This is a genomic window from Rhodococcus sp. Eu-32, from assembly GCF_003336925.1.
Classification (GTDB): domain Bacteria; phylum Actinomycetota; class Actinomycetes; order Mycobacteriales; family Mycobacteriaceae; genus Rhodococcoides; species Rhodococcoides kyotonensis_B.
The window spans coordinates 1-57,671 of record NZ_QGNK01000008.1 but is presented as its reverse complement, the minus strand read 5'-3'; the positions used below and the strand labels follow the sequence as shown (position 1 = coordinate 57,671).

The 57,671-nt window shown below is 66.0% G+C and carries 57 protein-coding genes and 1 other RNA gene (1 of these 58 running past the window's edge); 33 read left to right on the top strand and 25 right to left on the bottom strand.

Going from position 1 to position 57,671, the window contains the following annotated elements; genetic code table 11:
* Positions 1–150 carry the beginning of a hypothetical protein gene (locus DK926_RS11755; protein WP_174551330.1) on the bottom strand. Its footprint begins 330 nt before the window's first position, so only the first 150 of its 480 coding nucleotides appear in the window; the start codon lies at positions 148–150; the stop codon falls past the left edge of the window.
* Positions 151–301: 151 nt separating this feature from the next.
* Here DK926_RS11755 and DK926_RS11750 point away from each other — a divergent pair, with 151 nt between their 5' ends.
* The 5 genes from DK926_RS11750 to DK926_RS11730 all read left to right on the top strand — a co-directional run bounded on the left by DK926_RS11750 (position 302) and on the right by DK926_RS11730 (position 6,639).
* Positions 302–913 (top strand): heme-copper oxidase subunit III, encoded by a 612-nt coding sequence (locus tag DK926_RS11750; RefSeq protein ID WP_068420627.1) that lies wholly within the window; start codon positions 302–304, stop codon positions 911–913.
* A 95-nt stretch (positions 914–1,008) separates the two neighbouring features.
* The gene (locus tag DK926_RS11745) at positions 1,009–1,887 is read left to right on the top strand and encodes a cytochrome c (protein WP_084423497.1); all 879 of its coding nucleotides are present in this window, start codon (positions 1,009–1,011) and stop codon (positions 1,885–1,887) included.
* Entirely contained in the window at positions 1,884–3,086 is a 1,203-nt protein-coding gene (locus DK926_RS11740) for a ubiquinol-cytochrome c reductase iron-sulfur subunit (protein WP_261768631.1), read from the top strand. Before DK926_RS11745 ends, DK926_RS11740 begins: the two co-directional genes overlap by 4 nt.
* Complete coding sequence (locus tag DK926_RS11735) at positions 3,083–4,843, top strand: cytochrome bc complex cytochrome b subunit (protein WP_068420621.1); 1,761 nt, start codon at positions 3,083–3,085, stop codon at positions 4,841–4,843. The genes DK926_RS11740 and DK926_RS11735 overlap by 4 nt, the downstream gene beginning before the upstream one ends.
* A gap of 173 nt (positions 4,844–5,016) precedes the next feature.
* Complete coding sequence (locus DK926_RS11730) at positions 5,017–6,639, top strand: RecQ family ATP-dependent DNA helicase (RefSeq protein ID WP_114330663.1); 1,623 nt, start codon at positions 5,017–5,019, stop codon at positions 6,637–6,639.
* Positions 6,640–6,706: 67 nt separating this feature from the next.
* Here DK926_RS11730 and DK926_RS11725 read toward each other — a convergent pair whose 3' ends face one another.
* Both DK926_RS11725 and DK926_RS11720 read right to left on the bottom strand, forming a co-directional pair.
* Complete coding sequence (locus DK926_RS11725; protein WP_068420619.1) at positions 6,707–7,123, bottom strand: cytochrome c oxidase subunit 4; 417 nt, start codon at positions 7,121–7,123, stop codon at positions 6,707–6,709.
* A gap of 18 nt (positions 7,124–7,141) precedes the next feature.
* Complete coding sequence (locus DK926_RS11720; protein ID WP_068420617.1) at positions 7,142–8,218, bottom strand: cytochrome c oxidase subunit II; 1,077 nt, start codon at positions 8,216–8,218, stop codon at positions 7,142–7,144.
* Between the two features lie 220 nt (positions 8,219–8,438).
* On the opposite strand from DK926_RS11720, the gene asnB reads away from it, so the two are divergent.
* Positions 8,439–10,364, top strand: coding sequence for an asparagine synthase (glutamine-hydrolyzing) (asnB, locus tag DK926_RS11715; protein WP_114330552.1), 1,926 nt, complete (start codon positions 8,439–8,441; stop codon positions 10,362–10,364).
* Positions 10,365–10,453: 89 nt separating this feature from the next.
* On the opposite strand, the gene DK926_RS11710 is transcribed toward asnB, so the two are convergent.
* Both DK926_RS11710 and DK926_RS11705 read right to left on the bottom strand, forming a co-directional pair.
* A complete protein-coding gene (locus DK926_RS11710) occupies positions 10,454–11,428 on the bottom strand; it encodes a carbohydrate kinase family protein (protein WP_114330551.1) in 975 nt (324 codons plus the stop codon).
* Between the two features lie 147 nt (positions 11,429–11,575).
* Positions 11,576–11,926 (bottom strand): iron-sulfur cluster assembly accessory protein, encoded by a 351-nt coding sequence (locus DK926_RS11705; RefSeq protein ID WP_068420611.1) that lies wholly within the window; start codon positions 11,924–11,926, stop codon positions 11,576–11,578.
* A gap of 159 nt (positions 11,927–12,085) precedes the next feature.
* Here DK926_RS11705 and DK926_RS11695 point away from each other — a divergent pair, with 159 nt between their 5' ends.
* From DK926_RS11695 to DK926_RS11680, 4 genes are read left to right on the top strand one after another with little or no spacing between them, the layout of a single operon-like run.
* Entirely contained in the window at positions 12,086–12,745 is a 660-nt protein-coding gene (locus tag DK926_RS11695) for a DUF3043 domain-containing protein (protein ID WP_114330550.1), read from the top strand.
* A gap of 3 nt (positions 12,746–12,748) precedes the next feature.
* Positions 12,749–13,303 carry a bifunctional adenosylcobinamide kinase/adenosylcobinamide-phosphate guanylyltransferase gene (gene cobU, locus DK926_RS11690; protein ID WP_114330549.1) on the top strand — a complete coding sequence of 185 codons (555 nt, stop codon included), beginning with the start codon at positions 12,749–12,751 and terminating at the stop codon, positions 13,301–13,303.
* Positions 13,304–13,361: 58 nt separating this feature from the next.
* Positions 13,362–14,396, top strand: coding sequence for a nicotinate-nucleotide--dimethylbenzimidazole phosphoribosyltransferase (gene cobT, locus DK926_RS11685; RefSeq protein WP_243636772.1), 1,035 nt, complete (start codon positions 13,362–13,364; stop codon positions 14,394–14,396).
* 2 nt (positions 14,397–14,398) lie between these two features.
* Positions 14,399–15,160: an adenosylcobinamide-GDP ribazoletransferase gene (locus tag DK926_RS11680; protein WP_114330548.1), complete on the top strand. Its 762-nt coding sequence runs from the start codon at positions 14,399–14,401 to the stop codon at positions 15,158–15,160.
* A 1-nt stretch (position 15,161) separates the two neighbouring features.
* Here the strand turns inward: DK926_RS11680 and DK926_RS11675 are convergent, their stop codons facing one another.
* Both DK926_RS11675 and gcvT read right to left on the bottom strand, forming a co-directional pair.
* Positions 15,162–16,265: a branched-chain amino acid aminotransferase gene (locus DK926_RS11675; RefSeq protein WP_068420598.1), complete on the bottom strand. Its 1,104-nt coding sequence runs from the start codon at positions 16,263–16,265 to the stop codon at positions 15,162–15,164.
* Between the two features lie 34 nt (positions 16,266–16,299).
* The gene (gcvT, locus tag DK926_RS11670; protein ID WP_114330547.1) at positions 16,300–17,400 is read right to left on the bottom strand and encodes a glycine cleavage system aminomethyltransferase GcvT; all 1,101 of its coding nucleotides are present in this window, start codon (positions 17,398–17,400) and stop codon (positions 16,300–16,302) included.
* A gap of 83 nt (positions 17,401–17,483) precedes the next feature.
* On the opposite strand from gcvT, the gene DK926_RS11665 reads away from it, so the two are divergent.
* Positions 17,484–19,001 (top strand): leucyl aminopeptidase, encoded by a 1,518-nt coding sequence (locus DK926_RS11665; RefSeq protein ID WP_114330546.1) that lies wholly within the window; start codon positions 17,484–17,486, stop codon positions 18,999–19,001.
* 43 nt (positions 19,002–19,044) lie between these two features.
* On the opposite strand, the gene DK926_RS11660 is transcribed toward DK926_RS11665, so the two are convergent.
* Positions 19,045–19,377: an oxidoreductase gene (locus DK926_RS11660; RefSeq protein ID WP_114330545.1), complete on the bottom strand. Its 333-nt coding sequence runs from the start codon at positions 19,375–19,377 to the stop codon at positions 19,045–19,047.
* Between the two features lie 247 nt (positions 19,378–19,624).
* Between DK926_RS11660 and sucB the strand changes: the two genes are divergently transcribed.
* The 5 genes from sucB to DK926_RS11635 all read left to right on the top strand — a co-directional run bounded on the left by sucB (position 19,625) and on the right by DK926_RS11635 (position 25,049).
* Positions 19,625–21,400 (top strand): 2-oxoglutarate dehydrogenase, E2 component, dihydrolipoamide succinyltransferase, encoded by a 1,776-nt coding sequence (gene sucB, locus DK926_RS11655; protein WP_114330544.1) that lies wholly within the window; start codon positions 19,625–19,627, stop codon positions 21,398–21,400.
* A gap of 143 nt (positions 21,401–21,543) precedes the next feature.
* On the top strand, positions 21,544–22,434 hold the full coding sequence (locus DK926_RS11650) for a TIGR01777 family oxidoreductase (protein WP_114330543.1): 891 nt from the start codon (positions 21,544–21,546) through the stop codon (positions 22,432–22,434).
* Positions 22,435–22,455: 21 nt separating this feature from the next.
* A complete protein-coding gene (lipB, locus tag DK926_RS11645; protein WP_114330542.1) occupies positions 22,456–23,214 on the top strand; it encodes a lipoyl(octanoyl) transferase LipB in 759 nt (252 codons plus the stop codon).
* A 10-nt stretch (positions 23,215–23,224) separates the two neighbouring features.
* Positions 23,225–24,238, top strand: a complete 1,014-nt coding sequence (gene lipA, locus DK926_RS11640) for a lipoyl synthase (protein WP_207890799.1) — start codon at positions 23,225–23,227, stop codon at positions 24,236–24,238.
* A 55-nt stretch (positions 24,239–24,293) separates the two neighbouring features.
* Entirely contained in the window at positions 24,294–25,049 is a 756-nt protein-coding gene (locus tag DK926_RS11635) for a DUF4191 domain-containing protein (RefSeq protein WP_068420582.1), read from the top strand.
* A gap of 27 nt (positions 25,050–25,076) precedes the next feature.
* On the opposite strand, the gene DK926_RS11630 is transcribed toward DK926_RS11635, so the two are convergent.
* Complete coding sequence (locus DK926_RS11630) at positions 25,077–25,547, bottom strand: RDD family protein (protein WP_114330540.1); 471 nt, start codon at positions 25,545–25,547, stop codon at positions 25,077–25,079.
* A gap of 222 nt (positions 25,548–25,769) precedes the next feature.
* Here DK926_RS11630 and glnA (DK926_RS11625) point away from each other — a divergent pair, with 222 nt between their 5' ends.
* From glnA (DK926_RS11625) to DK926_RS11605, 5 genes are all read left to right on the top strand, one after another.
* Positions 25,770–27,206 (top strand): type I glutamate--ammonia ligase, encoded by a 1,437-nt coding sequence (gene glnA / locus DK926_RS11625; RefSeq protein ID WP_068420578.1) that lies wholly within the window; start codon positions 25,770–25,772, stop codon positions 27,204–27,206.
* Positions 27,207–27,403: 197 nt separating this feature from the next.
* Entirely contained in the window at positions 27,404–28,054 is a 651-nt protein-coding gene (locus DK926_RS11620) for an ABC transporter permease (RefSeq protein ID WP_114330539.1), read from the top strand.
* The gene (locus DK926_RS11615) at positions 28,047–29,246 is read left to right on the top strand and encodes an ATP-binding cassette domain-containing protein (protein ID WP_114330538.1); all 1,200 of its coding nucleotides are present in this window, start codon (positions 28,047–28,049) and stop codon (positions 29,244–29,246) included. Before DK926_RS11620 ends, DK926_RS11615 begins: the two co-directional genes overlap by 8 nt.
* Positions 29,247–29,284: 38 nt before the next feature.
* Positions 29,285–30,061, top strand: a complete 777-nt coding sequence (locus DK926_RS11610; protein WP_207890804.1) for an ABC transporter permease — start codon at positions 29,285–29,287, stop codon at positions 30,059–30,061.
* Positions 30,058–31,035, top strand: a complete 978-nt coding sequence (locus DK926_RS11605; protein ID WP_114330536.1) for a glycine betaine ABC transporter substrate-binding protein — start codon at positions 30,058–30,060, stop codon at positions 31,033–31,035. Before DK926_RS11610 ends, DK926_RS11605 begins: the two co-directional genes overlap by 4 nt.
* A 16-nt stretch (positions 31,036–31,051) precedes the next feature.
* On the opposite strand, the gene DK926_RS11600 is transcribed toward DK926_RS11605, so the two are convergent.
* From DK926_RS11600 to DK926_RS11590, 3 genes are all read right to left on the bottom strand, one after another.
* A complete protein-coding gene (locus DK926_RS11600) occupies positions 31,052–34,096 on the bottom strand; it encodes a bifunctional [glutamine synthetase] adenylyltransferase/[glutamine synthetase]-adenylyl-L-tyrosine phosphorylase (RefSeq protein ID WP_114330535.1) in 3,045 nt (1,014 codons plus the stop codon).
* A 101-nt stretch (positions 34,097–34,197) separates the two neighbouring features.
* Positions 34,198–35,538 carry a type I glutamate--ammonia ligase gene (gene glnA, locus DK926_RS11595; protein WP_068420566.1) on the bottom strand — a complete coding sequence of 447 codons (1,341 nt, stop codon included), beginning with the start codon at positions 35,536–35,538 and terminating at the stop codon, positions 34,198–34,200.
* Positions 35,539–35,638: 100 nt separating this feature from the next.
* Positions 35,639–37,201: an alpha/beta hydrolase gene (locus DK926_RS11590; RefSeq protein ID WP_114330661.1), complete on the bottom strand. Its 1,563-nt coding sequence runs from the start codon at positions 37,199–37,201 to the stop codon at positions 35,639–35,641.
* Between the two features lie 61 nt (positions 37,202–37,262).
* Here DK926_RS11590 and DK926_RS11585 point away from each other — a divergent pair, with 61 nt between their 5' ends.
* The 4 genes from DK926_RS11585 to pip all read left to right on the top strand — a co-directional run bounded on the left by DK926_RS11585 (position 37,263) and on the right by pip (position 41,425).
* Positions 37,263–38,987 (top strand): NAD+ synthase, encoded by a 1,725-nt coding sequence (locus DK926_RS11585; protein WP_165839560.1) that lies wholly within the window; start codon positions 37,263–37,265, stop codon positions 38,985–38,987.
* A gap of 117 nt (positions 38,988–39,104) precedes the next feature.
* Complete coding sequence (gene panB / locus DK926_RS11580) at positions 39,105–39,950, top strand: 3-methyl-2-oxobutanoate hydroxymethyltransferase (protein ID WP_114330533.1); 846 nt, start codon at positions 39,105–39,107, stop codon at positions 39,948–39,950.
* Positions 39,951–39,991: 41 nt separating this feature from the next.
* On the top strand, positions 39,992–40,444 hold the full coding sequence (locus DK926_RS11575) for a hypothetical protein (RefSeq protein WP_114330532.1): 453 nt from the start codon (positions 39,992–39,994) through the stop codon (positions 40,442–40,444).
* A gap of 3 nt (positions 40,445–40,447) precedes the next feature.
* A complete protein-coding gene (gene pip, locus DK926_RS11570; RefSeq protein WP_114330531.1) occupies positions 40,448–41,425 on the top strand; it encodes a prolyl aminopeptidase in 978 nt (325 codons plus the stop codon).
* Here pip and DK926_RS11565 read toward each other — a convergent pair.
* From DK926_RS11565 to rnpB, 3 genes are all read right to left on the bottom strand, one after another.
* Positions 41,417–42,826: an RNB domain-containing ribonuclease gene (locus DK926_RS11565; protein WP_114330530.1), complete on the bottom strand. Its 1,410-nt coding sequence runs from the start codon at positions 42,824–42,826 to the stop codon at positions 41,417–41,419. The genes pip and DK926_RS11565 overlap by 9 nt on opposite strands.
* A gap of 5 nt (positions 42,827–42,831) precedes the next feature.
* Positions 42,832–43,017, bottom strand: coding sequence for a hypothetical protein (locus DK926_RS11560; RefSeq protein ID WP_068420555.1), 186 nt, complete (start codon positions 43,015–43,017; stop codon positions 42,832–42,834).
* Positions 43,018–43,041: 24 nt separating this feature from the next.
* Positions 43,042–43,479: RNase P RNA component class A (gene rnpB, locus DK926_RS11555), an RNA gene on the bottom strand.
* 76 nt (positions 43,480–43,555) lie between these two features.
* Between rnpB and DK926_RS11550 the strand changes: the two genes are divergently transcribed.
* Positions 43,556–44,077, top strand: coding sequence for a DUF1697 domain-containing protein (locus DK926_RS11550; RefSeq protein ID WP_114330529.1), 522 nt, complete (start codon positions 43,556–43,558; stop codon positions 44,075–44,077).
* Positions 44,074–45,312, top strand: coding sequence for an SLC13 family permease (locus tag DK926_RS11545; RefSeq protein ID WP_114330528.1), 1,239 nt, complete (start codon positions 44,074–44,076; stop codon positions 45,310–45,312). Before DK926_RS11550 ends, DK926_RS11545 begins: the two co-directional genes overlap by 4 nt.
* On the opposite strand, the gene DK926_RS11540 is transcribed toward DK926_RS11545, so the two are convergent.
* Genes DK926_RS11540 through cobC form a run of 4 tightly spaced genes read right to left on the bottom strand, consistent with a single transcriptional unit; the run spans position 45,295 to position 49,372 of the window.
* On the bottom strand, positions 45,295–46,398 hold the full coding sequence (locus DK926_RS11540) for a bifunctional RNase H/acid phosphatase (protein ID WP_243636759.1): 1,104 nt from the start codon (positions 46,396–46,398) through the stop codon (positions 45,295–45,297). The two genes, DK926_RS11545 and DK926_RS11540, sit on opposite strands and share 18 nt — an antisense overlap.
* Positions 46,395–47,132, bottom strand: coding sequence for a C4-type zinc ribbon domain-containing protein (locus DK926_RS11535; protein ID WP_068420546.1), 738 nt, complete (start codon positions 47,130–47,132; stop codon positions 46,395–46,397). Before DK926_RS11535 ends, DK926_RS11540 begins: the two co-directional genes overlap by 4 nt.
* Positions 47,133–47,189: 57 nt before the next feature.
* Complete coding sequence (locus DK926_RS11530; RefSeq protein WP_243636758.1) at positions 47,190–48,335, bottom strand: Nif3-like dinuclear metal center hexameric protein; 1,146 nt, start codon at positions 48,333–48,335, stop codon at positions 47,190–47,192.
* 14 nt (positions 48,336–48,349) lie between these two features.
* A complete protein-coding gene (gene cobC / locus DK926_RS11525) occupies positions 48,350–49,372 on the bottom strand; it encodes an Rv2231c family pyridoxal phosphate-dependent protein CobC (protein ID WP_114330526.1) in 1,023 nt (340 codons plus the stop codon).
* Between the two features lie 61 nt (positions 49,373–49,433).
* On the opposite strand from cobC, the gene DK926_RS11520 reads away from it, so the two are divergent.
* Genes DK926_RS11520 through DK926_RS11510 form a run of 3 tightly spaced genes read left to right on the top strand, consistent with a single transcriptional unit; the run spans position 49,434 to position 51,601 of the window.
* Positions 49,434–50,135: an HAD-IA family hydrolase gene (locus DK926_RS11520; protein WP_114330525.1), complete on the top strand. Its 702-nt coding sequence runs from the start codon at positions 49,434–49,436 to the stop codon at positions 50,133–50,135.
* Positions 50,116–50,613, top strand: coding sequence for a low molecular weight phosphotyrosine protein phosphatase (locus tag DK926_RS11515; RefSeq protein ID WP_279387078.1), 498 nt, complete (start codon positions 50,116–50,118; stop codon positions 50,611–50,613). Before DK926_RS11520 ends, DK926_RS11515 begins: the two co-directional genes overlap by 20 nt.
* A gap of 31 nt (positions 50,614–50,644) precedes the next feature.
* Positions 50,645–51,601 (top strand): SURF1 family protein, encoded by a 957-nt coding sequence (locus DK926_RS11510; protein WP_114330524.1) that lies wholly within the window; start codon positions 50,645–50,647, stop codon positions 51,599–51,601.
* Here the strand turns inward: DK926_RS11510 and DK926_RS11505 are convergent.
* Positions 51,542–52,519, bottom strand: a complete 978-nt coding sequence (locus DK926_RS11505) for a cobalamin biosynthesis protein (protein WP_114330658.1) — start codon at positions 52,517–52,519, stop codon at positions 51,542–51,544. The two genes, DK926_RS11510 and DK926_RS11505, sit on opposite strands and share 60 nt — an antisense overlap.
* Before the next feature lie 81 nt (positions 52,520–52,600).
* Positions 52,601–52,726, bottom strand: coding sequence for a hypothetical protein (locus tag DK926_RS27210; RefSeq protein WP_261768632.1), 126 nt, complete (start codon positions 52,724–52,726; stop codon positions 52,601–52,603).
* Positions 52,727–52,873: 147 nt separating this feature from the next.
* Here DK926_RS27210 and DK926_RS11495 point away from each other — a divergent pair, with 147 nt between their 5' ends.
* Positions 52,874–53,422, top strand: a complete 549-nt coding sequence (locus DK926_RS11495) for a permease (protein WP_114330522.1) — start codon at positions 52,874–52,876, stop codon at positions 53,420–53,422.
* A 1-nt stretch (position 53,423) separates the two neighbouring features.
* On the opposite strand, the gene DK926_RS11490 is transcribed toward DK926_RS11495, so the two are convergent.
* The 3 genes from DK926_RS11490 to DK926_RS11480 form a co-directional block, all read right to left on the bottom strand.
* A complete protein-coding gene (locus DK926_RS11490) occupies positions 53,424–54,353 on the bottom strand; it encodes a YdcF family protein (RefSeq protein ID WP_125833398.1) in 930 nt (309 codons plus the stop codon).
* Between the two features lie 144 nt (positions 54,354–54,497).
* Positions 54,498–54,746 (bottom strand): hypothetical protein, encoded by a 249-nt coding sequence (locus DK926_RS11485; RefSeq protein WP_114330520.1) that lies wholly within the window; start codon positions 54,744–54,746, stop codon positions 54,498–54,500.
* 33 nt (positions 54,747–54,779) lie between these two features.
* Complete coding sequence (locus tag DK926_RS11480) at positions 54,780–55,868, bottom strand: substrate-binding domain-containing protein (RefSeq protein ID WP_114330519.1); 1,089 nt, start codon at positions 55,866–55,868, stop codon at positions 54,780–54,782.
* Between the two features lie 68 nt (positions 55,869–55,936).
* Here DK926_RS11480 and DK926_RS11475 point away from each other — a divergent pair, with 68 nt between their 5' ends.
* Entirely contained in the window at positions 55,937–56,392 is a 456-nt protein-coding gene (locus DK926_RS11475) for a MarR family transcriptional regulator (protein WP_114330518.1), read from the top strand.
* Here the strand turns inward: DK926_RS11475 and DK926_RS11470 are convergent.
* Positions 56,386–57,279: a LysR family transcriptional regulator gene (locus tag DK926_RS11470; RefSeq protein ID WP_114330517.1), complete on the bottom strand. Its 894-nt coding sequence runs from the start codon at positions 57,277–57,279 to the stop codon at positions 56,386–56,388. The two genes, DK926_RS11475 and DK926_RS11470, sit on opposite strands and share 7 nt — an antisense overlap.
* 112 nt (positions 57,280–57,391) lie before the next feature.
* Here DK926_RS11470 and DK926_RS11465 point away from each other — a divergent pair.
* Positions 57,392–57,671, top strand: a 280-nt coding sequence (locus DK926_RS11465) for an aldehyde dehydrogenase family protein (protein ID WP_114330516.1), incomplete at its 3' end; no start/stop codon positions are given.

Sequence of the window (57,671 nt, the reverse complement as noted above, 5' to 3'; positions counted from 1 at the left end):
GGTTCCTCGGTCGAGTGCGGCCGAACAGGATTCGGCGTCGTCGAACGAGGACGCCACTACCACCAGATCGTCGCGAGTGGGGTCCAGAGGCACCGTCTTCGAGCGCGAGAACAACCGCCGGAACCAACCACCACCATCGTTCGTTGACATGAGGCAAGCCTTGCACGACACCGGCCCACCGAGTCGTCCACAGGGCCTGAACTGCGCCTTTCGCGAGAGCGTCGACGGCGCCCCTCGATTCGACGCGCCAAGACCGGACCCGGGTATGCGTTCGGTACTACGGGCAGTCATACTTCTTTCTGTGACGAGCGCTGTAGGGACTCAAGGATCGGCAATCACCCAACGCGTGCACTCGCTGAACCGTCCCAATATGGTCAGCGTCGGCACCATCGTGTGGCTGTCGAGCGAACTCATGTTCTTCGCTGGACTTTTTGCGATGTACTTCGTCGCGAGAGCACAGGCGAATGGAAACTGGCCACCGGAGCCGACCGAACTCAACCTCGCGTTGGCCGTACCGGTCACCGCGGTGCTGATCGCGTCGTCGTTCACCTGCCAGCTCGGCGTCTTCGCCGCCGAGCGCGGTGACGTCTTCGGGTTGCGCCGCTGGTACATCATCACCCTGGCCATGGGCGCATTCTTCGTGCTCGGCCAGGGCTACGAGTACTACCACCTGGTGCACGAGGGCACGACGCTGTCGTCGAGCGTGTACGGATCGGTCTTCTACATCACGACCGGTTTCCACGGACTCCACGTCATCGGCGGTCTGATCGCCTTCGTCTTCCTGATCACGCGAACGCTGGTCAGCAAGTTCACGCCCGCGCAGGCTACGGCGGCGATCGTGGTGTCGTACTACTGGCACTTTGTCGACATCGTGTGGATCGCACTGTTCGCGACCATCTACTTCATTCGCTAACGCGCATGAGCTGTAATTCAGTTTTCACTTCGCCAGCGGACGTTCGGTACCAGCCCCCGACGTTCAGTCCGTCCCGACACGACAAGGGATAGAAGATGAGTTCATCTCCCCCAGCAGCACCCGGTGACAGCACCAGCGGATCCGCATCTGCCGGATCTCCGTCGGCCGTGAAGAGCCGGCGTCAGCGCAAGGTACGCCGCCGCGTCACCGGCGCCCTAGTCCTCATGATGGGACTCATCAGCGCGGGGTTCCTCGCTTCTGCCCTGACTCCCACCCCGCAGGTCGCGACGGCCGACGAGGACTCGGCCGCGCTGATCCGCGAAGGCAAGCAGTTGTACGACACGTCGTGTGTCACGTGCCACGGCGTCAACCTGCAGGGTGTGCAGGACCGCGGACCCAGCCTCATCGGTGTCGGTGAAGCAGCCGTCTACTTCCAGGTCTCGTCGGGTCGTATGCCTGCGGTGCGCAACGAAGCCCAGATCATGCGTAAGCCACCGAAGTTCGACGACAAGCAGGTCGACGCACTCGGCGCCTACATCCAGGCCAACGGCGGCGGCCCGACCGTCGTCCGTGACAGCAACGGCGAGATCGCACAGTCCTCGCTCGCCGACGGCGACATCGCCCGCGGTAGCGAGCTGTTCCGTCTCAACTGCGCGTCGTGCCACAACTTCACCGGTGAGGGCGGCGCACTGTCCTCCGGCAAGTTCGCTCCGGCTCTCGGGCCCGCGAGCGAGCAGCAGATCTACACCGCGATGCTCACCGGACCTCAGAACATGCCGAAGTTCTCCGATCGTCAGCTGACGCAGGAGGAGAAGGTCGACATCATCTCGTACGTCAAGTCCGCCCAGGAGACCAACCCTCAGGGTGGTTGGGGCCTCGGTGGATTCGGCCCCGGCACCGAAATGATCGCCATCTGGGCCATCGGAATCGCTGCCGTCGTCGGCGCAACATTGTGGATCGGAGCAAGGTCATGAGCGACGGCGAGTCCCGGCGCACCGACAGCGGACACGGCGACGCCACCAAGGGCGGACCGGTGGACGTGAACAAGAAGTACACCGACGAGGAACTCGCCGGTATGACCCGCGACCAGCTCGTCGAACTCGGCACCAACCTCGACCACGTCGACGTTGCGTACCGCCGTGACCGCTGGGCCGTCAAGGGCACCCGCGCCGAGAAGCGTGCCGAGCGAGGCGTGGCCGCGTGGTTCGCACTCGCGGGCATCTCGGCCGTCGCGTTCATCGCGATCTACCTCTTCTGGCCGTGGCAGTACGCAGGCCGTGGCGAGGAGAACTACGGCTTGTACACGCTGTACACCCCCCTCATCGGTCTGACGATGGGTCTGGCGATTCTGGGTGTCGGCGTCGGTGCCGTCCAGTTCACGAAGAAGTTCATCCCCGAAGAGGTCTCCATCCAGGATCGTCACGACGGCGGTTCTTCCGAGGTCGACCGCAAGACGGTCGTCGCGGAGCTGGGCGACTCGTTCGAGACGTCGACGCTGGGTCGCCGCAAGGTCATCAAGCGCTCGCTCGTCTTCGGCGGCGGCGCACTCGGAGTCATGGCTCTTCTGCCGCTGGGTGGACTCGTGAAGAACCCGTGGGCGGAAGGTGACAAGTCTCCGCTCTGGGTTTCCGGATGGACCCCGCGCTACCCTGGTGAGACGATCTACCTTCGGCGCGACACCGGTCGTCCCCACGACGTCGTTCTGGTGCGTCCCGAGGATATGGATGCCGGAGCCATGGAAACCGTGTTCCCCTTCCGCGAAGCCGATCGCGGTGACGATCACGCACTGCTCGCAGGACTGCGTGGAATTCGCAACTCCGTCATGCTCATCCGTCTCCGCACGGAGGACGCCGACAAGGCCATCAAGCGCAAGGGCCAGGAGAGCTTCAACTACGGCGATTACTTCGCCTACTCGAAGATCTGCACCCACCTCGGTTGCCCGACGTCGCTGTTCGAACAGCAGACGAACCGAATCCTGTGCCCGTGCCACCAGTCGCAGTTCAACGCCCTCGAATACGGCAAGCCGCTCTTCGGCCCCGCCGCTCGCGCGCTGCCGCAGCTGCCCATCACGGTCAACGAGGAAGGCTTCCTCGTTGCCAACGGTGACTTCATCGAAGCCCTCGGACCCGCCTTCTGGGAGCGTCCGAACCGCGAAGCGGAGAGTGAATCATGAGTCCTTCACTGCAAACCCTCGCAGCCAAGCAGGCAGACGACGTCGACAGTCGCTACCACTTGGCGCCGGGCCTGCGTCGGCAGATCAACAAGGTCTTCCCGACGCACTGGTCGTTCCTGCTCGGTGAGATCGCCCTGTACAGCTTCGTCATCCTGCTGATCTCGGGTGTGTTCCTGACGCTGTTCTTCGACCCGTCGCTCAGCGAAGTCGAATACAACGGCATCTACGAGCCGCTCCGCGGTGTGACCATGTCCCGCGCGTACGAGACGGCATTGAACATCTCGTTCGAGGTCCGCGGCGGTCTGTTCATGCGACAGATTCACCACTGGGCCGCCCTGATGTTCGCCTGCTCGATCATCGTGCACATGCTGCGCATCTTCTTCACCGGTGCGTTCCGTCGCCCGCGTGAAGCGAACTGGGTCATCGGCTGCCTGCTGCTGATCCTGGCGATGTTCGAAGGCTTCTTCGGATACTCGCTTCCCGACGACCTGCTGTCCGGCACGGGCCTGCGCGCCGCGTTCTCGGGCATCACGATGAGCGTCCCGGTCATCGGTACCTGGCTGCACTGGCTGATCTTCGACGGCGACTTCCCCGGCACGATCATCATCCCGCGCCTGTACGTCGCGCACGTTCTGTTGCTTCCCGCGATCATTCTCGCGCTGATCGCCGCTCACCTCGCGTTGGTCTGGTACCAGAAGCACACGCAGTTCCCCGGACCCGGCCGTACCGAGAAGAACGTCGTCGGCGTGCGCATTCTCCCGGTCTTCGCCGTCAAGTCCGGTGCGTTCTTCGCCGTGACGTTCGGTGTGCTCGCTCTCATGGGTGGCCTGCTGCAGATCAACCCGGTCTGGAACCTCGGCCCGTACAACCCGGCCCAGGTCTCGGCTGGTTCGCAGCCCGACTTCTACATGATGTGGACCGACGGTCTGGCACGTCTGTGGCCCGCGTGGGACATCTACATCGCGAACCGCTACACGATCCCCGCGGTGTTCGCCGTCGCGGTCATCATGGGCTTGGTGTTCACGGTCATGATCGCCTACCCGTGGATCGAGAAGCGTCTCACCGGAGACAACGCTCACCACAACCTGCTGCAGCGTCCGCGCGACGTTCCGGTCCGCACCGCCATCGGCGCAATGGTTCTGGCGTTCTACATCGTTGCGACGCTGTCCTGCATCAACGACATCATCGCGTACAAGCTCGATATCTCCTTGAACGCGATGACGTGGATCGGCCGTATCGGAATCCTGATTCTGCCTCCGATCGCGTACTACGTGGCCTACCGCTTCTGCATCGGTCTTCAGCGGAGCGACCGTCAGGTGCTCGATCACGGAATCGAGACGGGCATCATCAAGCGTCTGCCTCACGGCCAGTACGTCGAGGTGCACCAGCCGCTCGGCCCGGTCGACGATCACGGACACCCGATCCCGCTCGAGTACCAGGGCGCTGCAATTCCGAAGAAGATGAACAAGCTCGGTTCTGCCGGCAAGCCCGGTTCGGGTTCGATGTTCCGTCCGGATCCGGTTGCCGAGAGCAAGGCACTCGAAGAGGCCATCCACCATGGCGAGCTCGAGCAGCTCGCGATGCTCCGCGAATACCAGGCAGGTATTCACGGAAACGGCTCGAACGGCCACGGTTCGAACGGCAACGGCCACGCCACCAATGGCAACGGCCACGGTTCGAACGGCCACGCCGCGCAAGACGGCGGCACGGCAGGCGAGCAGTCGACGGCTCGTCGCGAAAGCGACATCGAGCGCTAGAGCGTTTGCACGACGAAGGGCGGCACCGTTTTCGGTGCCGCCCTTCGTCGTTCCGCTACCCCTCCCCTCCCCCGGCCCCACGAGGCCGAGAGTTCGTCTCCAGCCGTACATTTCGAGCGGTGCCCGCGACGGACCAGGTTTCCGACGGCCGAAGCGCGGGGCATACGGCGAACGTGACCAACGAACGACAACGCATCCTGTCGGTGGCGCGACGCACCCTGGGCCTCGACGAGCTGCGTCCCCTCCAGATCGACGCCGTGTCCGCGCTTCTCGACGGACGCGACGTTCTCGCCGTGATGGCAACCGGATACGGAAAGTCGGCCATCTTTCAGACTGCGGCGGCAATGCTCGACGGGTTGACCGTCGTCGTATCGCCGTTGATTGCACTTCAGCAGGATCAAGTGCAGTCACTCGAAGAACTGGACTCGCCGTCGGCTCCTGTTGCCGTTGCGCTGAACTCGCAGCTCTCCGACGCCGAACGCGAGGATGTGCGCGACCGTCTCGTCGCCGGCGACATCGATCTCCTCTATCTCTCTCCCGAACAGCTGGTGCGCGACGACGTCCTGGCCGCCCTAGCCGATGTCGGTATCGCACTCGTGGCAGTCGACGAGGCGCACTGTGTGTCGTCGTGGGGCCACGAGTTCCGCCCCGACTATCTTCGTGTCGGCGAAGCAGTGACCGCACTCGGCCGCCCGACCGTGATCGCGCTGACGGCAACCGCCTCTCCCCCGGTGCGTGACGACATCGTCGAGAAGCTGTCGCTCCGCGATCCGGTCCGCCTGTCGGGTGGGTTCGACCGGCCCGAGATTCGGTTCGAAGTACGCACGCACGCCGACGAGCAGGCAACCGTCGACGCAGCCGTGGAGGACGCGTCGACGCTCGACGGCCAGGGCCTCGTGTACATCGACACGCGCGCCGCGTCGGAAAGCGTGGCCCAGACGCTGACGGCTGCAGGTAGGCCCGCCGCGGCGTATCACGGAGGCCTGAAGCAGGACGACCGTGACCGTGTCGCGAAGGACTTCGCAACCGGGGGCATCGACATCGTGGTCGCCACGTCCGCGTTCGGGATGGGAATCGACAAGCCGGACATACGATTCGTCGTCCACGCGGCGGCACCGGGGTCCGTCGACGCGTACTACCAGGAAGCCGGACGGTGCGGACGCGACGGCCGTGCCGCGCTCGCACGACTCCACTACTACCCGGGCGGTCTGTCGATGCACCGATTCTTCGCGACGCGCACCGTCGACGAATCGCTGATCCGACGCGTCGTGAAGGCTCTCGGCTCGGCGGGGCGCGCCCTTCCGTTGTCCGGGATCAAGGACCGACTGAAGAACAAGTCACGCAAGCTGACCATGGTGATCAACCTGTTGGTCGAGTCAGGCGCGCTCGAACGCACCGAGTCCGGGTTGGTGCCGGTCGGTGACATGAGCGCGAAAGAGGCCATCGCCGAAGCGAGATCGTTGACCGAGGCCGAACAGAAGTACGCACGTTCCCGCGTCGACATGATGCGTGGCTACGCCGAATCCACTCGGTGTCGTCGACGGCACATCCTGGAGTACTTCGGCGAGGAGCTCGGCTCCCCGTGCGGCAACTGCGACATGTGTTCCACCGGGGCCGAATCGGAGGACATTCCCGACGGGAGGTTCACGTTGGGCGACGTCGTCGAGCATCCCGACTGGGGCAAGGGAACGGTCAGCGCCGTCGAATCCGACCGCATCACAGTGCTGTTCGACGACGAAGGTTACAAGACGTTGGCGCTGAGCGTGATCGGCGACGACCTCGACAAAGCCGGATAGCGCCCTCTACGCCGCGAGCGCCGATCCCAATCGGGATCGGCGCTCGCGGCGTGAATGCGGTTGTGTGTCAGTGCTTCTCGGGTCCGACGTGGTACTCGAAAACCAAGCCCGCGGCAGCCGACAGAATCAGCACGACACCGAAGGCGATGAGCCACCAGAGGAAGAAGGCGAAACCGATCGCGGTGACCGAGGCGGCGCCGGCGAGCAGGATCGGCCAGAAACTGCCCGGGCTGAAGAAGCCCAGATCGCCTGCGCCGTCGCTGATCTCGGCGTCGTCGAAGTCCTCGGGACGAGTATCCAGACGACGAGCGACGAACCGGAAGTAGGTTCCGATGATCAGCGTCAGGCCGACCGACAGGGCGATGGCTGTGACACCGGCCCACTCGACGCCGGTCCGCGAGAATCCGGTGAAGAGGGCGTACACGATCCCGACCAGAAGAAAGAAGACAGTCAGGATCTCGAAGATCTTGGCTTCGATTTTCATATCAGCAGTCTCTCTTGGTCAGTTGCCGTCGGCGACGGATTCGGATCTGACGGTGCGGTCCGTGTAGAACGGCGTGGTGCTGGTTGCGATCGGATCCTGACCGATTGCTTCCAGAGCCTGTGCGTTGGTCAACGCCTGGCCACCTTCGGACAGCGGCTTGCGCAGTTCGATGTACTCCTGGAAGTCGTCCGGAGACACCGCGCGAACCTCGAAGTTCATCATCGCGTGGAAGGTGCCGCACATTTCGGTGCAACGACCGACGAACGCACCCTCACGCTCGATCTCGGAGATCTGGAAGACGTTGTCCGAGTGGTTTTCCTTCGGGTTCGGGAGAACGTCGCGCTTGAAGAGGAACTCGGGAACCCAGAAACCGTGGATGACGTCCGACGACGCGAGTACGAACTCGATGCGCTTACCCGTCGGGAGAACCAGAACCGGAATCTCGTCGCTGGTTCCGACCGTCTCGATCTTGTTGTAGCGCAGGTAGGACAGGTCCTGCGGGCTCGCGCCGTGGATCGCGCCGGGAACGAACTCGCCGTCTTCGCTGCCCTCGGCACCCTCACCCGGCGTGGCGCCGGCCTCGGCTGCGGCCTGCTCTTCGAGGTCGGTGCCGTCGTACTTGGCTTCGCCGTCCTTGAGATCGACGGTCTGGTAGCCGAACTTCCAGTTCCACTGGTAGGCCGTGACGTCGACGGTCACGTCGGGGTCCGGGGTCTTCTCGTCGACGTAGTTCTGCACGACGACGGTGAAGTAGAACAGAACCGCGATGATCACGAACGGAACGGCCGTGTACGCAAGTTCGAGAGGCACGTTGTATGCCGTCTGACGCGGGAACTCGGGTGAATCCTTCTTCTTGCGGTGGAAGATGACCACCCAGAAGATCAGAGCCCACACGATGATGCCCATGATCAGGGCTGCCACCACGGACCACGTCCACAATTCGCGAATCGACTTACCCTGGGGCGTGACCCCCATGGGGAATCCGAAGCGCAGGACATCGTTGTCGATGGAACAGCCCGACAACAGCAACGCGGCAACGCCGAGAAATGCTGTCAGCCCAGCTCGCCGAAGGATCCGACTCTGCGCCACGTTCACGCCTTCCTGATCGTTCACCACTGAAGAATGAGGGCGTCCACATGCAGATGCCCATGTACTACGCAGCGTAGACCAAAGGACCCGTGAGGCCACTGTCGGGTCGTTACCTTGCGCGCGCCGTGTCTGCGGCATACTCGGTCATCGGCGCCGGCGGGCTCGTGAGAGCCAGGTCGGTGTAGGCGAAGAATCCATCGATCTACGAAACGAGGTAGTAGGCGCTGTGTGTGGACTACTCGGTGTACTCACGTCGGCCGGCACGGACGGTGCGGGAGTGGACCTTGTCTCCTCCGCTACGCACTGTATGCGTCACCGCGGACCGGACGAACCGGGGACGTGGCACGACGACGACGTCATCTACGGCTTCAACCGCCTGTCGATCATCGACATCGAGCACTCGCACCAGCCGTTGCGCTGGGGACCGGCCGACAATCCGACGCGCTACGCGCTGACGTTCAACGGTGAGATCTACAACTACCTCGAGCTCCGGGAGGAGCTGACGCGCGAGCACGGCGCCGAATTCTTCACCGAGGGTGACGGCGAGCCGATCGTCGCCGCGTTCCACTTCTGGGGCGCCGACGCCGTTCGCAGGCTTCGCGGCATGTTCGCGTTCGCGATCTGGGACACCGAGACCCGCGAGCTGTTCCTGGCACGCGATCCGTTCGGTATCAAGCCGTTGTTCCTCGCGACGGGCCCCGGTGGCACCGCATTCGGCAGCGAGAAGAAAAGCCTGCTCGAACTGACCGCTCTCGTGGGTATCGGCACCGACGTCGATCCGCGCGCGACGGAGCACTACACCGTCCTGCAGTACGTCCCGGAGCCCGAGACGCTGCATCGCGAGATCCGCCGTCTCGAATCGGGCTGCTACGCGACCCTCTCCCCCGGTTCCGAACCGAAGGTCACGCGCTATTTCACGCCCAAGTTCCCGGTGAAGCCGTTCGCGGCAGGTTCCGACGCCGCACGCTACAAGGAGATCGCGAGCGCGCTCGAGGACTCCGTCGCCAAGCACATGCGCGCCGACGTCACGGTCGGTTCGTTCCTGTCCGGCGGCATCGACTCGACGGCCATCGCCGCGCTCGCGATGCGTCACAACCCGAACCTGATCACGTTCACCACCGGGTTCGAGCGCGAAGGATATTCGGAGGTCGACGTCGCCGCCGAGTCGGCCGCCGCGATCGGCGCGCGCCACGTCGTCAAGGTCGTCGGTCCGGAGGAATTCGCGGCGTCGATTCCCGAGATCGTCTGGTATCTCGACGATCCCGTCGCCGACCCGGCGTTGGTGCCGTTGTACTTCGTCGCGAAGGAAGCTCGAAAGCACGTCAAGGTCGTGCTGTCCGGCGAAGGTGCAGACGAGCTCTTCGGCGGCTACACCATCTACCGGGAACCGTTGTCGCTGAAGCCGTTCGACTACTTGCCGAAGGGGCTGCGTCGAGCAGCGGGCGCGTTGAGCGAGCGGATCCCCGACGGAACCCGCGGTAAGAGCCTGCTCCATCGCGGTTCGATGACGCTCGAGGAGCGCTACTACGGAAATGCCAGGAGCTTCGGCGACGCGCAGCTCCGGGCAGTGTTGCGGGACTTCCGTCCGGAATGGACGCACACCGACGTGACGGCACCGATCTACGCGCAGTCGCAAGGGTGGGATCCCGTCGCGCGCATGCAGCACTTGGACCTGTTCACGTGGCTGCGCGGCGACATCCTCGTCAAGGCCGACAAGATCACGATGGCAAATTCGCTCGAGCTCCGCGTGCCGTTCCTCGACAACGAGGTCTTCCGCGTCGCCGAGCAGCTGCCTCTCGATCAGAAGATCACCAAGGACACGACGAAGTACGCGCTCAGGCAAGCGCTCGAGGGCATCGTGCCGGGGCATGTGCTGCACCGCGCCAAGCTCGGCTTCCCGGTGCCACTGCGGCACTGGCTACGCGGCACCGAACTGTTCGATTGGGCCCACCAGCAGATCGCCGAGTCCCAGACCGATCACATCCTGAACAAGGCGGCCATCACGTCGATGCTGAACGAGCATCGCGAAGGCAGGTCCGATCACAGCCGTCGACTGTGGACGGTGTTGATCTTCATGGTGTGGCACGGAATCTTCGTCGAGAAGCGCATCGTGCCGCAGATCGCGGAGCCGACGTACCCCGTCAGTCTCTGACCCCGAGAACATCCTCCGAATCCTCGGAACATCGATGGGCCGCGGCACCTCCTGGGAGGATGCCGCGGCCCATCGATGTTGCGGAGCGATCAGGCGGGCAGCAGCGCGCCGACCTCGTCGGCGGCGACGGAGCCGTACGCCGCACCCAGACGCTTCAATGCATCGTCACGCGTGAACTTCCACTCCTGCGTTCCTGTGGTCTCGAGCACCAGGACGGCGACCAGCGAGCCCAGCTGAGCGGCCCGCTCGACGGACGCGCCCGCGCGGTGCGCAACGAGGAAGCCTGCGCGGAAACCGTCGCCGACGCCCGTCGGGTCGACCTTGCTGGTTTCGGGCACGACGTCGACGTGGGTACGGACGCCGTCGGCGGTGACGATCTCGACGCCCGACTTTCCGAGCGTGGTGACGCGAATGCCGACCATCGACGCGATGTCGTCCTCCGACAAACCGGTCTTCTGGCGCAGCAGGCCCCACTCGTACTCGTTGGTGAACAGGTACGCGGCGCCGTCGACGAGCTGTCGCGCTTGATCGCCGTTCAGACGGGCCAGCTGCTGCGACGGGTCGGCGGCGAAGGGGATGCCCGCCTCACGGCACTGCGCGGTGTGCGCGAGCATGGCGTCGGGATCGTTGGCTCCGACGAGGACGAGCTCGACGCTCTTCCCCGACGCCACGTCGCCGATCGAGATGTTCCGTGCCTCGCTCATCGCGCCCGGGTAGAACGACGCGATCTGGGCCATGTCGTCGTCGGTGGTGCACACGAAGCGGGCCGTGTGCGCAGTCGTGGAGACTCGAACGCCCGAGCAGTCGACACCGTTGGCTTCCAACCAGGATCGGTACTCACCGAAGTCGGGTCCGACGGCCCCGACCAGGAGCGGGGATCCTCCGAGTACACCGAGCGCGTAGGCGATGTTGCCGCCGACACCGCCCTTACGGATGACGAGGTCGTCGACGAGGAAGCTCAACGAGATGTTCGAGAGCTGGTCTGCGACGAGCTGCTCGGCGAACTTACCCGGGAACCGCATCAGGTGATCGGTCGCAATGGATCCCGATACCGCGAGTGTCACGTACTTGGGCCTTTCGGTCGTTGTCGGTGCGGAATCCACCGTACTCGGCGGTCACCCGCACGGAGTGCAGAACTGGGCCCCGAACAGCACTAAGACCGGTACCCACCCTCGCGGGCGAGTACCGGTCGTAGTTCGGGGTCGTTCAGATCAGTTGAACGAATCGCCGCAGGCGCAGGAGCCTGTTGCGTTCGGATTGTCGATCGTGAAGCCCTGCTTCTCGATCGTGTCCACGAAGTCGATGGACGCACCTTCGACGTACGGAGCGCTCATCCGGTCGACAGCCAGCGTGACTCCGTTGAAGTCCACCGCGAGGTCGCCGTCGAGGCTGCGATCGTCGAAGAAGAGCTGATAGCGCAAGCCGGCACAGCCACCGGGCTGAACGGCGATACGCAGCGCGAGGTCGTCGCGGCCTTCTTGATCCAGAAGCGCCTTGGCCTTCGACGACGCTGCCTCTGTCATCGTGACCTTGTGCGCAATGGTCTCGTTCGAGACGGTCATGGGCTCTCCCTGTCAGTCGTACAAACCCGTGAACGTCTCAACCGTACTCCGCGCGCTCCTATTCCTCACAGTCCACGTCGTCTCGAATTTCACCTCGAAACCAGACCAGTCTGCGTGGCCGGTGTTCGTGCGGCCGTCGACAGCCGATAACCTGGGGGTGTGAAGTTGCTACGCCGCGGAAACTCCGACAATCCGGACGATCGCGATTCCCAGTCCGCCGAGTCCTCTGCACCCACCGAGGACTCGTCGTCGAACGTCTCCTCGGGCAAAGGCCGTCCGACGCCCAAGCGCCGCGAGGCCGAAGCGAGGCGTCGCGGTCCCGTGGCTCCTCCTCCGATGACGAGCAAGGAAGCCCGCGAGCGCCGTAAGGCCAACCGCGGCACGAAGGAAGATCGCAAGAAGGCGTCGGCCGAGCGCCGCGCCGCGTCTGCCGACCGCCGTGAGCGGATGCTCGCGGGCGAGGACAAGTACCTTCTCCCCCGCGACAAGGGCCCGGTCCGTGCCTACGTTCGCGACCTCGTCGACGCACGCCGCAACCTCGTCGGGCTGTTCATGCCGATGGCGCTGCTGCTCATCTTCGCGCTGTTTCTGAACCCTGCCGTTCAGGCGTACGTGACGCTGGCGATGTTCGTAATGATGCTTTTCATGGTCATCGAGGGCGTCTTCATCGGCCGACTCGTCAACAACCGCGTCCGCGCACGGTTCCCCGACACTCCCGACGGCGGATTCAAGCTCGGCTGGTACGCCTTCGTACGCGCGTCGCAGATCCGCAAGATGCGTGCACCGAAGCCTCGCGTCGAACGCGGCGCGGCTGTCTGATCCGTGACGCCGGGCCAGCGCATCCTCGTTCTCGGCGGAACACGTTCCGGAAAGTCGGCGTACGCCGAGAGCCTCGTCGATTCGGCGTCGCCCGTGCGCTATGTCGCGACGGGTCGTCGTGACCCGTCCGATGCGGACTGGCAAGCGCGCATCGATTCTCATGTGGCACGGCGACCGGCCGAGTGGACCACGGTCGAGGCGTCGTCGGACCTCCCCGCGGTGATCGGTGGATCCGACGACAGCACCATCGTCGACGACCTCGGCACCTGGCTCACCCACACCATCGACGACCTGAACGCGTGGGACAGCCCGCGCGGTACCGTCGCATCCCGTGTCGACGCCGTCGTGCACGCGGTCGCCGCACACTCGGGTCACCTCGTACTGGTCAGCCCCGAAGTAGGGATGAGTGTCGTCCCGGAGACTCGCTCGGGCAGACTGTTCCAGGACGAGATCGGCGCGATGAACTCGTCACTCGCGGCGGTGTGCGACACCGTCGTTCTGGTCGTCGCGGGATTGCCGCTGACGCTCAAGAGTGATCCGCCCAGCCCGCACACATGAAAGGTCTTCGGTGACCGAGACTTCAGAGCCCACCGATATTCCGACGCCGCTTCGGCCGGTGGCTCCACCGTCTGCCGACGCTCGCAGGGACGCGTCGGAACGTCAGAAGACTCTGACCAAGCCCGCGGGCAGTCTCGGGCGGATCGAGGATCTCGGTGAGTGGATCGCCGCCTGTCAAGATGCCTCTCCCCCACGCCCGCTGACGCGTCCCCGCGTCGTCGTGTTCGCCGGCGACCACGGGGTGGCCGCACACGGCGTCTCGGCATACCCGGCCGAGGTGACCGGGCAGATGGTCGCCAACTTCCTCGCCGGCGGCGCTGCCGTCAACGCACTGTCGGCCGTGGCAGGAGCGTCGGTACGCGTGGTCGACATCTCGGTCGACTCGGAGACGGATCCGTCGGTGAGCGCGCACAAGGTGCGACGCTCGTCCGGCTCGATCGACCGCGAGGATGCACTCACCTCCGACGACGTGCTCGCCGCGATCGACGCGGGCCGTGCCATCGCCGACGAGGAAGTCGACAGCGGCGCTGATCTGCTCGTCGCGGGCGACATGGGCATCGGAAACACCACTCCCGCAACGGCTTTGATCGCGACGCTCACCGACACCGAACCCGTCGCCGCGGTCGGACGCGGCACCGGCGTCGACGACGCGGGGTGGATGCGCAAGACCGCCGCCATTCGCGACGCGATGCGCCGCGCACGGCCGGTCGTCAAGGATCCGGTGGCATTGCTTCGCGTCGCCGGCGGCGCCGACATCGCCGCGATGGCAGGGTTCGTCGCTCAGGCGGCACACCGTCGCACGCCCGTGATTCTGGACGGTCTCGTCGTCACCGCGGCCGCGCTCGTCGCCGAGGAGTCGGCGCGCGGCGCGCGCGAATGGTGGGTTGCCGGGCATCGCTCGACCGAGCCCGCGCACTCGATTGCCTTGCGGCACTTGCGCATCGAGCCTCTGCTCGAACTGGACATGCGGCTCGGCGAGGGATCGGGCGCACTGGTTGCGCTACCTTTGATCCATGCCGCGATCGCGACGCTGTCGCAGATGTCGACGTTCGCCGACGCCGGAGTCAGCACCGAAGCCGCATCCGAGGACTGACCGTGCGCGGCGCACTCGTCGGACCTGCACTCGCGCTGTCGTGGTTGACGGTCCTGCCCGTACGCGGTCCACACCGCGTCGACCGTGCCGCCGCCGCGAGAGCAATTGCATCGGCCCCGCTCGTCGGTCTGCTGCTGGGCCTCCTCGTGGGCGGAACGTTGTGGCTGTCGATCGCGGCCTCGCTGAGCGCAATCCTCGCCGGATTTCTCGCCGTCGGCGCCCTCGCACTCGCGACGCGCGGAATGCATGTCGACGGTCTCGCCGACACCGCGGACGGTCTCGGCTGTTACGGACCACCCGAACGTGCGCGAGAAGTCATGAAATCGGGGGGCGCGGGCCCGTTCGGCGTGGCTGCGATCGTCGTCGTGTTCGCGCTGCAGGCAACGGGATTCGGCGCATTGGCCGATCGGCATGCATGGTGGTCCGTCGTGCTCGCGGCGGTGGTGGGACGGGTCTGCGTCGTGCTCGCGTGCCGCCGCGGGTTCGACGCCGCGCCCGAATCCGGATTCGGCGCGTTGGTCGCCGGAACCCAGCCGTCGTACACCGTCGCGATCTGGGGCGTCGTCGCGCTGGGTCTGTCGATCTTCGCGGTCGACGACCGGTGGTGGCAGGGACCGCTCGTCGTGGCGGCCGCCCTCGCTTTCACCGAAGCCGCCGTGCGCCACTGTTCCCGACGGTTCGGCGGGATCAACGGCGACGTGCTGGGCGCCGTGGTGGAGGTGACGACGGCCCTCGCCGTCGTCGGCCTCCTGATCGGTGGCTGAGTCAGCCGAGCTTCGTCATCCACCCGTGCGTGTCGGCGAACGTGCCGCGCTGGATGCCGGTCAGCGTGTCGCGCAGAGCGAGCGTGACCTGGCCGGGTTCGCCGTCGGCGATGGTGAACTCGCCCTCGGCGGACTTCACACTGCCGACCGGCGTGATGACGGCGGCCGTGCCACAGGCGAAGACCTCGGTGATCTCGCCGGATTCGGCGCCCTTCTGCCACTCCTCCGTCGAGATACGGCGTTCCTCCACCGGGATGCCGGAATCGGTGGCCAGTGCGAGCAACGAGTCCCGCGTGATGCCAGGCAACAACGAACCCGACAGCGACGGCGTGACGAGCCGGGCGTCCGAGCCGGAACCGAAGACGAAGAACAGGTTCATCCCGCCCATTTCTTCGACGTATCGGCGCTCGATGGCGTCGAGCCAGACGACCTGGTCGCATCCCTGCTCACTGGCCTGCGCCTGCGCGAGCAGCGACGCTGCGTAGTTGCCCGCGAACTTCGCCGCACCCGTTCCGCCCGGGGCCGCACGCACGTATTCGGTCGACAACCAGACGCTCACCGGCCTGACACCACGCGGGAAGTACGCACCCGCGGGCGACGCGATCAGCATGTAGCGGTAGGAATCCGCCGGGCGGACACCGAGACCCGCTTCCGTCGAGAACATGTAGGGCCGCAGGTACAGCGCGTCCTCGCCGCCGGCTGCGGGGACCCAGTCGTGGTCGACGGCCAGAAGTTGCTCGATCGATCCGATGAACAACTCGTCCGGCAGTTCCGGCATCGCGAGCCGACGCGCCGACGATCGGAAGCGCTCGGCGTTGGCGGTGACGCGGAACGACGCGAACTCACCGTTCGGCTGGCGATAGACCTTCAGACCCTCGAAGATCGCCTGGCCGTAGTGCAGCACCATCGCTGCCGGGTCGATCTCGATGGGACCGTACGGGCTGATCGTCGCGTCGTGCCAGCCCTTGTCGACGGTGTAGTCGATGACCGCCATGTGGTCGGTGAAGAACTTCCCGAATCCCGGCGCAGCCAGTACCGCCTCCCTGGCCTCCGAGGGAGCCGGAGAAGGGTGCTGCACGCGCGTGAATTCAGGTAGGCCAGTCATGAGGACAAATCTTATCGAACGACCGTCATCGTCCTCACTTGGTATTCGGCGACACGAACGGTGGAGCCACCGTCTCGCACGCGAGCATCCGGCCCCGGACGTCCACGTGTACTTCGTCTCCGTCGGACACGTTCGCTGCCGTGTCGATCAACGCGAGCGCGATCCCGACACCGAGCGACGGCGAGAAGGTCCCCGACGTGGTCGTTCCGACGGCGGAACCGTCGCGCATCACCGTCAGACCGGGACGGAGAACGCCTCGTCCGACCGCCTTGATGCCACGCAGGGTCCGGGTCGGCCCGGCCGCCTTCTCGGCGGTCAACGCATCCTTGCCCCAGAACGCGTCCTTCTTCCAGCCGACCGCCCAGCCGCACCGGGCCTGCAGCGGTGAGATCTCGAGCGACAACTCGTGCCCGTGCAACGGGTATCCCATCTCGGTCCGCAGCGTGTCGCGCGCACCGAGGCCTGCGACGAGCCCGCCTGCCGCCCGGACGGCGTCGACCAACGCGCGGAACAATGCGTCTGCGTCGGACCACGACGGCACGAGCTCGTACCCGTGTTCGCCGGTGTACCCGGTGCGGCAGACGCGCACCGGGACGCCGTTCCACGTCGCGTCCGCGAAGGCCATGTACTCCATGTCGACCGGCAGCCCCAGTGCGCCGACGACGTCACGTGACGCCGGTCCCTGCACCGCGAACACTCCGAAGTCGCGATGCCGATCGGCGACCGTGACACCTTCGGGCGCCGCATCGGCGAGAGCGGCGACGACGGCAGCGGTGTTGGCCGCGTTGGGAATCAGGAAGACTTCGTCGGGCCCGACGAAGTACGCGATGAGGTCGTCGACGACACCACCGGATTCGGTGCAGCACAACGTGTATTGGGCTTTCCCCGGCCCGATGCGCTCGAGATCGGCCGTCAGCGCGGAGTTCACGAACTCGGCGGCACCCTGTCCGGACACGAGCGCCTTTCCGAGATGGCTGACGTCGAAGAGCCCGACGTTCTCGCGCACGGCATTGTGTTCGGCGACGACACCGGCATACGACACGGGCATCTCCCACCCACCGAACGGAGCGAAGGTCGCACCGAGCTCGGTGTGGACGGCGTGAACGGGTCCGCGTGCAAGTGTGTCTTCGCTCATGGCGGCCAACGCTATCCGACGTCACTCCATCACTACGATCGGTGGGACCGACACATTCTCTTTCCACTCGTAGGAGCTGCCCAGTGCCATCCTCCACAACACGCACTCTCGGACCCGACCTGGTCCTGACCGGCCGCCTCGGCAAGAACATCGACGTACTCGTCGTCGCACTGAGCACCAGCGAGGACGGGCTGGAGCTCGTCATCACCGACGACATTTCCGACGACGCGATCGCCTCCGAGCTGCTCGACGCGTTCGAGACCGTCGGCGCCACCGGCAAAGCCGACGAACTCACGCGTATCCCCGCGCCCTCGGGTCTCGCCGTGAACAGCGTGCTGGCCGTCGGTCTCGGTACGTCCGCGGACATCGACGACGAACGCATCCGACGCGCCGCGGGAACTGCCGCTCGCTCGCTCGCAGGCACCGACACCGTCGCCACGACCCTGTCGTCGCTCGACCTGGCCGCCGCTGCCGAAGGCTTCTTCCTCGGCGCCTACACCTTCACCGAGTTCAAGTCTCAGCTGTCGGCACCGAGTCCCGACGCGGCCCCGCTCGGCCGCGTCGAGCTGCTGGTGACCGACCCCCGCGCCCGTGAGACGAAGGCAGAACTCGCCCGGTCCGTGGCCCTCGCCGAATCTGTTGCCATCGCACGCGATTTCGTCAACACTCCCCCGAGCCACCTGTATCCGGAGGCGTTCGCTGCCCGAGCGAAGGAACTCGGCACCGCCGCCGGACTGAAGGTCGAGATCCTCGACGACAAGGCGCTCGAAAAGGGCGGCTACGGCGGCATTCACGGCGTCGGCAAGGGCTCGTCGCGTCTACCGCGGCTCGTGCGCCTGACCCATGCGGGCGGCAAGCGAAAGTCGAAGAAGGTGGCGCTCGTCGGCAAGGGCATCACGTTCGACACCGGCGGTATCTCGATCAAGCCTGCGTCGGGCATGGAGAACATGACATCCGACATGGCCGGTGCCGCGGCCGTCATCGCGACGGTGATCCTGGCTGCGAAGGTCGACCTGGAACTGGACGTCGTCGCGACGGTCCCGATGGCGGAGAACATGCCGTCGGGCACCGCGCAGCGTCCCGGTGACGTGCTGACACAGTACGGCGGCATCACCGTCGAGGTCATCAACACCGACGCCGAGGGACGCCTCGTGCTCGCCGACGCCATGGTGCGCGCGTGCGAGGACGATCCGGACTACCTCATCGACACCGCGACACTGACCGGCGCGCAGGTCGTCGCTCTCGGCAATCGCACCCCCGGCGTCATGGGTACCGACGAGTTCCGCGATCGCGTCGCCGCGATATCGCAGGCCGTCGGCGAGGACGGCTGGGCCATGCCGATGCCGAAGGAGATCCGCCGCGAGCTGGATTCCAAGGTGGCCGACCTCGCGAACGTCACCAACAACCGCGCCGGCGGCATGCTCGCTGCCGCGCTGTTCCTGAAGGAGTTCGTCGCCGAAGGTGTCGAGTGGGCGCACATCGACGTCGCCGGACCTGCCTACAACACCGGGGGCCCGTTCGGCTACATCGGCAAGGGCGGCACCGGTGTCCCGGTGCGCACGATGTTCGCGGTGCTCGAGGACATCGTCGAGAAGGGGTGAATCCCTCGTGAGCAGAAATGTAGAGCCCGCTCTACATTTCTGCTCACGACCCCTGCGCCCGCCTTCGGAGAATCTTCTGCCGCGCATCGTGGTCACGCATGCGCTGCGGGTACCCGGTCTTGCGGACGTCGTAGACCGGGATCTTCAGGTCCGGACCCAACTTTCGGATGTGCCGCTCCTCGACGGCACGACGCGTCCACTCCCCGTCGTTCGCCACGAGAACGACCGTGACAGGAGTCACTGTCGTCTTCGGTTCGACGTACGCCTCGATACCGGTTCGCGCAGTCGTCCACTCGGCCAGATAGCTCGCGGTCGAGCCGTCTCCGGCGCCTCTACCTCTGCCACCACGTCGTGTGAAACGGTCGAACAACCCCATCGGTGACTCCTTCCATGTGCGCCGAAACCGTCGTCGCGTTCCGCACCAACTTGTGTTACTCACCAGTTTGCCAGCGCAACTGCCGCCCTCGGGGAACATGAAATGTTCGAGGATGGAAGGATGGATTTCCGAGGCCGCGAATTATCGCAAGTGACAACCGCGACCTTCGCAACGCCAGCAGAATGGTCTGCGACCACAAGTCGTCGGATCGAAATACCCGCATACAACTGTCGAGGAGTCAACAGACATGGCCTTCTCCGTCCAGATGCCAGCTCTTGGTGAGAGCGTCACCGAGGGAACTGTCACGAGGTGGCTCAAGCAGGAGGGCGACACCGTCGAGGTCGACGAGCCGTTGCTCGAAGTATCGACGGACAAGGTCGATACCGAAATCCCGTCCCCCGTTGCTGGCGTTCTGACGAAGATCGTGGCTCAGGAAGACGACACCGTCGAGATCGGTGGCGAGCTCGCCCAGATCGGTGACGCAGGCGAGGAATCCGCACCCGCCGAGGAAGCACCGGCAGAGGAAGACGAGGCTGCACAGCCCGCGGCCGAGGAGCCGACGCCCGCCGCCGAGCCCGAGCCCCAGGCCGAGGAAGAGGCTCCCGCAGCCGCGTCCTCGTCGTCGCAGTCGAGCGGATCCGGCACCCCGGTCAAGATGCCCGAGCTCGGCGAGTCCGTCACCGAGGGAACCGTCACCCGCTGGCTCAAGGCAGTCGGTGACGAGGTTGCCGTCGACGAGCCCCTGCTCGAGGTCTCGACCGACAAGGTCGACACCGAGATCCCGTCTCCCGTCGCCGGAACACTGCTCGAGATCAGCGCACAGGAAGACGACACCGTCGCCATCGGCGAGCAGCTGGCCGTGATCGGATCGGGCGCTCCCGCCGTGAAGGCGCCGGAGCCCGAGAAGACGCCGGAGCCCGAGAAGCCCGCTCCCGCACCCGAGCCGGCCAAGGAAGCACCCAAGGCAGAAGCTCCCAAGGCGGAGGCCCCCAAGCAGGAAGCACCCAAGCAGGAAGCGCCCAAGGCCGCTCCGAAGCAGGAAGCTCCCAAGCAGGAATCGGGCGCGACCCCGTACGTCACCCCGCTGGTCCGCAAGCTCGCGGCCGACAACGGTGTCGATCTGAACACCGTCACGGGCACCGGCGTCGGTGGCCGCATCCGCAAGCAGGACGTTCTCGCTGCCGCCGAGGCCAAGAAGGCACCTGCAGCCCCGGCCGCTGCCGCACCGTCCGCTCCCGCCGCATCGGCTCCTGCCGCCGCTCCCGCTACCGCGGGCGTCCGTCCGGAGCTGGCTCACCTGCGCGGAACCACGCAGAAGATCAACCGTATTCGCCAGATCACGGCGAAGAAGACGCGCGAATCGCTGCAGACGTCCGCTCAGCTGACGCAGACGCACGAGGTCGACGTCACGAAGATCGCTTCGCTGCGTACGCGTGCCAAGGCGACGTTCAAGGACAACGAGGGCGTCAACCTGACGTACCTTCCGTTCTTCGCGAAGGCCGTCGTCGAGGCGCTCAAGGCGCACCCGAACGTCAACGCCAGCATCGACGAGGACAAGAAGGAGATCACGTACCACGCCGAGGTCCACCTCGGTATCGCCGTGGACACCGATCAGGGTCTGCTGTCTCCTGTCATCCACAACGCCGGCGACCTGTCGCTGGCCGGACTCGCTCGTGCGATCGCCGACATCGCCTCGCGCGCCCGCTCGGGTGGCCTCAAGCCCGACGAGTTGTCCGGTGGCACGTTCACCATCACCAACATCGGTAGCCAGGGCGCCCTGTTCGACACCCCGATCCTGGTCCCGCCGCAGGCGGCCATGCTCGGAACCGGCGCCATCGTCAAGCGCCCGGTCGTGGTGAAGGACGACGCGGGCAACGAGTCCATCGGTGTTCGCTCGATGGTCTACCTGCCGCTGACGTACGACCACCGTCTCGTCGACGGTGCCGACGCAGGCCGCTTCCTGACCACGATCAAGCAGCGTCTCGAAGACGCTTCGTTCGAGGCCGATCTGGGTATCCAGTAACACGACGGCTGCCGTGAGTATCTGTACGCTGAAGTAACGGATACGCTCGGCCATCCTCGGGACAACGGGGAAAGACACACAGTCGGGGCATCATTCGCACATGCGGGTGGTGCCCCGACATCGTCGAGGAGGCAATCGAATTCATGCGTGTAGTCATTGCTGGTTCTTCAGGTCTGATCGGTACCGCCCTCGTCGCGTCGTTGCGCGGACAGGGCCACGAGGTCGTCCGGCTGGTCCGCCGACCCCCTGCCGGTCCCGACGAATATCAGTGGGACCCCACTCGTGGCACGCTCGACGACCGCGCACTGCGCGACGCGGATGCCGTGGTCGATTTCTGCGGTGTCGGCATCGGCGACAAGCGCTGGTCCGGCTCGTACAAGCAGGCGATCAGGGACAGCAGGATCACTCCGACCGAGGTTCTCGCCGAAGCCTGTGCCTCTCACTCGATTCCGACGTTCGTCAACGCGAGCGGCATCAACTTCTACGGTGACACCGGCGACCGTGTGGTCGACGAGTCCGCTCCTGCCGGTTCCGGATTCCTCGCCGAGGTCTGCCGAGATTGGGAGAACGCGACGTCGGCGGCCTCCTCGGCCGGAGTGCGCACCATCATGCTGCGCAGCGGCGTCGTGCTGTCGCAGCGAGGCGGCATGCTGGATCGCCTTCGTCCCCTCTACCTGCTCGCGCTCGGTGGCCGCCTCGGCAGCGGCCGTCAGTACTTCCCGTGGATCTCGCTCGACGACGAGATCGCCGCGATCGTGCACGGACTCGAGAACGACGCCGTGTCCGGCCCGGTCAACATGGTCGGCCCGGCGCCGGTCACCAACGCGCAGTTCAACAGCGCGATGGCGCGAGCCGTTCATCGGCCCGCTCCCTGGGTCGTTCCCGGCTTCGTGCTGCGCGCCGGGATCGGCGAGTTCGCCCAGGAGGCGATCCTCACCGGGCCACGGGCCATCCCGTCGGTTCTCGAGAACACCGGATTCGAGTTCAGGCACAACACCGTCGGCGAAGCACTGCGGGCCGCGGTCGGTCGATGACGGGGGCGTAATCTCGCCGGTATGAGCACACGATCCGCGAGGGAAAGTTCCGACTCGATCGACGTCCAGGAGATCGGACACACGGACTACCTCGAGGCATGGGATCGTCAGCGCGCCCTCGCCGACATGCGCGCCGAGGGCAACGGCCGCGACACCCTTCTGCTGCTGGAACACCCGTCCGTGTACACCGCGGGCCGACGCACGTCGCCCGAGGACCGCCCGCAGGACGGCACTCCGGTCATCGAGGTCGACCGCGGCGGCAAGATCACCTGGCACGGCCCAGGACAACTCGTCGGGTACCCGATCGTCAAGCTCACACAGCCGATCGACGTCGTCGACTACGTGCGTCGGATCGAAGAAGCGCTCATCACCGTCTGCACCGATCTGGGCATCGCGTGCGGCCGGGTCGACGGCCGCTCCGGTGTGTGGCTCGCCTCGACCCAGCGAGACGGCGTGTGGCTCCCCGAACGCAAGATCGCCGCGATCGGCGTGCGCGTGCAACGCGGCGTCACGCTGCACGGGTTTTCGTTGAACTGCAATTCGACGATGACCGGCTTCGACGCCATCGTGCCGTGCGGCATCGCCGACGCCGGCGTGACGTCGCTGTCGAGCGAACTCGGGCGGGACGTGAGCATCGCGGATGTGACACCTGCCGTCACCGCTGCCGTACTCGCCGCTCTGGACGGAGAGCTCGTGGTCTCCGACCACCCCGTCCTCCACCCGGAACCGGCCTCACCGTCCGGTAACCCGCAATTCACCACGGTGAAGTTCGGCGCGTAGCATCGATTCCGTGACTGTGGTTCCAGAAGGACGCAAACTGCTCCGCCTCGAGATCCGAAACGCGGAGACCCCGATCGAACGCAAACCCAACTGGATCAAGACCCGAGCCAAGATGGGACCGGAGTACTCCGATCTCAAGGGTCTGGTCAAGCGAGAGGGTCTGCACACCGTCTGCGAAGAAGCCGGCTGCCCCAACATCTACGAATGCTGGGAAGACCGCGAGGCGACGTTCCTCATCGGCGGCGAGCAGTGCACCCGCCGCTGCGACTTCTGCCAGATCGATACCGGCAAGCCCGAAGCCCTCGATCGCGACGAGCCGCGCCGTGTCGCCGAGAGCGTCCAGGCCATGGGCCTTCGCTATTCCACCATCACCGGCGTCGCCCGCGACGACCTGGAAGACGGCGGCGCCTGGCTGTACGCCGAAACCGTGCGCTACATCAAGAAACTCAACCCCAGCACCGGTGTCGAGCTTCTCATCCCCGACTTCAACGCCAAGCCCGACCAGCTCGCCGAGGTCTTCTCCTCGCGGCCGGAGGTGCTCGCGCACAACGTCGAGACGGTCCCCCGCATCTTCAAGCGCATCCGCCCCGCGTTCCGCTACCAGCGGTCGATGGACGTCATCACCGCCGCCCGCGACGACGGCCTGGTCACCAAGTCCAACCTGATCCTCGGCATGGGCGAGACGCCGGAAGAAGTGCAGGAAGCGATCCGCGATCTGCACGAGGCCGGCTGCGACATCCTGACGATCACGCAGTACCTGCGTCCCTCGCCGCGGCACCACCCCGTCGAGCGCTGGGTCAAGCCCGAGGAGTTCGTCGAGCACTCCGAATACGCCACCGAGATCGGCTTCGCCGGCGTCATGGCAGGGCCGTTGGTCCGCTCGTCGTACCGCGCCGGACGTCTCTACGCGCAGGCGATGGCCCACCACGGCCGCGAGTTGCCGGAGAGCATGAGCCACCTCGCCGAGGGCGGCGACGCGTCGCAGGAAGCCAGCTCGTTGATGGCGCGTCTCGCCGCTCACTGAATCTCTTACCGCCGCGGTGACAGTGGTCGCCGCGGCGGGACGTATCCTGTGAAGCATGGCGAACGGCAGTAAAGCGGGCAAAGCAGGTAAGCCCAGCAAGGAAGCAAAAGCGGCAGCGAAGGCTGCACGCAAGCAGGCATCGAAGGAACGACGCGGTCAGCTCTGGCAGGCGTTCCAGATGCAGCGGAAGGAAGACAAACTCCTTCTCCCGCTGATGATCGGAGCGATCGTCGGCATCGCCGTCGTCGCGTTCCTGATCGGTCTGATCTTCGGGATCGAATGGTTCCTGCTGCCGTTCGGACTTCTGATCGGTGTACTGGTCGCATTCATCATCTTCGGACGTCGCGTCCAGAAGTCGGTGTACACGAAGGCCGACGGTCAGGCCGGAGCGGCCGCGTGGGCTCTCGACAACCTCCGCGGGTCCTGGCGCGTCACCAACGCGATCGCAGGCACGACGCAGCTCGACGCCGTCCACCGCGTCATCGGCAAGCCCGGCGTGATCCTCGTGGCCGAGGGCGCCCCACAGCGAGTCAAGTCGCTTCTGGCACAGGAGAAGAAGAAGACGGCACGCCTCGTCGGCGACACCCCGATCTACGACATCGTGGTCGGCAACGGTGAGAACCAGATTCCGCTCTCGGGCCTGCAGAAGTACCTCACCAAGCTGCCCAACAACATCGACAGCAAGCGCATGGACACCATCGAGTCACGTCTCGCCGCACTCGGCACCAAGGGCGGGCCTGCGATGCCGAAGGGCCCCGTCCCCGGAGGCGCGAAGATGAAGGGCGTTCAGCGCACCATCAAGCGTCGCTGATCCGAGAAAATTCCAGCTCGAGCAGAATCAACGCACACGCAGCATTGCGGTGCCCGTCGCCCGGTCGTGCATTCCGCGTCCGTCGTGATCCGAGATCACGGCCGGGAAGACGAAGACGATGAAGAACGTACGTACCAACGCGCGGACGAATCCGACCCGTTCGCGAGCGTCGACACGGGCCACTTGAATTCCCACGATCAACTGCCCCGGCGTGAACGAGAAGACGGCAACGGCCGACACGCCGACCACGAACCACACCAGCAACGTGACGGTGGACAGCGACTGCTGCCAGCCCGTGAGACTCAGCACGAGCGCACCGATTCCCATCGCCATGAGCCAGTCGACGAGCAGCGCGAGAATGCGTCGACCCAGCCCTGCCACCGCCCCTGGACCGTCGGACGGTAGTCCGAGCCGTTCACCGGGGAACTTCTGTTCGGTGCCGTCGTCGTCCATCGCCGCGTTCGGACCGGACAACCAGGAGCCTGTCATGCGTGCCATGGCTACCAGGATAGGCTTCGACCTCGACGCCGGAAGAATGCGTCACCGTAGGGTGTGAAGCGAAGCGTCGCCCTCCCACCGATCACGGAGACCGCTTTCGACGCTTCCGCGAAGCGTGACGTACAGAACGCGACGTGTAACACGGGCGAAACACAGCCTTGACTGGCGGGCAACACGAAGTCCATAACGTGCTGCTCGACGGAAACGACAAAGGAGTAACAGGTGGCGTTCACCACGGCCGAAGAGGTCATCAAGTTCATCGCCGACGAAAACGTCGAGTACGTGGACATCCGTTTCACGGATCTTCCCGGCACCCAGCAGCACTTCTCCATCCCGGCGTCGGCGTTCAACAAGGATGTCTTCGAAGACGGTCTGGCGTTCGACGGTTCGTCCGTGCGGGGCTTCCAGTCCATCCACGAGTCGGACATGATGCTCCTCCCCGACGTCCGGACGGCTCAGGTCGACCCCTTCCGCGCCGCGAAGACGCTGAACATCGACTTCTTCGTGCACGACCCGTTCACGCGTGAGTCCTACAGCCGCGACCCCCGCAACGTCGCGCGCAAGGCCGAGGAGTACCTGGTCTCCACCGGCATCGCCGACACCGCGTTCTTCGGCGCCGAGGCCGAGTTCTACATCTTCGACTCGGTGCGCTACGACTCCGCCATGAACGGTGCGTTCTACGAGGTCGACTCGATCTCCGGCTCGTGGAACACCGGTGTCGAGGTCAACGCAGACGGCAGCCCCAACCTGGGCTACAAGGTTCGCCCGAAGGGTGGATACTTCCCGGTCGCGCCGTACGACCACTACGTCGACCTGCGCGACGAGATCTCCACGAACCTGCAGAACGCAGGCTTCGAGCTCGAGCGTGGACACCACGAGGTCGGCACCGGCGGACAGGCCGAGATCAACTACAAGTTCAACACCCTGCTCGCTGCCGCGGACGACCTGCAGCTGTTCAAGTACATCGTCAAGAACACCGCGTGGAAGTACGGCAAGTCGGCCACCTTCATGCCGAAGCCGCTCTTCGGTGACAACGGTTCGGGCATGCACGTCCACCAGTCGCTGTGGAAGGACGGCAAGCCGCTGTTCCACGACGAGGCCGGATATGCCGGACTGTCGGATCTCGCCCGCCACTACATCGGCGGCATCCTGCACCACGCTCCGTCGCTGTTGGCGTTCACCAACCCGACGATCAACTCCTACCACCGCCTGGTGCCCGGCTACGAGGCTCCCATCAACCTCGTCTACAGCCAGCGCAACCGTTCCGCTGCCGTGCGTATCCCGATCACGGGCAACAACCCGAAGGCCAAGCGCCTCGAGTTCCGCGCACCGGACAGCTCGGGCAACCCGTACCTGAACTTCGCGGCTCAGATGATGGCAGGCCTGGACGGAATCAAGAACAAGATCGAGCCGCTGGCCCCCGTCGACAAGGACCTCTACGAGCTCCCGCCCGAGGAGGCCAAGAACATTCCTCAGGCACCGACGTCGCTGTCCGCCGTCATCGACCGCCTGGAAGCCGACCACGAGTACCTCACCGAGGGTGGCGTCTTCACGACCGACCTGATCGAGACCTGGATCTCGCTCAAGCGCGAACAGGAGATCGCTCCGGTCAACCTGCGCCCGCACCCCTACGAGTTCCAGCTGTACTACGACGTGTAATCACGCGTCGTCACCGCGTCACCCTGCCACCCGCATCGCCGAATTCCGGCGGTGCGGGTGGCTTTTTTCGTGCACTTGGGTAACGACTTGGCGAAAACGGGTTTAACCGCGTGCAAAGTAAGCCACTCTCGTACGTGCCGCTCGTTCGGAACCGCCGAACGAGACCGCATACTCGCGAAGAGGGTGGATAACCTCGGATGGACGCTCTCTGGACCTTCGTCTCGGACAGACGACAACAGTTGCTCACCGATTCCTATCTGCACGTGTCCGCTGTCGTGCAGTCCATCGTGATAGCGACCATCGTCGCGGTCGTCGTCGGAATTCTGGTCTATCGCTCCCCCGCCGGGTCGGCCATCGCGACCGCGCTCGCGAGCACGATTCTGACGATCCCGTCGTTCGCGCTTCTCGGACTGCTGATTCCGATTCTCGGACTCGGTGTGGCTCCGACGATCACCGCCCTTGTCCTGTACGCGCTGCTGCCGATCATCCGCAACACGATCATCGGCCTCGCGTCGGTCGATCCCGCGGTCACCGACGCCGCCAAGGGCGTGGGGTTGAACCGCACGAAAATCCTGACCCGCATCGAGATGCCGCTGGCGTGGCCGTCGATTCTCGCCGGAATGCGCGTCAGTACGCAGATGATCTTCGGCATTCTCGCAATCGCGGCGTACGCGAAGGGTCCCGGTCTCGGCAACCTCATCTTCTCGGGTCTGTCTCGCGTCGGCAGCCCCAACGCCGTCCCACAAGCTCTCGCCGGGACCGTGTTGATCGTCGTTCTCGCGCTCGTCGTCGACGGCATTCTCGTGCTCGTCGGCCGTCTCACAACATCGAGGGGTCTCCGTGACTGAAACAACCAGGCCGCACGTCTCCGGAGTGGACATCGTGCTCGACTCCGTCACCAAGCGGTATCCAGGCCAGAAGGCCGCGGCCGTCGACAACGTCTCGATGACGGTTCCCGCCGGCGAGATCGTGGTGTTCGTCGGTCCGTCCGGGTGTGGCAAGACGACCACGATGCGGATGATCAACCGGCTCATCGAGCCGACGTCCGGCAAGATCACGATCGACGGCAAGGACGCTCTGTCGATCGACCCGGACGAGCTGCGACGCGGAATCGGGTACTCGATCCAGCAGGCAGGGCTGTTCCCGCACATGACCATCTCGAAGAACGTCGGTACCGTGCCCGGCCTCATCGGGTGGGGCAAGAAGCGCATCGCGGCACGTATCGACGAGATGCTCGACCTCGTCGGCCTCGATCCGGACACGTACCGCGACCGCTATCCACGTCAGTTGTCCGGCGGTCAGCAGCAGCGTGTGGGTGTCGCACGTGCTCTCGCCGCCGACCCGTCGGTGCTGCTGATGGACGAGCCGTTCGGCGCCGTCGATCCGATCACCCGTGGCCTGCTGCAGGACGAGCTGATGCGTCTGCAGTCCGAGCTGGGCAAGACGATCGTGTTCGTGACGCACGACTTCAACGAGGCCGTGAAGCTCGGTGACCGCATCGCGGTTCTCGGCAACCAGTCCACGATCCTGCAGTACGACACCCCGGAAGCGATTCTCGCGAACCCGGCGGACGACACCGTCGCCGGCTTCGTCGGGGCCGACGCGTCGCTGAAGCAGTTGACGCTCACGCGGATTCGAGACGTCCGGCTGCTGCAGTGCCCGACCGCCAAGGAAAGCGACCCGGTCGACGAGTTCCGACGGAAGATCAGCTCACGCAAGTGGCAGTGGGGTCTGATCCTCGACGACCGAAGCAGGCCGCTTCGGTGGGCCTCCCCCGCCCACCTACAGACGGCGTCGTCGCTGCGCGGCGTCGGCACTCCGATCGGTGAGTTGGTGTCGGTCCAGTCGACACTGCAGGATGCGCTCGAAGCTCTGCTCGCGGAAAGCACGGCGTCGACGGTCGTCACCGGGCACCGCGGCGAGTACGTCGGACTCATCTCGATCGACACGCTCGTCGGACACCTGCAGAAGATGCGAGAAGAACACGAGCACGATCACGACGACAACGACGACGTGGCCGCGGCGGGAGCGCCTGCATGACCACATCGGAGGCGTCGAGAACGCCGGAGGCGCCGGAGATGGAGGCACCGCCGGACGAGGGAGCATCCGAGCGAGGTGCGGCGCGCCGCGCAGAGCGGATGCGATTGCTGGTCCAGCCGGTACTCGTGGTGATTCTGGTTGCGGGCGTGTTGATCTGGGCCTTCAGCCGCGACCTGACCGCAACCCAGCAAGGCAGTATCAGCATTTCGAACATCGTGACGCTCGCGTGGCAGCACATTCTGATCACCGCGGCCGTCGTGATCATTGTCGTCCTCGTTGCGGTTCCGCTCGGCACGCTGCTCACGCGACCCGGATACACCCGTCTCGCACCGTTTTTCGTGGGCATCGCGAACATCGGGGCCGCTGCACCCGCGATCGGCCTGTTGGTGCTGTTCTATCTGGCCACCCGCCAGACCGGGTTCTGGATAGGCGTGCTGCCCATCGCTTTCTACTCGCTGCTGCCGGTGCTACGGAACACCATCCTCGGCTATCAGGAAGTCGACCGGACGCTGATCGACGCCGGTCGCGGACAAGGAATGTCGGCGATGACAGTTCTGCGCAAGGTCGAGTTCCCGTTGGCCGTTCCGTACATCCTTGCGGGTCTGCGCACGTCGCTCGTGTTGGCAGTCGGCACGGCGACGCTGTGCTTCCTGGTCAGCGCAGGCGGGCTCGGAATTCTGATCGACACCGGATACAAGTTGCGTGACAACGTCACTCTCGTCGTCGGCGCCGTGCTCGCGGTGTCGCTCGCACTGTTCATCGACTGGCTCGGCGCGCTCGCGGAACAGTTCCTCGGACCGAAGGGACTGCGATGAAATCGATGGTCGAATCGATCTTGGCCGTCGCAGCGTCGGGGCTGCTGGTGGCCGGCTGCGGTCTCGAATCGGGCGGTGCCGTGCCGCTCCCGGTCGGACCGGGCAGTATCGAACCCATTCCGGAACTCGACGGGGTCAAGATCACCGTGGGGTCGAAGGATTTCACCGAGCAGATCACGCTCGGCTACGTCATCGAGTTCGCGTTGACGGCCGCCGGTGCCGACGTGCGGGACCTGACGAACATCCAGGGATCCAACAGCACCCGCGACGCACAACTCGACGGGCAGATCGACCTGACGTACGAGTACACCGGCACGGGGTGGATCAACTATCTGGGCAACGAGACTCCGCTCCCCGACTCGCAGCAACAGTACGAGGCCACGCGAGACGCCGACCTCGCCGCGAACGACATGGTCTGGGCCGATCCGGCCCCGATGAACAACACCTACGCGATCGCGATGAACAGGCAGACCGCCGAGCAGACGGGCGTCCGCACCCTGTCCGACTACGCGCGGCTCGTCAGTACCGATCCTGCTGCGGCAACCACGTGCGTCGAAACCGAATTCAACGTGCGCCAGGACGGCTATCCGGGAATGGCAGCCAAGTACGAGTTCAACCCCGACGCCGCGCCGCGCCAGATCTTGCAGACGGGCATCATCTACCAGGCGACAGCCGACGGCAACCAGTGCAAGTTCGGCGAGGTCTTCACCACGGACGGGCGCATCATCGCCCTGGATCTCGTTCTGCTGGAGGACGATCGGTCGTTCTTCCCGAAGTACAACCCGTCACTGGTGATGAAGAAGTCGTTCGCCGACGCATACCCCGAGGTGCTCGACGTCATGGCGCCGATCTCCGAGAAGCTCACCGATCAGGTCATGACCGAACTCAACCGACAGGTCGACGTCGAAGGGTTGGAGCCCGCCGACGTCGCGCGAGACTGGCTCGTGTCGGAGGGCTTCGTCACGACCGGCTGATGCGATCGGGCGAAGATCAGCCGCCGAACGCCCTCTCCACGACGGCCTTCGCCCGACGCGTCACGCGCAGGTAGTTGTCGAGGAACTCTCCCGCGTCGCCGTTCGGCCACCCGGCGACCTTGGCGACCGCGGACAGGACGTGGCCGGGGGCCGGCAATTGATCAGTCGGCTTGCCTCGGACGAGAACGAGCGCGTTGCGCGCCTTCGTCGCGAGAATCCATGCCTCGCGCAGCAATTCGACGTCGTTTTCGCTGAGCAGTTCCGCGGCGCCGATGGCGTCGAGACTCTGCAGGGTCGACGTGTTGTGCAGTGCGGGAACGTTGTGCGCGTGGCGAAGCTGGATCAACTGAACCGTCCACTCGATGTCGGCGAGTCCGCCGCGGCCGAGCTTGGTGTGCGTGGCCGGGTCGGCACCCTTCGGCAGCCGCTCGGAGTCGACGCGCGCCTTGATGCGTCTGATCTCGCGCACCGCCTCGTTGGAGACGCCGCCCTCGGGGTAGCGAATCTTGTCGACCATCAGCAGGAACTTGATGCCGAGATCCTGATCGCCGGCGACCTGGTGAGCGCGCAGCAATGCCTGGACCTCCCAGGCCTGTGCCCACTGCGCGTAGTAGGCCTCGTACGAGGTGAGCGTGCGCACGACGGGTCCGTTCCGACCTTCGGGACGCAGACCAGTGTCGACCTCGAGCGGCGGATCGGTGCTCGGCGCACCGAGGAGCTTGCGAATCCGATCGGCAATCCCGTTGGCCCACTTGACCGCAACGCTGTCCTCGACGCCCTCGACGGGGTCGCAGACGAAGAGCACGTCGGCGTCGCTGCCGTATCCGAGTTCACCCCCGCCGAGCCGTCCCATACCGATGACGGCGAGACGAGCGGGCGCAGGCTCGCCGCGTTCGGCTTCGCTGGCTCGGATCGCCGCCGCTAGCGCGGCGTTGATGACGGCAGCCCACACCGACGACAGCGCACGGCAGACCTGCGGTACGTCCAGCATCCCCAGGATGTCCGCCGACGCGACGCGTGCGAGTTCGTGACGTCGGAGCGCGCGGGCCGCGTTGATCGCCCGCGCCGGGTCCTCGTATCGACCGGACGACGACAGGATCGCGCGATACGTCTCCTCCGGCTCCGCGTCGAGCAGCTTCGGCCCGTTCGGCCCGTCGGCGAAGAGGCGAACGACCTCGGGCGCCTTGATCAGCAGGTCCGGCACGTACGCCGACGACCCCAACACGATCATCAGCCGCTGCGCGACCGCACCCTCGTCGCGCAGCATGCGCAGGAACCAGGTGTGTTCGGTCGTGGCTTCGCAGAGCCGTCGATAGTTCAGCAGACCGGCGTCGGGATCCGGTGTGTCCGCGAGCCATTCGAGCAGCGTCGGCAGCAGGACGGCCTGGATCTGACCGCGTCGTGCACCGGTGCTCACCAATGCACGCAGGTGGCCGAGTGCGTTCTCCGGCGCCGCGTACCCCAGCGCCGCGAGCTGCCGGATCGCGGCGTCAGGGGTGAGCCGGACGGTGTCGTCGTCGAACCGCACCACCGAGTCGAGGAGGGGCCGATAGAACAGTTTCGCGTGCAGGCGCCTGATGCGCTGCGCGTTGCGCTTGATCTCCGCGTTCAGCACACCGAGCGCGTCGCGGCTGCCGTCGGGACGCATGTGCGCGGCCCGCGCGAGCCAGCGCAGAGCTTCTTCGTCGTCCGGCGGCGGCAGAGTATGCGTGCGCTTCATACGCTGCAACTGGAGTCGGTGCTCGATCAGACGCAGGAATTCGTACGACGCCGTCAGATTCGCCGCGTCGTCACGTCCGACGTAGCCGCCGTCGGTGAGCGCCGCCAACGCGTCGGTCGTGCCGAGGACGCGAAGCGATTCGTCGGTGCGCCCGTGCACGAGTTGCAGGAGCTGGACGGCGAATTCGACGTCGCGCAGGCTGCCGCGGCCCAGCTTGATCTCCCGTTCGCGGAGTTCGGGCGGCACCATTTCCTCGACGCGTCTGCGCATCGCACGGACCTCGGGGACGAAGTCCTCGCGCTGCGACGCCAGCCACACCATCGGATTCAGCGCGGCGACGTATGCGTGGCCGAGTTCCAGATCGCCCGTCATCGGACGCGCTTTGAGCAGTGCCTGGAATTCCCAGGTCTTGGCCCAGCGCTTGTAGTAGGCGATGTGCGAGTCGAGTGTGCGGACGAGTTCGCCGCGCTTGCCCTCGGGACGCAGGGCCGCGTCGACCTCGAAGAACGCCGACGAGCCGATCCGCATCATCTCGCCCGCGATGCGACTCGCGACAGCGTCGGCGGGCTCGGCGACGAACACGACGTCGACGTCGGACACGTAATTCAGTTCGCGCGCACCGCATTTGCCCATCGCGACGACAGCGAGGCGGGTCGGGCACGGCGAATCGGGACACACGGTCGCGACGGCCACGGCGAGCGCGGCGGTCAGGGCCGCGTCGGCCATGTCGGAAAGCTGCGTTCCCACCAACTGGTACGGCAGTACCGGCTCGTTCTCGACGGTCGCCGCCAGGTCGGCGGCGGCCAGCACCATCACCTGATCGCGGTACGTCTTACGCAGCGCGAGAACGGCGTCGGGTCCGACGATGCCCGCGCGGTACAGGTCGGGCGCGGCGTTGTCGCCCGTCTCCGGAACGGCCTCGACGGCGTCGAGCAGTTGCTTCGTCAGCTGTTCCTTGCTCGGGAGCGCGACACCCGCATTCCGGCCGGACGAGGATCCTTCGGGGGTGAGCAGCAGACGCCACGCAGCGGGGTCGGACACCAAGTGGTCCGCGAGGGCGCTCGAGGCGCCCGTCAGCCCGAACAGGCGTCCTCGAAAGCCCTTGTCCGCGCGCAACGCAGCATCGACCTCGGCGAACCCGTCACCGAGCGAGTCGGACAGGCGAACGACCGTGCGAAGAGCCAGATCGGCATTCGCGGCCCGCGAGAGCGACCACAACAGTTCCAGGCTGCCCTCGTCGACCCAGCCGAGCCTGGTCAGATCCGCAGGGGCACTGGACTCCACCAATCCGAGACGCCCGGCTCCCGGGACGACCGAACGCGATGTGGGCGGACGCACCATCAGCGAACACCTCGACTCTGGCGTGACACAGATTCACCTCACCGCAGGGATACTCGACGTTCTCCGACCACTAGAACCTAGTGCATCCCGACACCGGGGAGTTAAAGACCGAGGTAGGCCTTCAACTCGTACGGCGTGACGTGGCTGCGGTACTCCTCCCACTCCCGACGCTTGTTGCGGAGGAAGAAGTCGAAGACGTGCTCGCCGAGAGCCTCCGCGACGAGTTCCGAGCTCTCCATCGCGTTCAGAGCCTGATCCAGGCTTCCGGGAAGTTCCTTGTAGCCCATGGCTCGACGCTCGGCCGACGTCAACGCCCAGACGTCTTCTTCCGCCTCGGGAGGCAGGGTGTAACCCTTCTCGATGCCGCGCAGGCCGGCCGCGAGAAGAACCGCGAACGCCAGGTACGGGTTGCACGCCGAGTCAGGGCTACGGATCTCGACGCGTCGCGACGACGCCTTGTTCGGGGTGTACATCGGGACGCGGATCAGAGCCGATCGGTTGGACGGACCCCACGACGCGGCCGTCGGCGCCTCGCCGCCGCGCACGAGTCGCTTGTACGAGTTGACCCACTGGTTCGTCACCGCACTGATCTCGTTGGCGTGCTCGAGAATTCCGGCGATGAACGACTTGCCGGTCTCCGACAGCTGCATCGGATCGTCGGGGTTGTGGAAGGCGTTGGTGTCACCTTCGAACAGGCTCATGTGGGTGTGCATCGCCGAGCCTGCATGATCGCTGAACGGCTTCGGCATGAACGTCGCGCGGACGCCCTCCTCGATCGCCACCTCTTTGACGACGTAGCGGAACGTCATGATGTTGTCCGCCATGGAGAGCGCGTCGGCATAGCGCAGGTCGATCTCCTGCTGGCCGGGAGCGGTTTCGTGGTGACTGAACTCGACGGAGATTCCCATCGATTCGAGTGCGTCGATCGCGTGCCGACGGAAATTCGGCGCCGAATCGTGGACCGCCTGGTCGAAGTAGCCGCCGTTGTCCGCGGGGGTGGGCGGGGTGCCGTCCTCGGGGCTGTCCTTGAGGAGGAAGAACTCGATCTCGGGGTGGACGTAGCAGCTGAAGCCGAGGTCTGCGGCTTTGCTGAGCTGACGACGCAGCACGTGGCGCGAGTCGGCCCAGGACGGCGAGCCGTCGGGCATGGCGATGTCGCAGAACATGCGCGCGGAGTGCTGATGCCCCTTGCTCGTGGACCAGGGCAGGATCTGGAACGTCGACGGATCGGGCTTCGCGACGGTGTCGGCCTCGGACACGCGTGCGAATCCCTCGATCGCGCTGCCGTCGAAGCCGATGCCTTCGTCGAATGCGCCTTCGAGTTCCGCCGGTGCGATCGCGACCGATTTGAGGTACCCCAGGACATCGGTGAACCACAGGCGGACGAAGCGGATGTCGCGCTCCTCCAGAGTCCGGAGCACGAATTCCTTTTGGCGATCCATGTCCGCGAGAGTAAGCAAACCGCGTTAAATCTGTGTTACATCGTGAATTCGGTCTCACGTCCGGCCACTCTCACCAGCTCGGACGTGCGGGTGAGAAAAATCAGCACACCAAATCGTTACCTGGCGGGACGAGGTCGACGAGGTAATCGATCAGCGGATCGTCGATGCACGACACGCCGGAGAACGCCACGGTGTGCTGCGTCCCCTGGTACGTCACGAGGTCGGCGCCGAGCTGTGCGGCGAGCTCGACACCCGCCTGATACGGCGTCGCGGGATCGAAGGTCGTCGACACCACGACCAGCTTCGGAACACCGGGCGCGGAGACGGTGTGCGGAGTACTCGTGTTCTTCACGGGCCAGAACGCGCACAGATCCAGCGGAGCCTGACCGGTACCGCGACCGTCGTCGAGGAACGGCGCTGCCTCGCGGTATCGCCTGTCGGCCTCGCTCGCCTCGGCCCGGTCGGTGACCGGAGGGTCGTCGACACAGCGGATCGCATTGAAGGCGTCGTCGAGGTTCGAGTAGGACCCGTCCTCGAGACGACCGGAATAGGTGTCCGCGAGCCTGAGCAGGGTGTCTCCCCTGCCCTCCTGCAGCTCTGCCAACCCGACGCGCAACACCCGCCAGAGACTCTCCGAGTACAGAGCCTGCTGAACCCCGGTCAACGCGTCGTCGTAGCCGAGGCCGCGCGGATCGGTCGTCTCGGCAGGCGTGGCCAGCAATGGGTCGACGAGTTCGCGGAACGTCCGGTTCGCCTCCATCGGGTCGGAGCCGAGCGCGCAGTTCGACGCTTCTGCGCAACTCGCCGCGAATCCGTCGAACGCCTTCTGGAAGGCAGCACCCTGCTCGACCGCCTCGTCGACGGGGCTCTGTTCGGGATCGAGCGCGCCGTCGAGAACCATCGCGCGGACGTTGGTGGGGAACGTCTCGGCGTACGTGCTGCCGATCCGCGTGCCGTAGGAGAATCCGACGTAGGTGAGCTTGTCGTCCCCGAGAACCGAACGGATGACGTCCATGTCTCGGACGACCTCCTGCGTGCCGACGTGTTCGAGAACGTCGGCTCCGGTCCGCTCCGCGCATTTGGCCGCGTAGTCGCGGTGATCGTCCTCGGTCTCGGCGATGCCTTCGGGCGACATGTCGACGTCGTTCTCGCTGCGTTGCTCGTCGGTCTCCTCGGTCGTCAGACACCTGACCGCCGGGGTCGACGCGCCGATCCCGCGCGGGTCGAATCCGATGCGGTCGAACCGTTCCGAGACGGCCGAGCCCTCGGCCTGCGTCGCCAGATACAGCCCGGAGGCTCCCGGTCCGCCCGGGTTGAACAGAATCGAACCGATCTTGTCTCCGGTCGCACGTGCGCGCGAGATCGCGACCTCGGCGGTGGCGCCTGCCGGGTCCGCGTAGTCCAATGGCACGGTCACCTTCGCGCATTCGAGATCGGTGCCGACCAGCGATTCGTCGGTGTCGTAGCTGTCGCACGATTCCCAGCCCAGGGTCTGGGTGTAGAACTGCTCCAGCCCCGGAGGAATCACGCCCGCACCGGGCGCCCATGCCTCCGCCGGCTCTGCCTCCGGAGCCCCCACGGTGGACTCGGGTTGCGCGCATCCCTGCACGCAGAGCACTGCGACCGCGACGAACGCTGCGACACCCGCTGTCGACGACTTCATCGACATGATGTTGCCAGAGCACACCGAGCGAAGTGCCGAGGACGCCTTTAAGATCCGACCCGTGCAGGCACTGCGAATCGCTCTTGCTCAGATCAATCCGACGGTGGGCGACCTGGACGGCAATGCCGCGCTGATCGTGTCGTGGGCGAGGCGTGCCGTCGAAGAAGGCGCGCAGATCGTCCTGTTCCCCGAGATGGCGCTGACGGGCTATCCCGTCGAAGACCTCGCGCTGACTCCGGCCTTCGCCGACACAGGTAGAGATGCCGCGCGACGGCTCGCCGACGCCCTGGACCGTGCAGGCTGCGGAGACATCGTCACCGTCGTCGGATATCTGGACCGCGACCTTGCGGGCGCCCGCAACAGTGCGGCCGTGCTGTTCCGGGGCGAAGTCCTCTCGCACTACGACAAGGTCACCCTGCCGACGTACCGCGTGTTCGACGAGGCCAGGTACTTCGCACCCGGATCGCGACTGAGCATCACGAGCATCGGCGATCACCGCGTCGGCGTCGTGATCTGCGAGGACATCTGGCAGCCCGGTGGCCCGGTTCCCGCGTACTCGGCGGCAGGTGTCGACGTCCTTCTCTGCCTGAACGCGAGCCCGTTCGAGCGCGGCAAGGACCACATCCGCCGGTCGGTCGTCGAACGACGAGCTGCCGAAGCGGGCGCGGTTGTGGCGTACGTCAATCTGGTCGGGGGGCAGGACGAGCTCGTGTTCGACGGCGGCAGCCTGGTCGTCGCGCGCGACGGGCGCCTGCTCGGTCGTGCTCGACAGTTCTCCGAGGACCTGCTCTGCGTCGACGTCGATCTACCCGACCACCCGCGACCCGATCGCGACGACGTGCCCGGCTGGACCGTCGAACGAAACACCGTGTCGGACATCGTCGTTCGCGGATGGGATCGACGAGACGAGATCGTCGCCGATTCGAAGCCCGACGAGGAACAAGTGTGGGCAGCACTGGTCACCGGGCTGCGAGACTACGTGCACAAGAACGGTTTCCGATCCGTCGTGGTGGGCCTGTCGGGTGGAATCGACTCGGCCGTCGTCGCCGCGATCGCCGTCGACTCGCTGGGGAGCGACGCCGTTCACGGCATATCGATGCCCTCGCGGTACTCGTCGGACCATTCACGCAGTGACGCAGCCGAACTCGCACGTCGCACCGGCCTTCACTTTCGCACCCAATCGGTGGAGCCGATGGTGGAAGTATTCGTGCGCACCCTGGGACTCCACGGTCTCGCCGAGGAGAACATTCAAGCCCGCTGCCGCGGAATGACGTTGCTGGCCGTATCGAACGAGGCGGGCCATCTGGTTTTGGCGACGGGCAACAAATCCGAATTGGCCGTCGGCTATTCGACGATCTACGGCGACGCCGTCGGCGGATACGCACCCATCAAGGACGTTCCGAAATCGCTCGTCCGCGACCTCGCGCGGTGGCGAAACAAAGCGGCGACCGAGCGCGGCGAGGTTCCGCCCGTTCCCGAGTCGAGCATCGACAAGCCACCGTCGGCAGAGCTGCGTCCCGGCCAGCTCGACACCGATTCACTGCCCGACTACGACGAGCTCGACGCAATTCTGTACCGCTACGTCGATTGCGATCAGGGCCTGCACGACATCGTCGCTGCCGGGTACGACCGAGACACCGTCGCCGACATCCTGCAGAGGGTCGACGCGGCCGAGTACAAGCGCAGGCAGTATCCGATCGGCACCAAGGTCACCTCGCGCGCGTTCGGGCGCGATCGGCGGATGCCCGTCACGAACGCGTTCCGTTCGCACGACGACCGAATGTGATGTATTGCACTGACAGGACCTCTCGGGCTCGCCGTCGGTCGGTGGCAGACTGAAGGACGTCATCAACCCCATCCCGGGGACCCGCAGGCGGGCCTCGAGGAACCGAAAGGGACAAAGATGTCCGACAACTCCGTCTATGGCGCGACCGACGCCTCGGTATCCGGATTGACTCGCAAGACCCGCACTCATCACCTTCTGCAGATGAAGGCCGAGGGCGAGCGGTGGGCCATGCTCACCGCCTACGACTATTCGAGCGCCCGCATCTTCGAAGAAGCCGGTATCCCCGTGCTGCTCGTCGGGGACTCGGCGGCCAACGTCGTCTACGGCTACGACACGACGGTCCCCGTCACCGTCGACGAACTGCTGCCCCTCGTCCGCGGCGTCGTCCGGGGAGCACCCAACGCACTGGTGGTCGCCGACCTCCCGTTCGGAACGTACGAGGCGTCGCCGCAGCAGGCGCTCGAGACCGCGACGCGTTTCCTCAAGGAAGGCCTCGCGCACGCCGTCAAGCTCGAGGGTGGCGAACGCGTCGCCGATCAGATCGCAGCCATCTCCGCGGCAGGAATTCCGGTCATGGCGCACATCGGCTTCACGCCGCAGAGCGTCAACGGGCTCGGTGGCTTCCGCATCCAGGGTCGCGGTGACGGTGCCGATCAGCTCGTCGCCGACGCCATCGCGGTCCAGGAGGCAGGCGCGTTCTCGGTCGTCATGGAGATGGTGCCCGCCGACCTCGCCGGTCAGGTGACCCGCAAGTTGTCGATCCCGACGGTCGGAATCGGCGCGGGCAACGAGACCGACGCGCAGGTTCTCGTGTGGCAGGACATGGCCGGCTACACCAGCGGCAAGACGGCCAAGTTCGTGAAGAAGTTCGGCCACGTCGGTGACGAACTCCGCACAGCCGCTGCGACGTACCTGGCCGAGGTGCGCAGTGGTGTCTTCCCCGGTCCCGAACACAGCTACTGAGAAGATCCGGCGTCCGCGCCGGAGATGGCACACTCTGTGCCATGAACTCACGACCGACACGTGACACGCTCGCATCGGCAGCCGTCTCCCTCGTGGGGGCGGCTGCCGTCGTTGCAGCGGCTACCGCATGCAGCACCGATTCGACGTCGACGGGCTCGTCCTCGTCCCTGACGACCACCACCACCTCGGCAGCGCCGACGACGACCCCCGCCGCGACCGGTCCCGCCGTCACCGATCAGCAGGCCCAGCAGTTGTGCACCGACCTCGAACAGCAACTGCAGGAGTGGCGCATCCAGGGTCCGACGCTGGGGCGCGGCGGATTGAACATCGTCGTGCAGACGTGGGCGGCGCAGAGCGGCGCGATCAACGTTCAGGTGATCCAGGACCGTTCGATCGTCGACACCGTCACCATCGCCAATTGCCCCGAGGTGCGCGACGAAGCCATGCGCTCCCTCGACATCCCCGACCTCGCGTCGGGTCTGGTCGGGTTCTGACCGGTGACGCAGACGTACGCCACCGAGCTGTATCCGCCCATCGAACCGTACGACGCAGGCCACCTCGACGTCGGCGACGGTCAACGCATCTACTGGGAAACCAGCGGTAACCCGTCGGGCGCCCCGGTGGTCTTCGTCCACGGTGGCCCCGGCGGCGGCACCGGTCCGGCCCAGCGTCGATACTTCGACCCGGCGGTGTACCGGATCGTGCTGTTCGATCAGCGAGGATGCGGACAGTCGACGCCGCACATCGCCGACGGCGCGGACCTCTCGGTCAACACGACCGACCGCCTGATCGCCGACATCGAAACGCTGCGCACGCATCTCGGTGTCGAGCGGTGGCTCGTGTTCGGTGGTTCGTGGGGTTCGACGCTGTCGCTCGCATACGCGCAGAGCCACCGCAACCGCGTCGTCGGACTGATTCTCCGAGGCATCTTCCTGCTGCGGCGCAGTGAGATCGACTGGTACTACAACGGCGGCGCAGGCCACCTCTTCCCGGAGCAGTGGGAGAGGTTTCTCGCCCCGGTTCCCGAGGCCGAGCGCGCCGGCGATCTGGTCGAGGTCTACCACCGCCTTCTGACGTCGGACGATCGTGACGTCGCGACGGCCGCGGCGGTCGCGTGGTCGTCCTGGGAGGCTGCGACGAGCTACCTGTTGCCTCGGCCGGAGCAGATCGCCGAGAACGAGGACCCACGGTTCGCCTCGGCGTTCGCCGGCATCGAGAACCACTACTTCGTCAACGGCGGATTCCTGCGGGAGAACCAGCTGTTGGACGACGCGCATCTGCTCGACGGCATCCCCGGCGTCATCGTTCAGGGCCGGTACGACGTGGTCTGTCCGGCGACGAGCGCATACGCCCTGCACAAGGCGTGGCCCGGTGCCGAACTGATCGTCGTCGACGACGCCGGGCACTCGGCGAGCGAGCCCGGCATCGTCCACCACCTCGTGCAGGCCACGGACAGGTTCGCCTCGTTACGGTGATTCGTAGCCGAACTGGATACGGCGGGAGTCGGTGTCGGCGACGGTGAGCCGTACCGTCACCTTCTCCCCCTCCGGTGGCTCACCGGTGCACTTTCCGATGACGATGGGATCGTCGAGGAACACCTCGGCATCGCGTTTGCCTTCCGCACCCCGCAGCACGAGCGCCCCGAACTCCTCGCCGACGCGTCCGGCCAGCACCGTCGCCTCGGTCAGGTCGATGCAGGCGCGGTCGACCTTCGACGCGGTCGAATCCGACGAACGCATCACGGCCGGCAGGTCCGGCAACGCGGTGCGTGCCCACACCGGAATCTCCGTGTCGCCGACGACGGCGAGACAGACCTCGGTGGCGTACCGATCCGACAGTCTCCGGAGTGGCGCGGTGACGTGCGCGTACGGTGCACCGATTCCCGCGTGCTCGGTCACGGGCGGCAACTCCCCGTCGAAGGCGGCGTAGTCCGCGCCCCGCAGCAGACCGGTCGCCTCGGTCATCATTGCCAAGGTCTCCGGTGCGTCACGCGGCAGACCCGCGAGAACTGCGCCTGCCGACGCACCCGCAGGCCACTCGATTCCGAGCGTGTCCGCGGTGGTCCGCAGGGTGGCCAGCGCGTCCTCCGACGCAGGCGGGAGCGTCCGCAACAACCCGACCCGCGCGTCGAGCATGATGCATGCCGCGCACATCCCGGTCAGCAGCGACACCTCGGCGTTCCATGCGTCGACGTCGGTTCGGCCCTGCAGTTCGATACGCCAGGAGTCGCCGTCGGGCACGACTTCCTGTTCGGGCAACGTGATGTCGATCGACCCGCGCAACACTGCCGCCTGAGCGCGCAGCGCCCCGAATTCCGCCAGCGCCGCGATCGACGGGTGTGGTGTGCCCGCGTCGAAATCCGCCTGCACACCGGCGTAGTCGAGTCGTGCGACCGACTTCACGAGGGCTCGGGAGACGGTCCACGCGACCGCCTCTCCGTTCGAGTCCAGCTCGATGCGCCACAACGCGGCCGCCCGAGTTTCGTTCGGCAACAGGCTCGCCGAGCCTTCCGAGAGCACCCTGGGGTGCAGCGGTACCGATTCGTCCGGCAGGTAGTACGTCTGGCCGCGCTCCCGCGTCTCGGCGTCCAGTGCCCCGCCGGGCGTGACGAGCGCACCCACGTCGGCGATCGCGTAATGAACCACGAATCCCGACGCCACTCTCTCGATGTGGACCGCCTGGTCGAGATCCATCGACCCTGGCGGGTCGATGGTCACCAGCGCGAGGTCGGTGCGATCGTCACGCTCGGCCGCGTACCGATCGACGGGCGCCGCCGCCTCGGCCATGGCGTCGTCGGAGAACGCCTCTCGCAGATCGAACTCGGATCTGATTGCTCGGAAATCGAAGGTGGAGACGGGCAGTCGGATCGGAGCCACGTCGGTCAGTTGTTCCAGTCGTCGTCGGCCTTGTCGGCCGCCTTGTTGCGCTCGGCCGCGATCTCGATGGCACGCTCGGCCGTCTGCCGATCGGGGTACGGTCCCATGCGGTCGAAGGCGCCTGCCTCCTTGCCCTGGGAGACGGTCTTGGTGCGGACGTCGTAGTACCAGGCTTCGTCGTCTGTGCTCATGGAACCAGTGTGCCGTACGGAGTGCGAACGAGTCGGCATGTAAGCCGGATCCTGTTTTCCCTCCCGCCGAAACGGGACGGAACGACGACCATCCATCTGGGCACACCGTCGCCGGGTACCTCGAGCAGTCCACCCGCAGGCTCGGGCGAGCAGCCCTCGAACACCTGCGCAGCCGCACCTAGAGAAGGTGCGGCCTTCGACCTTGCTCCGGGCGGGGTTTACCTAGCCACCTCAGTCACCTGAGGTGCTGGTGCGCTCTTACCGCACCGTTTCACCCTCACCCACGCACGACACCCGAGGGCGCCGCAAGTGGGCGGTCTGTTTTCTGTGGCACTGTCCCGCGAGTCACCTCGGGTTGCCGTTAGCAACCGCCCTGCTCTGTGGAGTCCGGACTTTCCTCGGCGCGAAGCTTGACGGAATCGCTCCGTCAGTTCTCCGTGCCGCAGCCGTCCAACCGACTCGTTCGCGAGAGGAGATTCTACCGGCAGTGTGGGATGGTCGTTCCGCCGGCTCCGGTCCTGTCATTACAGTTCACGTCATGGATCACGTCATTCTGCTGCGCGGAATCAACGTCGGCGGAATCAACATCAAGATGGCGGATCTGCGAGCCGCCCTGACGGAAGCCGGCTTCTCGGACGTACGGACCGTCCTCGCGACGGGCAACGTGCACCTGCGGTCTCCGATGAGAGGTGCCGAACTGAAGTCGTCCGTGGAGAAGGTGCTGTCGGACCGCTTCGGCTACGAGGCATGGGTCATCGTGCTCGACGTGCCCACGCTGCGCGGCATCGTCGACGACTATCCGTTCGACGCCGAACGGGACGGCTGGCATCCGTACGTGATCTTCGGCAACGACGACACCCATCTCGCCGAGCTCGCGGCCATCGGTGACACCCTGGATCCCGCGCTCGAACGGATCGCGGCCGGACACGGCGTCGTGTACTGGGAGGTCGTCAAGGGCAGCACCACCGACAGCGTGGTCGGAAAGTTCACCGCGAAGGCCAAGTTCAAGCCGACCACGACGACGCGCAACCTGCGGACGCTCGCCAAGATGCTCGCGTGAGCGTCGTCGCTGCCGCACTCGTCGCGGCCGTGCTGATCTTCGCCATCGTTCGTCCGCGTGGTCTTCCGGAGATCGTGATCGCCCTCCCGGCGGCTGCGCTGACGCTTCTGCTCGGCTTGGTGTCGGTCTCGGCCGCGGCGGAGCAAGTGACCGCCCTGCTCCCGACGGTCGTGTTCCTGGCGTTCATCCTCGTTCTCGCTCATCTCGCCGACGCGCGCGGCGTCTTCACGTGGATGGCGTCGGCCATGGCCCGCAGCGCACACGGCAGTCCGCATCGCCTGCTCGTATCGGTGTTCGCGGCGGCCGCAGTCACCACCGCGATACTGAGTCTCGACGCCACCGTCGTGCTGCTGACGCCCGCTGTCGTCGGCGCCGCCCGCGCACTGCGCATGTCCGCGAGACCGCACAGTTACGCCAGTGCGCACCTGTCCAATTCGGCGTCGACGCTCCTGCCCGTCTCCAACCTCACCAATCTTCTGGCGTTCTCGGCGACCGGGCTGACGTTCGTCCACTTCGCAGCGTTGATGGCGTTGCCCTGGGTGGCGGCGGTACTGATCGAGTTCGTGGTCTTCTGGGTCTTCTTTCGATCCGATCTGAAACGGACCGAAGCAGTGCCGCCACCCGAACGCGTCCCCGCTCCGGTCGGCACATTGATCGTGCTCGGCGCCACGTTGGTCGGATTCGCCGTGGCCGGCTTCTTCCACGTCGAACCGTTCTGGGTCGCGGCCGCGGGCGCACTCGTGCTGGCCGTTCCGTCGCTACGCGACGGGTACACGTTCCCGACGCGTGTACTGCGGGCCGCCGACCTGACGTTCTGCGGCTTCGTCCTGTTGCTCGCGATCGTCGTCGCCGGCGTGACGGCAGGGCCAATCGGCCGGTGGCTCGCCGACATTCTGCCGACCGAACCGACCTTCGTCGGCCTGCTCGTCACCGCAGCCATCGCTGCAGTCGCATCCAACGTCGTCAACAACCTGCCCGCGACTCTGATGCTTCTCGCCGCGTTCGGCCCGTCGGCGCCACCCGGACTGTTGCTCGCGATGGTCATCGGGGTCAACCTGGGCCCCAACCTCACCTACGTCGGCTCGCTCGCGATCATGCTGTGGCGGCGGGTGGCCGCCTCGAACCACGAACCGGCCGACCTGAGGACGTTCACCGTTCTCGGTGTGATCACCACGCCGCTGACGATCGTCGGATCGGTTGCGGCGCTGTGGTTCTCGCTAGGAGTCCAGGTATGACGTCTCGTTGACCAGACGCACCGACGCTCCCCCGTCGGGATAGAACTCCGCGATACTCAGCGACGCCAGATCGAGGTGCATGCGGTACAGAATCGACGGACCCACGTCGAGCGCCAACTGCAGCAGCATCTTGATCGGCGTCACGTGACTGACCACGACGATCGTCGAGCCCGCGTACGACGCGATCATCTTGTCCCGCGCCGCCTTGACGCGATCGAACACGACGTCGAAGCTCTCCCCGCCGGGTGCCGCGACGGACGTGTCGCCGCGCCACCGCTGGTGGATGTCCGGGTCTCGCTCCGCGGCCTCGACGAAGGTCAGACCTTCCCAGTCGCCGAAGTCGGTCTCGGTGAGGTCGTCGAGAACGGACACCTGCAGCCCCGCCTTTCGGGCGTAGGCTTCCGCGGTCTGCTGGGCGCGACCGAGCGGACTCGACACGACGGCTGCGATGTCGTCGCGCCGCGCCAGGTAGTCCGCGGCCGCGGCGGCCTGACGCTCGCCCAACTCGGTGAGCGCCGGGTTGCCTCTGCCGGAGTATTTCCGGCCGACCGACAGCGGGGTCTGCCCATGACGCAGCAGCAGCATGCGCGTCGGCTCACCCGCGGCGCCGGTCCAGCCGGGCGCCGCGGGCTTCTCGGCGACCTCCTCGGCGGGTGCGAGGTCCTCGCCTGCGTCGGCCGCATCCATCGCCTCGTTGGCGAGGCGGTCGGCGTGCGAGTTCTGGTTACGCGGAATCCACTCGAAGCTCACCGAGTCGAAGCCGCGAACCAGTTCTGCGGCCTCCCGGTTGAGCGGAATCATGTCCGGGTGCTTGACCTTCCACCGCCCCGACATCTGCTCGACGACGAGTTTGGAATCCATGCGGACCTGCACGACACGTGCGCCGACGTCGGCAGCCGCCGTCAGCCCGGCGATCAAGCCGCGGTATTCGGCGACGTTGTTGGTGGTGACACCGAGCGCCAGCCGTCGTTCTGCCAGCACTTCGGCTCGGTCCTCGGACAACACGACAGCACCGTATCCGGCGGGACCCGGGTTGCCCCGCGAACCGCCGTCGGCCTCGACGATCACCCGCGTCGGTGCACTCACAGACCGGATTCCTTGGTACGCACCAGGATTGCGTTGCATTCCGAGCACCGGACGAGTTCGTCCGCGGGTTTGGCCGCGATACGCGAGATCTCACCGCGATCGAGTTCGATGCGGCACGCACCGCACCGACGGGCTTGGAGCAGTGCTGCGCCGCGACCGGTCAGGGCGCGCTGCTTCTCGTACAGGGCGAGCAGGTCCTCGGGGAACGTGGCAGCCAGCTCGGACCTTCGGCCGGTGCTGCGCTGTTCGGCTGCGTCGATGTCGGCGACGGCATCGTCACGACGTCGGCCCGCATCGATCAGCTCTTCCTCGATCTGCGTCAGCTGTGCGCCCGCGTGGTTGTAGTCGCTTTCCGACGCCTCCCGCCGCTCCATGACCTCGAGCAATTCTTCTTCGAGGATGCTCTGACGACGCTCCAAGCTGGTCAGTTCGTGCTGGATCTCGGACATCTGCTTGGCCGCGACCGTGCCGCTCTCGAGCAGCTTCTTGTCGCGGTCCTCGCGCTGGCGGACCGCGTCGACCTCGTTCTCGAGCTTCTTGATGTCGCGATCGAGGTCGTCCATCGAGATCTGGACGGCGACGGCCGCGTCCTTCCTGGCGATGCGCTCGGCTTCGAGTTTCTCGACCTCCGCCTGCTCAGGAAGGTTGGTGCGACGGTGCGCGATCTGAGTCAGTTCGGTGTCCACTGCGGCCAGTTCGAGAAGTGAGGCCTGTACTCGGGGATCGACGTTCACGCGTGATGGCTCCTGCGACTATGGAAGAAAGATTCGGTCAAGCCTACCGGCACTGTGTCAGGTGTCCGCGGCACCGAGGGTCCACGGGTCCGTTCTGGTCGTGCTCACTCGACTCTCCCACGCGTCGGTGCCCGAGAAAGCGGAATCGACGATCGCACGTGCCTGTCCGCACCACGGCCATTCCGACGCCCAGTGCGCGACGTCGATCACCGCAGGCCCCCCGGCGCGAAGATGCTCGTCGACGGGGTGATGGCGCAAGTCGGCGGTGACGTACACGTCGGCGCCGAGCGAGCCGACCGAGCTCAGGAACGAGTCTCCCGCGCCGCCGCACAGGGCGACCGTCCGGACGACGGCGTTCGGGTCGCCTGCCGTCCGCACTCCCCACGCGGTCTCCGGCAACCTGCTGCGTACGCGTTCGGCGAACGCACGCAGCGTGACGGCCTCGTCGAGCGTGCCGACGCGGCCCAGTCCCGTCGACGACGGACGCCGCACCTGCTCGAGAATGTCGAAGGCCGGCTCCTCGTAGGGATGGACCTGTCGAAGCCGTTCGAGCACCTGCGCGCGCAGCGACGCAGGCGCGACCATCTCGACGCGGTCCTCGGCCACCCGTTCGACGCGCCCGACGGTTCCGATCGCCGGATCCGCGCCCTCCTGGGGGTGGAACTGGCCCGTCCCCGCGACGGTCCAACTGCACTCGCGGTAGTCGCCGATCGCGCCCGCGCCTGCCTCGAACAGCGCGTCGCGCACGGCGTCGGACTGCTCGGTCGGCACGAACACGACCCACTTGTCGATGCGCGGTCCGTCGATCGGCTCGATCGGGCGGGTTCTCGTGACTCCCAGGAGGTCCGCCAAGGCGTCGGAAACTCCCGGGTCGGCCGAGTCGGCGTTCGTGTGCGCGGTGAACAGCGCACATCCGGCCTTGACGAGGCGGTGGATCAGCGCACCCTTCGGGGTGTTCGCCGCGACGGTGTCGACGCCGCGCATCAACAGCGGATGATGCACGACCAGCAGGTCGGCGCCCCACTCGATGGCCTCGTCGACGACGCCTGCGGTGGCGTCGACAGCGAACACCACCTTGCGCACTCGGTCCACGGGATCACCCGTGACGAGCCCGACCGAGTCCCAACTCTCGGCGAGCCGGGGCGGATACGCACGGTCGAGGACGGCGATCACGTCGGCGAGGCTGACGTGGGGTTCGGACACGGATGTCTCCTTCTCTACAGAACGCGTCTCAGTGCGTCGACGAGGACGTCGACGTGCTCGGCACCACGGACGGCGACGCGCAGGTGGTGCGGCGGCAGTCCGGGGAACGTGTCGCATCGGCGCACAGCCACCCCCTCGGCGCGCAGCCGCTCGCGGACGTCGGCAGCCGACGGCACCTGGACAAGCAGGAACGGGGCATGCGCCGGCGTGTGCACGCCGACGCCCAGACCGGTCAATCGAGCGATCATCGCGTCCCGATTCTCGGCGATGCGCGACGCCTGCGTCGCCGCCAGATCGACCGCGGCCGGTTCGCTGCATGCGGTGATGGCTTCGAGCTGCAGGGTGCCGACCGGCCAGTGCGCGCGACCGTGCGCCAGCGACGCCAACAGGTCCGGCGGGCCGAGAACGTAGCCACACCGCAGGCCCGCGAGCGCCCAGGTCTTGGTCAAACTGCGCAACACCAGCACGTCCGGCAGTGCGTCACCCGCAAGCGACTGGGACTCACCAGGAACCGCGTCGGCGAACGCTTCGTCGACGACGACGATTCTCCCGGGGCGCCGCAGGGCGAGGACGGTCTCCCGTCGATGCAACACGGACGTCGGATTGGTCGGGTTGCCGACGACGACCATGTCGGCCGACGACGGCACCAGCGCCGGATCGAGCACGTACGGCGGCGGCAAAACGACCTGCACGACGTCGATGTCGGCCTCGCGCAGCGCAAGTTCGGGTTCGGTGAACGACGGATGCACGACGGCCGCCGAGCGTGGCTGCAGCCTCGGCAGCATCGCGAAACCTTCGGCACCTCCGGCGAGCAACAGCACCTCGTCGGGTCTGCGGCCGTGCCTGCGGGCAACCGCCTCCCGCGCGCGCAGGTCCGCTGCCGCGGACGGATAAGCGCCGAGTTCGCCGAGTTTGTCGGCCAGGCGGTCGCGAAGCCACAGCGGCGGGGCCGTCCCTTGGACGTTGACCGCGAAATCGACGAGACCGTCGCCGACTTCGGCGTCGCCGTGATGGCGCAGCAGCGATCGTGAGAGCACTTCGAGCGGTCCTTTCGTTGCCAGTGAGCGTAGTCGGCGGCCTCACCGATATGGTTTTGTCATGACAAAGCCCCTGGAATCGACGAACGTGCAGGCCTCTGTCGTGCTGTTCGACCTGGACGGAACGCTCACCGACTCGGCGCCCGGCATTCTCGCCGGCTTCCGCCACGCTCTGGCGTCCGTCGGAGCACCCGAGCCGACCGAGAAGCAACTGGCACTGGTGATCGGACCGCCCCTCATCGACTCGTTCCGCACGATGGGCCTTCCCGAGGACGCGGCTCAGCGCGCGCTCGCCGCGTACTTCGAGCGGTACGACGCCCAGGGCTGGGCCGAGAACTCGGTGTTCGACGGCATCGAGCCGGTTCTGGCGGAGCTGCAGTCGCGTGGCATCCGGCTGGGTGTCGCGACGTCGAAGTCCGAGCGATTCGCGCACCGGATCCTCGACCACTTCGGTCTGTCGAAGTACTTCGAATTCATCGGCGGCGCGAGCAGCGACGGCGTCCGACGCGCGAAGCCCGACGTCATCGCGCACTCGCTCCGCAATCTCGGTCTGATCCCGAAGGAGATCGCCGACGGCGGAACGCCGGGTGTGATCATGGTCGGCGACCGTGACCACGACGTGCACGGTGCCGCTCGATTCGGAATCCCCGCGGTCTACGTCGACTGGGGTTACGGCATCGACGGCGAGAACGACGACGCCGCGTTCACCGTGACGACGATGGACGAGCTGGCGAAGGTGCTCGGTGACAACACCGTTGCGTAAGCCCGGCGTGCACATCACCTTCGTCTGTACCGGCAACATCTGCCGCTCCCCGATGGCCGAGAAGATCTTCGACCAGTTCTTGCTCGAAGCAGGTCTCGAGCAGAGCGTTCGGGTCTCGAGTGCAGGCATCGACGGCTGGCACGAAGGCGAGGGCGCCGATCCGCGTGCCGTCGCCGAGCTCGAGGCGCACGGATACGACGCCGACCACGTGGCAGCGCAGGTAGACGACGGCCATCTCGCGGCCGACCTCCTCGTCGCACTCGACTCGGGACATGCGCGACAACTCCTGCAGTTGGGCGCGCCCGCGGACCGCATCGCACTGCTGCGCTCGTTCGACGACGACGCCGACTCGGAGTCCGTCGCCGACCCGTACTACTCGTCGGACAGCGCGTTCACCGAGGTTCGCGAGCAGATCGAAGCAGCGATGCCCGGTCTCGTGAGATGGGCCGGCGAACGCGTCTCCGACGAGGCGTCGTAGATCACGTCGGACCAGCCGCTACGGTAGTGGTGTGCGAAGGCTGAAATTCCTGCTGCGACCGGGCTGGTTGGCGCTGGCGGTCGTCGTCGTGGCGTTCGCCTTCATGTGCTTCTACGTGCTCGCGCCCTGGCAGCTCGGCAAGAACACCTCGACCTCACACCGCAACGACCTGATCGAGCAGTCGGTGAACGCCGATCCCGTGCCGATCTCGCAGGTCCTCGATGCCGACGGGTTCGCGCCGGACGACGAGTGGCGACGCGTCGTCGCCGAGGGGTCGTACATTCCCGACAAGGACGTGCTCGTCCGGCTTCGGGTCATCCGAGACCAGCCCGCGTACGAGGTCGTCACGCCGTTCCAGCTACAGGACGGCCCCGTCGTCCTGGTGAACCGCGGGTACGTGCTGCCCGTCCAGGGCACCGCTCCCCCGGCCATCGAACCTGCGCCGACCGGGCCGATCACTCTCGACGCACGGCTTCGGGTGTCCGAAGGTAGTTCACGACAACCGATCGACGAGGCCGGGCACCTGCAGGTGTACAACATCGCTCCGGGGCAGATCGGTGAGGCCGTCGGTCTCTCACCGGTCGACGGCTACCTGCAGCTCGACGACGGACAGCCCGGCGGGCTCGGTCTCATCGACCTTCCGCAGACCGACGCGGGTCCGTACCTCTCGTACGGACTGCAGTGGCTCGCGTTCGGCATCATGGCACCGCTCGGGCTCGCGTATTTCGTGCGAGCGGAATGGCGAGAGCGCCGAAAAGCGAAGGGTCAGGACATCGTCGGCGACACGCCGCCCACCCCGACCGAGCCCGATACCGTCGACCGCGCCTCCGAGCCGGTCGCCGCAGAGCCCGAGTCGACGGCGGTCGAACCGGAATTCACGCTGCCGACCCGCAAGGAACGTCGCGCCGCGAAGAAGGAGAAGGAACGGTCAGCCGAGCGCACGGCGAACGACGTGCGTCTGGCCGACCGCTACGGCAAGAACCGCTGACGCGACGGTCGCGGCACCCTGCACGAGCGTCGACAAGCGCGCCGCCCGTCCGATGTCCGACGCCGTCGGCTCCCGGCCCGTTCCCAGCGTCGCGCGGATCTCGACGCCGTGGGCGTATTCCGTGCGCCCACCGAGGCGGACACCGAGCGCCCCTGCCGCTGTTGCTTCGGCGACGCCCGCATTCGGGCTCGGATGGCGAGACGCGTCGTGACGCCAGGCGCGGATCGCGTCGGGCGCCCGACCACCGACGGCGGGCGACAGAAGGACGGTCAGCGCACCGGTCAGCCGGGCGGGTACGAGGTTGACGACGTCGTCGAGTCTCGCCGCGAACCAGCCGAAACGTCGATATCTCGGCGACCTGTACCCGATCATCGCGTCCAAGGTGTTGACGGCGCGATAGCCGAGAATGCCGGGCACGCCTGCGGTTGCACCCCAGAACAGCACGCCGACGGTGGCGTCCGAGGTGTTCTCCGCGACCGACTCCACCGACGCCCGCGCCAGACCCGCCTCGTCGAGCACGCTCGGGTCGCGACCACACAACGACGGCAGCAGAGCGCGCGCGGCGGCGACGTCACCGTCGTCGAGGCTTCGGGCCATCCGAGTTCCCGTCCGCGCGAGCGACGTTCCACCGAGTGCAGCCCACGTCGACGCTGCCACGAGAGTGACCTCTCCGACCGCGCCCCATCGTCGGGCTGTCTCGGTCGCCGCGGCCCCGAGGCCGACGCAGCCACCGACGAGAACAGACGTGTGTACGACACCGGCAACTCGGCTGTCTCGGTAGATCCACCGCTCGAGCCCCGCGGCGCATCGACCGAAACCGGCGACCGGGTGAAACCGACGGGGATCGCCGAGTGCTCGGTCGAGTGCGTATCCCAGCAGTAGGCCGGTGGCACGCGATCGATTGTGCCGCTTGTTCATACGCTCGAACATAGCGAACTCGTCCGATGGACCGATCGGGCGCGCGGCGCCCGCCCGATCGGCCCCGTCACGGCTGGGGAATCAGGTCCAGCGCGACCGGTAGGCGGCCGTCATCTGCCGGTTGTCGAAGTTCAAGTCTCGACCCGAACCGAGCATGGCCATGGCCAAACCGACGAAGCCGACCGCTCCCATCAAGAACAGCGTCATGATGTACCCCCTGAGATCGCAGAAACACCCGCGTACGGGCTTGAACCAGTCTTGATTGTTACCGACGGACACAGACAAAAGAACGCAGATGAGGGGGCCGTCACATGTGGCGACTGTCACCGAAATACCGAAGCTAGGATCGTCGTCATGACCGTCGACGGCACGTCCCCCGACAGCACGACATCCCGCAGGCCCGGCTGGGTCAACAAGGCCATCATGATCGCCATCGGAGTGGTGGCGCTGATCATCGCGTACTTCGCCCTCGCAGCGTTCGTGCCGCGGTGGTGGGGCATCCGCATGTCGCAGCTCGCGGATCAGTCCTTCGGCAAGGGCATTCTGTGGGGTCTCGTCTTCGGCCTCGTGTGCACTCTCGTTCCGCTGCTGCTGTTCTTCGTGGCCTGGTCGGTGCGGGGGCGCCGTGGCGGCAAGGTCACCGCGATCGTCGCGGCGCTACTCGCGGTCGTCGTCGCCGTGCCCAATCTGATGACGTTGTCGATCGTCGCGGGCAACGGCAACGCGGCGCTGGCCGCCGCTCAGAACATGAACACCGGTGCGCCGGGCTTCCGAGGCGCCACCGCAGTGGGCGCCGTCGTCGCCGCCGTGCTGTTCGCACTGATGGTGTTCGTCGTCGTGCGTGGTCGACGTCGGCGCGCCCGGAAGCGACTCGACGCCGCGACGCCCCCGCCTGCAGTCTGACTCACTCGTACACGCGCGGGATTCCGACGACCTTCGTCGCGTCGACTGTCAGCCCGAGCCGAGAATCGAGACCCAGCGCGGGGACCTCGGGAATCGACTCGGGATCGGGACTCACTGCGCCGATCACGTTCGATCCGGCGATGGCGAAGTCGGATATCGACCGTCGGACATGGTTCGCCGAGGTGGCCAGTACGACGCTCTGCGCTCCGATGTCCCGCAGCAGAGGTTGCGTCAGCACCGCATTCTGGGGTGTCGAGTTCGCACGGTTCTCGACGTAGATCCGTTCTGCCGCAACTCCGTTGTCGATCAGCCAGGTACGCATGACATCCCCCTCCGCCACGCCGTTCCGGGGATTTCCACCCGTGACGACGACCGGTGACGCGGGTGACGCCGTCGCCGCGGCAGCAGCACCGGTCAACCTGTCGATCAGTTCGTCGCGCATCGAGCCGTCATCCGCCAGTCCGAAGCCGAGCACGACGATCGCGGTTCGTGCACCGTCGTAGACGGGCGCCCACTCGACGGGAGCTTCCGCCGAAGTGGCGATGATGTCGATCGCACGCTCGACTGCGGCATGCAGTTCGGGGTCGAGGCCACCGAGCCGTTCCAGCGCTGCGTCCCGGCCGCCCGGGTCGTTCGCGGCGTTCCGGTAGAAGGCCTGCAGGGCGGGCACGTTGGAATCCTGCGGCGCCGCCAGCGCCAGCGCGTCCAGTGCCGCGAACCCGACGTCGTAGTTTCCCTTGACCAGATTGTCCTGCGCGGAGTTGTACAGAGCAGGGGTGGCAGGTTCTGCGATCGATTCGATGATCGCGCGCGCATCCGGCGGGGTCGGCGGTACCGGTTCAGCGCTTGCGACACCAACCGAGGCGAGAACCGCTGCGGCGGACAGCGCGGCGGAGACACCGATCTTCGTGCGGGACAGGCTGATTCGCACAGCACGTCCTTCCTTCCGACGACGGAGGTCAGCCACAGGATAGCTCGAGTGTGACCGATGTGACCAGTGTTACGAAAGTGCAGGAAGTTACACCGTTGTAAGTCGTTCGTCGTCGAATGCCCACCGCGCGAACATGTTCGACGGTCAGGGAACGACCGGAGCCTTGCCGCCGTCGTACGGTTCGATGGTCACCTGCTCATCCGGTGCGAACTCGACGCCGACGATGTCGTCTCCTTCGGTGACCGTGACGACCACGGCGAGACCGTCCTGCGCAACGGCTTCGATGCGGCCGCGAGATTCGCCGTCGTCGCCGACGAGTTGGTAGTCACCGACCACGACCAACAGCTCCTCCGCCGAAATCGTTCGACGCCCACCGAAATCTTCTACAGTCATGCCCACCACCGTAGACGGATCGAACGTTTTCCGTCACGACACGCGCCTCGGAGTGATCTCGACCAGCACGTCGAAATCGAACTCACCCGCTTTGGCAAGGTAGATCGGTTGCGAGACATGGCCGTTGGTCATCTTCAGATGACCGCGTGCGCCGTCGTACGAGAAGTTCTGGGCGATCGACTCCAATGCCGTCACCTCGGCCGACCCTGCGCGGTCGACCAACTCCCCCAACATCGTGATTCCCTCGTAGCACGACTGACCGAGTGAACCGACTATCGGCGCGTCGACCCCGAAGCGGGACGAGAACCGGCCGGAGAAGTCGAGACTTTCCGACGTGCCGAGAGTCTCGAAATAGCCTGAGGACACGTACAACTCGCGGGCGTTCTCCGATCCGGTCGCCAGCAGCATGTTCTCGTCCATCAGTGGGCTGAGCCGGACGCACCGACGGTCCAGTCCCGCGGACGCGAACGCCTGATGGAACGCGACGGCGTCGTCGCCCAGCAGCAGCACGACGACGCCGTCGCACCCGGATCTCTCGATGCCGGATACGGTCTGGGCGTAGTCGACGGTGCCGATCGGTGAGAAGTCACCGAACACCACCGACACGCCGATCGAGTGCAGGTACTCGGTGACGATGGCGGCCGTCTTGCGGGGCCATACGTAGTCGTTGCCGACCACAGCCCACCGCCTGCGGCCCAAGTCGTCGACCATGACGTCCAGCGCCGGAATGAGCTGTGCCGACGGTGTTTCACCGGTGACGAACAGACCGGGGTACCGATCCCCACCCTCGTAGAGCGACGTGTAGACGTACGGAATTCTGTTGGCAGTGATGGGAATCAGCGCGCGGCGGACCGCGGATGTATGCATCCCGGCGACCGCGTCGAGGGCTCCGACGTCGACGAGCCTACGTATCTCTCCCGCGACGACGGCCGGGTCGCGTCCCCCGTCGATCGGCACCAGTTCGACGCGTCTTCCGAGCACGCCGCCGGTGGCGTTGAGCTCCTCCTGTGCGAGTTGCGCGGACAATTCGCTCGACGGTCCGACGAGACCGAACGATCCGGACATGGGAAACACGATGCCGACGGTGAAGGTCGTATCGCTGCGTGCCCGCGTCACATTCATTCGTCCGTTCACCTGCCGTCGCCTAGACTCCTCTGCGGAGAATCCCTTCATGATAGGAGTGCGATCGCGTGAGCCTTTCCGAACGGCCAGATCGTGCTCCGGGCACGGACCGACTGCTCGCGTCCGTCGATCGTTTGGTCGGCGAGCGGATGCGCACGCTGCTGGCACCAGCAGATCTGGACCTGGAGGAATGGCGTGTTCTCTGCCTGCTGTCCGACGGCGACGGTCACACGATGGCCGAGACGGCCGAGTTCGCACTGCTGCCGCCTCCGACTCTGACCAAGGTCGTGAACCGCCTCGTCGCGAACAATCTCGTCCACCGGCGATCGGGCACGGTCGACCGCCGTCAGGTGCTGATTCGCACTACCGCTCGCGGACAACAGAAGTACGACGCGTTGGCGTCGGATGTCGAAGCTCTGCACCGCGAGCTCTTCGGCGCGGACTCCGACCGCGCACTACTCGAAGGCATGCTCGAGACACTGCACCGCAACGCGGCGACCGACCGCGCGCCTGCCGATCACTGACCGGACTGCAGATGGGGCGCATCCGCGACGATCGACGTCAGGAGTTCGTCGACGGCTTTGACCCGCGCGAGCGACGTCAGCTCGCGTGGAACCGCGACCCAGTACGTGCGGTCGATCGAGAACTGTTCCGGCAGAACGCGTTCGAGCGCGTCGTCCGGCTCCCCGATGTAACTGGGCAGCGGCGCGATGCCCAGGCTGTTCTTGGCCGCGAGCCAGTGCCCGGTGATGTTGTTGGTCTGAATCTGTGCACGCCCGTCCGCGAGGATCGAGTCCAGGATGCGCAACGGCGCCACATCGAGCAGCGCCCCGACGTACCAGATCAGCGTGTGGTCTCGCAGATCGTCGATCTTCGAGATCGCGGCCGTCCTCGCCAGGTAGTCCCTCGTCGCGTACAGGTGCAGTGAGTACGTGGCCAGTTTGCGATACGAGACGAGCCGCGCCGACGGCTGCTCCAGCGTGATGGCGACGTCGAACTCGCGCGTGTTCAGAGAGTTGTGCTCGGTAGCGGTCACCAGCTCGACGTCGAGATCGGGGTGACGGCTCCGCAGCTTCGTCAGATTGGGCGTCAGGACGAATGCGCCGAACCCGTCCGGAGCCGCAATACGAACCGACCCCGTGAGCGATCCCATCGTCGACGTCTGATCCTCGAACGCGGCGATCAACGCCGATTCGACCGTCTCCGCGTAGCCGACGAGCCTGTCCCCCGCCTCCGTCAATCTCCACCCACTGGGTGTGCGATCGAAAAGCCGTTGTCCTGCAAGCTTTTCCAAACTCGTGATCCGACGACCGACAGTCGTGTGATCGACACCGAGCGCTTTCGACGCCTCGTTCAGGCGACCGTGACGGGACACCTCGAGGAAGAAGCGGAGATGGTCGGCGGTGAACATAACGCCAGCGTATCAACGCGTGCATTTTTGCACGCACAGGTGCGCGATTGGCCTTTGACAGGGGCATGTATGCCTACGAGACTGGTGTCACATCTCGAGCGAAGGAAATTCTGTGACGACTATCGCGCACTGGCTGGACAACAAGGAATTCGCCGGCACCTCCGGTAACACCGCACCGGTCACCAACCCCGCTACCGGCGAGGTCACCGGACAACTGGCACTGGCCAACCTCGATGACGCCCGCACCGTCATCGACGCCGCCGCTGCCGCGTTCCCCGCCTGGCGCGACACCTCCCTCGCCAAGCGCGTACAGGTCCTGTTCAAATTCCGCGAACTCTTGAACGAACGCAAGGGCGAGTTGGCGGAAATCATCACCGCCGAACACGGCAAAG

Bases quoted from the DNA above. Each gene is read 5' to 3' on its own strand.
- DK926_RS11745 (WP_084423497.1), top strand. From the start codon at position 1,009: ATGAGTTCATCTCCCCCAGCAGCACCCGGTGACAGCACCAGCGGATCC.
- DK926_RS11740 (WP_261768631.1), top strand. From the start codon at position 1,884: ATGAGCGACGGCGAGTCCCGGCGCACCGACAGCGGACACGGCGACGCC.
- DK926_RS11735 (WP_068420621.1), top strand. From the start codon at position 3,083: ATGAGTCCTTCACTGCAAACCCTCGCAGCCAAGCAGGCAGACGACGTC.
- DK926_RS11725 (WP_068420619.1), bottom strand. From the start codon at position 7,123: ATGAAAATCGAAGCCAAGATCTTCGAGATCCTGACTGTCTTCTTTCTT.
- DK926_RS11705 (WP_068420611.1), bottom strand. From the start codon at position 11,926: ATGACCGTCTCGAACGAGACCATTGCGCACAAGGTCACGATGACAGAG.
- DK926_RS11675 (WP_068420598.1), bottom strand. From the start codon at position 16,265: ATGACTGGCCTACCTGAATTCACGCGCGTGCAGCACCCTTCTCCGGCT.
- gcvT (WP_114330547.1), bottom strand. From the start codon at position 17,400: ATGAGCGAAGACACACTTGCACGCGGACCCGTTCACGCCGTCCACACC.
- DK926_RS11660 (WP_114330545.1), bottom strand. From the start codon at position 19,377: ATGGGGTTGTTCGACCGTTTCACACGACGTGGTGGCAGAGGTAGAGGC.
- sucB (WP_114330544.1), top strand. From the start codon at position 19,625: ATGGCCTTCTCCGTCCAGATGCCAGCTCTTGGTGAGAGCGTCACCGAG.
- DK926_RS11650 (WP_114330543.1), top strand. From the start codon at position 21,544: ATGCGTGTAGTCATTGCTGGTTCTTCAGGTCTGATCGGTACCGCCCTC.
- lipB (WP_114330542.1), top strand. From the start codon at position 22,456: ATGAGCACACGATCCGCGAGGGAAAGTTCCGACTCGATCGACGTCCAG.
- DK926_RS11635 (WP_068420582.1), top strand. From the start codon at position 24,294: ATGGCGAACGGCAGTAAAGCGGGCAAAGCAGGTAAGCCCAGCAAGGAA.
- DK926_RS11630 (WP_114330540.1), bottom strand. From the start codon at position 25,547: ATGGCACGCATGACAGGCTCCTGGTTGTCCGGTCCGAACGCGGCGATG.
- DK926_RS11620 (WP_114330539.1), top strand. From the start codon at position 27,404: ATGGACGCTCTCTGGACCTTCGTCTCGGACAGACGACAACAGTTGCTC.
- DK926_RS11610 (WP_207890804.1), top strand. From the start codon at position 29,285: ATGGAGGCACCGCCGGACGAGGGAGCATCCGAGCGAGGTGCGGCGCGC.
- DK926_RS11605 (WP_114330536.1), top strand. From the start codon at position 30,058: ATGAAATCGATGGTCGAATCGATCTTGGCCGTCGCAGCGTCGGGGCTG.
- DK926_RS11600 (WP_114330535.1), bottom strand. From the start codon at position 34,096: ATGGTGCGTCCGCCCACATCGCGTTCGGTCGTCCCGGGAGCCGGGCGT.
- glnA (WP_068420566.1), bottom strand. From the start codon at position 35,538: ATGGATCGCCAAAAGGAATTCGTGCTCCGGACTCTGGAGGAGCGCGAC.
- DK926_RS11590 (WP_114330661.1), bottom strand. From the start codon at position 37,201: ATGAAGTCGTCGACAGCGGGTGTCGCAGCGTTCGTCGCGGTCGCAGTG.
- panB (WP_114330533.1), top strand. From the start codon at position 39,105: ATGTCCGACAACTCCGTCTATGGCGCGACCGACGCCTCGGTATCCGGA.
- DK926_RS11575 (WP_114330532.1), top strand. From the start codon at position 39,992: ATGAACTCACGACCGACACGTGACACGCTCGCATCGGCAGCCGTCTCC.
- DK926_RS11560 (WP_068420555.1), bottom strand. From the start codon at position 43,017: ATGAGCACAGACGACGAAGCCTGGTACTACGACGTCCGCACCAAGACC.
- DK926_RS11550 (WP_114330529.1), top strand. From the start codon at position 43,556: ATGGATCACGTCATTCTGCTGCGCGGAATCAACGTCGGCGGAATCAAC.
- DK926_RS11520 (WP_114330525.1), top strand. From the start codon at position 49,434: ATGACAAAGCCCCTGGAATCGACGAACGTGCAGGCCTCTGTCGTGCTG.
- DK926_RS11505 (WP_114330658.1), bottom strand. From the start codon at position 52,519: ATGAACAAGCGGCACAATCGATCGCGTGCCACCGGCCTACTGCTGGGA.
- DK926_RS27210 (WP_261768632.1), bottom strand. From the start codon at position 52,726: ATGACGCTGTTCTTGATGGGAGCGGTCGGCTTCGTCGGTTTGGCCATG.
- DK926_RS11495 (WP_114330522.1), top strand. From the start codon at position 52,874: ATGACCGTCGACGGCACGTCCCCCGACAGCACGACATCCCGCAGGCCC.
- DK926_RS11485 (WP_114330520.1), bottom strand. From the start codon at position 54,746: ATGACTGTAGAAGATTTCGGTGGGCGTCGAACGATTTCGGCGGAGGAG.
- DK926_RS11480 (WP_114330519.1), bottom strand. From the start codon at position 55,868: ATGAATGTGACGCGGGCACGCAGCGATACGACCTTCACCGTCGGCATC.
- DK926_RS11470 (WP_114330517.1), bottom strand. From the start codon at position 57,279: ATGTTCACCGCCGACCATCTCCGCTTCTTCCTCGAGGTGTCCCGTCAC.